The following is a 57,671-nucleotide window of genomic DNA, read 5'->3' as shown; positions in this document are numbered from 1 at the left end:
AATAAAAGCCAGGATCGGCGCAAGAATAAAAATCGGCTTGTAGGCGGCCTCCGGATACGTCTCTTCCTTCATGAAATTCTTGAGGCCGTCAGCGGCAGGCTGCAACAGGCCGCCCGGACCGACCCGGTTGGGGCCGTGCCGATCCTGGATCCATGCCGAGATCTTCCGTTCGCCGAGTGTCAGCAACGCCACGCCCACCATGTAGATGGTGAAGACGACCAGCATCTTGATCAGCGTGAAGATGACGAAGGCGCCGGTGCTCACGGGGGGTAGCTGTGGGTTCGCGGCCTGAAGGAGAAACTGCGAATACATCATTGTGAGACCGCTGACGCCATCGGATCCAGCACCTTGAGCCCCCGCAACCCGATGGCATCATAGCTGAGGCCCGAAAAAGCCGGATGAGATGCAGCGAGCCTTCCAAACACGTCCGACGGCAGATAGAAATTGTTCTGCGCATCGAGCGCGCCGAGCAGATCACCGAGCACGAGCCAGCTTGGGCGTGCAAGGCCCGGTGCCGCCCGCGCCTGCGTGAACCGCTGTACCCTTCCACGGATATTGGTGAACGTGCCTTCCTCCTCCGTGAAGTTCGAAGTCGGGAGAACCACTGCGGCGTGCCTTACGGAGGCTGGCAGCGTAGTGCCGATCAGGATCACCGACGAGGCCCTGGCCAGATCGGCAGCTGGAATTCCGGCAAGATCGTCGTCGGCGACAATCAGGACGTCTCCCTCGGCGAAGTCAGCCAATGGCGAGTCGGAGCGTGTAAAACCGAGAAGCTCGGCACCATTGACGTTGGCGGCCCGGTCTTTTCTGAGAGCGAGATCCTCGACGCCAGGTAGTGGCGCTTCATCGCCGGTTACAACGCGAAATACGCCATCGCCACCATTCCGATTTATCAGCAGCGTGAGGAGATAGAGCGCCTCGTTTGAAAGCATTGGCGAGGCGAGTACAAAAGCCCGCCTGTCGCGAAGCAAATCTGCAGCGGAATGGATCGCCGCCTCCCAGTCGCAGACGGCCAATGCTCCGGATTGCCGAACCATAGGCGATTCGGCGCGATCCTGGCGGTTCATCCAACGATAATTGAGGCGGCCGTAATCGCACATGAAGTATTCATTGACTTCTGCATTTGGCCTCGGCTTCAGCCGCGTGACAGCGTTGTCCCTCACCTCGATCATCATGTTGCAGCCCTGTGTGCAGTTGGGGCACACAGAAGCAGCGCGGTCGAGCTCCCACGCCCGCGCCTTGTTCAGAAAATCCTTCGACAGCAGCGCTCCGACGGGACACAGATCAATAACATTCGCGGCCCAGGGGTGCGTCAGATCGCGGCCCTCGAATTTTCCGATAAGCGCTCGGTCACCGCGCTCGCTGACGTTGAGTACCGTGTCGTGAGCAAGGTCGTCCATGAAGCGGACACACCGAGTGCACAGAATGCAGCGGTTGGGCACATACAGGACGTCCCCGCCAAAATCCTCCACCGGGTTGAAGCGCTTGGGGTCGCGATAACGCGAATCAGCGCGTCCCTCCTGAAAGGTGAAGTCCTGGAGCTCACATTCCCCTGACTGATCGCAGATCGGACAGTCCAGCGGGTGATTGATCAGCAGGAATTCAAGGACGCCTTTCCGCGCCTCGAGCGCCCGATCGTTGTGAACGTGAACCACCTGCCCCTCCGCCACAGATGTAGCGCAGGACGGTGCGAGCTTCGGTGCTTTCTCCACTTCCACCAGGCACATCCGGCACACGCCAGGAATTGGCAGGCTCGGGTGATAGCAGTAGTGGGGTATGAGAATCCCGGCCGTTTTCGCGGCTTCGAGAATCGACGTGCCTTCGGGAACCGATACCGGACGGCCCTCAATCGTGAGATTCACCATCTTCAGATCACCCATCAGGCCACCGCCGCCATGACCGAGTGAACGCGCTTGCCGTGAATCAACGATTCGAACTCCGAACGAAACTTTCGAATGCCCGAGATAACAGGCGTCGCACACGAATCGCTCAGCACGCAGATGGTCGTCCCGGTCATGTTCTCGGCGATATCCATGAGCGTGTCGAGATCCTCCATTGTTCCCTGTCCGTCGCGGATACGCTCCAGAATTTTCGTGGTCCAGGCGGTGCCTTCGCGACACTGAGTGCACTGTGCACAGCTTTCATGTGCGAAGAAGCGCGCGAGTCGCGCAATTACCCGAACCATCGACTGAGCGTCGTCGATCACGATTACCCCGCCCGATCCGAGCATCGACCCCTGGGCCACGAAACCTTCGTAATCCATCAGCGTGGCGTCAGCCTCGTCCATGGTTTGAATCGGCACCGAAGCACCGCCGGGGATCACGGCCTTGAACTTTCTGCCTTCTGTCGGGCCACCGCACAGATCGTACAGAAATTCCTTGAAAGGAAATCCCATCGCGACTTCGTAGGTGCCCGGGAACCGCACATTACCGCAGACAGAAAAAAGCTTGGATCCGGTGCTTTTTGGATTCGAAAGCGACATTCCCTTATACCAGTCCGCGCCCTGGATCAGAATCGCGTTGACGGCAGCGAGCGTCTCGACATTGTTGATCGTCGTCGGCTGCCCGAACACTCCGGAAACCGCGGGGAAAGGCGGTTTAATTCGCGGATTCCCGCGCCTGCCCTCGAGCGAGTTCATGAGCGCGGTCTCCTCGCCGCATATGTAGGCGCCAGCGCCCTTGTGAACGTATACGTCGATGCGCTTTCCCGTGCCCATCGCATTGGCGCCAAGAATCCCGGCATCATACGCCTCCTTCACAGCGCGCTCCATCCACAGCAGCGGCTCCGTAAATTCCCCGCGAATATAGATGTAGGCAGTTTCGGCGCCGATCGCATATGCTCCGATCGCGCATCCCTCTACCAGCGAATGCGGTGTCCACCGCATGATCTCGCGGTCCTTGAACGTTCCCGGCTCGGATTCGTCCGCGTTACAGCAGAGGTAATGGGGCTTTCCGTCGCCGGGTTTCATGAACGACCACTTCATTCCGGTGGGGAACCCGGCTCCGCCACGCCCGCGCAGGCCCGATTCCTTGACGATGCCGACAATTGCCTCCGGAGTCATTCCAAGCGCCTTCTCCAGAGCCTGGTATCCACCACGCTTTTTCCAGCCATCAAGCGAGCGAGCGTCGGGATCGCCAAAATATTCCGAGAGAATCGGAGTTTCACGCGCGTGGGATTTGTGCGGATAACCCATTATGGCAGGCGCTCGAGAAGGGCTGGTACGGTATCAGGGATGACTGATTCGATGAATTCGTCGTTTATCATCAGTGGCGTAGGAAACCCGCACGCACCCAGGCATTCAACCTCGATTACCGCGAATCGATTGTCCGGCGATGTCACTCCGAGCTCCCCGGTGCCGGTGTGTTTCAGAAGGGACTTGACGACCTCATCCGCGCCGCAGATACCGCACGGCGAGGTCGTGCACACCTGAATGAAGTATTTCGCGACCGGATGCTGGTGGTACATCGTGTAGAACGTCACCACGCCCTTTACGTAGGCGGGTGTCAGATCGAGAACCTCGGCCACTTCCGCCATGGCCGGTCCACTTACCCAGCCCCGCTCCCGCTGCACCATCCACAATGCCGGGAGGAGCGCCGCCATCTTTGTGGGATAGCGAGTCAACAGCTCATCGAGCTCGCGCTGTGCCTCTCCGGTAAAGACCGGCGTGTAATCAGCTGCAGCGTGGCCGTCGTGATCATGGGATGCAAGCGCAGGGGAAGCTTTGCCACCCATCGCTTGAGCACTCACCGGTCGATTTCCCCCATCACGATGTCAATGCTGGCGTTAATCGCAATGACGTCCGACAACAGGTGCCCTTCCACCATCTTGGGAATCGCCGAAAGGTTGATGAACGATGGCGGACGGATCCGCCAGCGAACCGGCTTGGACGTGCCATCCGATACCATGTAATACCCTTTTTCACCCTTGGGGCTCTCGACCGCAACATACGATTCACCAGTCGGCGGACGCGGGCCTTCCATCACCTGCTTGAAGTGATGAATCATCGATTCCATTTCACTTGTCGCCTTCGATTTTGGCGGCAGAATGACACGCGCATCGTCCACGTTCACCGGTCCATCCGGAAGCCGCTCGGCCGCCTGCTGAAGAATTCGTACCGATTGCCTGAGCTCTTCCATGCGCACCAGGAAACGATCGTATACATCGCCATTCGTTCCCACCGGAACATCAAAGTCGTAGGTCTCGTAGTCGAGGTACGGAAAATCCTTGCGGACGTCGTACGCAACGCCGGAAGCTCTGAGCATGGGGCCTGATAATCCCCAGTTCACTGCCTCCTCCGGACTCATCACGCCGAGGCCGATCGTGCGCCCCACCCAGATCGCATTCTTTGTCAGCATGCGGTCAATTTCGTCGAGCGTCTGGGGGAAGTTCCGAAGGAACTGCCCAAGACCGTCCATCCAGCCGGCTGGGATGTCAGCCGCCATCCCGCCCACGCGAGTAGCAGACGTCGTCAGGCGCGCCCCTACCCAACCTTCAAGCAGATTGTAGACGTTCTCGCGTTCCTGGAATGCCCAAAGGAACGGCGTAAATGCGCCAATATCGATGCAGGTCGTTCCAAGCCACACGAGATGGGAGATGATCCGCGACAGCTCGGCCGCTATCACTCTCAGAACGGTGCAGCGCTCGGTGATCTCGATGCCAAAAAGTCTTTCGGCGCCGAGCGCGAAGGCGACATTGTTGCCGATCGAATTGAGATAGTCCTCACGATCGGTCCAGGGAATGATCTGGTTGTATTGGCGATATTCGCCGATCTTCTCGAATCCACAGTGCAGATAACCGACGTGAGGGATGCACCGGACGACGGTCTCGCCGTCGAGCTCGAGCACCAGGCGCAAAACTCCGTGGGTTGCAGGGTGCTGAGGTCCGATGTTGATCAGCATGTGATCGCCGTCGAGCTCGGGCTCCATCGACTCGGGCGGCATGACGTCGACCGCGGCGCCACGATTGTCGGTGACGAGGGGAACGCGCTGCGGCCGGCCCTGTTGATCGAGGCCGGTGGTGGAGAGTTCCATTTCGACAGTTCGATTTGCCATGCTACTCCCCCGTCCGTTCGCCGGCGCCCAGCCGCTTGCGCATCTCTTCGGGCAAGTCCTCGAAAGCGTCGGCAATGCTGAGCTCGTCCATCGAATACTTCGCTTCAGGATTTTGCGACAACGCCTGTCGCAACTGCTCGGCGCGACTGAAACGCCCGCGCAATGGGAAATCCTTGCGCAGCGGATAGCCTTCCTTGTACTGCTCCCACATGAGGATCCGGCGCAGATCCGGATGACCGTCGAACGCGATGCCGAACATGTCGTAGCACTCCCGCTCCATCCAGTCTGCGGCTTTCCATATCCCCCAGACGCTCGGCACTCGTAGGGGTGCGTCCTTGGCGAGTTGGGTCTTGACACGCAAAAACCGCCGAAATGGCAGCGAGCGGAGGTGCCAGACGACTTCGATTGGCTGGTCGAAGTCGCGGTACTCAACGGCGGTGACGTCGCTCAGATAATCGTACCGCTGCGCAGGATCATCGCGGAGCCACTGCATGATGCCGGTAACAGCGTCCGTTTTGATAACCACTGTGGTTTCGCCCCAGACCACATCGCTGCGGAGCACCGAACCCGGAAATTGTGCCATCATCGCGGCGCTGCCTGGATTTGGCGGTCCGCCCCGGTGCGGAATGTTCCGTGGCGTTGCCGGCACCACCCCATCTGTTGCTGCACTGCCTGCGGCAACGACGTCGAACTTCTCAGTCACGGCGCTGATCGATTCTGCTGTACCGAATTACCGAATGGCTCCGACAATTCGTCGATGGCGGCGGCAGGGATATACAGCTGACTGGAAGGATCGGGAACGATCTCGTCCCTGAGTCGGCTGTCCGACCCACGTTCGTTCATCACCTTGTCCTGCAACATCCGGATGCCGTAGATCAGCCCTTCCGGCCGCGGCGGGCAGCCGGGAACGTAAACGTCGACCGGAATGATCGTATCGATTCCCTGGACAACCGCGTAGTTGTCGAACATCCCGCCGCTGGAAGCGCACGCACCCATCGAAATACACCATTTGGGCTGAGGCATCTGCTGCCAGATCCGACGGATGATCGGTGCCAGCTTGAAAGGCACACGCCCAGCGCAGATGAGAACATCCGCCTGCCTGGGGGAGAAACTCATCCGTTCCATGCCGAACCTCGCGAGATCAAAGCGGCTTGCGGCGGTGGCCATGAACTCGATGGCGCAGCATGCCGTTCCGAAGGGCATTGGCCAGAGCGAGTTGGCGCGCCCCCAGTTGACCAGGAAATCGAGGCGGGTCGTGACCCAGCCTTCCTGACTCTGCGGTTCGTAGGAGACCGAGCGGGTCTCCGTGCGAGATGCTAGTCCCATTGAAGTGCTCCCTTTTTCCAGACGTACGCCAGGCCGACCACGAGAATCAGCATGAACACGAGCATCTCGCCGAGTCCGAAGAACGAAGTCTGACCGGCAGGACACGAACCGTTGAGGAGTGGAACCGAGCATGACAGGTGCCTGTAGTAGACGCCCCACGGGATCATGAAAACGGTTTCGATGTCGAAGATGATGAACAGAATCGCGACAAGGTAGAACTTGATCGAAAAGCGCTCGCGCGCGTCTCCGAGAACCGGGATCCCGGATTCGTATGGATTCTGTTTTACGGGCGTGGGACGCGAACGCATTGTGAGGGCCGAAATGGCCACGATCAGAAGAGCGTTCATGACCACAAACCCGAGGAGCATCAGCACCGGCAGGTACGCGCGACTCATTGAGTTCCGGACTTCGTGAAAAATTTCACTAACGGTTGAGACCAGAATTTATCGTCCCCACCGGCACGCGCGAAAGGGGACGCGGTAGACGGAAACGAAAGGACTTCTTACATTCACGCGCCCGGCGTCGGCAACCGATGCACGGCGGCTCCGCAATTCCCAACCAACAAATGTCAATCCAATCAGATCGCTGGATCACCGAGATGGCCTCGTTGCATGGCATGATCGATCCATTCGAGAGCAGTCAGGTGCGCTCCGGCGTAATCTCGTATGGCGTCAGCTCCTACGGATACGACATGAGGGTGGCGAACGAGTTTCGCATCTTCACCAATGTCCTGAACTCGATAGTGGATCCGAAGGCCTTCGATCCGAAGTCCTTTGTCGAGTACGAAGGTGAAGTCTGTATCGTGCCCCCCAATTCTTTCGCGCTCGCAAGATCGGTGGAGTATTTCCGGATCCCCCGGAATGTGCTTACGGTTACGGTCGGTAAATCCACATACGCGCGCTGCGGGATCATCACGAACGTAACCCCGCTCGAGCCGGAGTGGGAAGGTTACGTAACACTGGAGATATCCAACACAACTCCGCTGCCCGCGAAGATTTACGCCAACGAGGGTATCGCGCAGGTTTTGTTTTTCAAGGGCGATGAGGAACCCCTCGTTTCCTACAAGGACAAGAAGGGAAAGTATCAGGGGCAGACCGGGGTAACTCTCCCGAAACTTTAGGAACCAAAGCGCCGGGGAAGCACGTCGATGGCGTGGCGCCATCGATCCCCTCCCAGGCAACAATATGATTCCTCCGTGTGTTTCGTTCGGTAACTCGACTGTCGTGGTCTGCGCGTTCACGCAGGCGTTAGCCTCGTTCACCGTCAGGGTGACGACGCGGTTACCACTGTGCGGGTAGGTGGCGCTAACGACCTTGCCTGAGGTAGTCGGATCCGGTGACCGCCCGAGGTTCCAGGTGTAGGAGACAACCTGCACGTCGTCGGTCGAGCTGGATGCGTCGAGTGTGCATGTCAGGCCTGTACAGCTCCAGGTGAAGTTCGCAGCCGGGTGGCGCGTTAGGCGGAGGCGGAGGCGGCGGCACTACAGCCCCCACCGACAACTATTGTTTTCGTTACACAACTGCTGTTTCCTGCGTTGTCGGTCACCGTGAGGACCACAACCCTGTTTCCCTCGTGCGGATACGTGGCGGATACGACCTGCCCCGTCGCCGTCGGACCGGCTGACTTCCCGACGTTCCAGTTGTAGGAGACAATCTGACCATCATCGGTCGAACTCGATCCGTTGAGGTTGCACGTCAGGCCACTGCAGCTCCAGGTGAAGTTGGCCACGGGCGCAGTGTTGACAGGCGGCGGTGGCGGTGGTGGTGGTGGTGGTGCCGGCGGCGGGGGTGGTGGCGGTGGTGGAGTGGTTGGCGCTGCGAGGGTATTTGTGCGCAGGAGCCTGTTCGTTGAATTTAGTTTGGTAGCTCGACTGGCATTGTCTGCGTGCTTTCGCGGACGTTAGCCTCGTAGCTTTGCGTCCCCGCCTTTCGACGGGTTTGCCCTTATCGCGACTCCGCATGGAAGAGCGTTCATGCATGTGGATGTCGGCTACTGCACCCTCGACGATTGCGTTTTTGAAACGCAACTCGCCGGCTGACCCTTCAGCCGTGCAGGCCTGCTCGAATGAAGTCCCTGTTCATTCGCGAAATGGTGTCAATACTGATCTCCTTCGGACAAGCTTCCTGGCACTCGCCAAATAATGTGCAGCTTCCGAACGTTTCGAGGTCCATCTGTGCAACCATCGAGATGACGCGCCGATGTCTCTCGGGTTGACCCTGCGGCAGGTGCCCGAGGTGGCTGATCTTTGACGCCGTGAAGAGTGAAGCCGAGGCGTTGGGGCATGCGGCCACGCACGCACCACAACCAATGCAGGACGCGGCATCCATTGCAGCGTCAGCAGAAGTCTTGCCGATCAGAATTTCGTTCGCATCCTGTGCGCCGCCGGTTGACGCACTCACGAAGCCACCTGCCTGAATGATCCGGTCGAGCGCTTCCCTGTTCACCACCAGGTCGCGAATAACCGGGAATGCTTTGGCTCGCCACGGTTCAATGACGATCGTATCGCCGTCGGCAAAGCTTCTCATGTGCAACTGACATGTGGCGGTTCCCTTCATCGGTCCGTGAGCAGCCCCGTTTATCATCAGCGAGCACGACCCACAGATTCCCTCGCGGCAGTCGTGATCGAACGCTATCGGGTTTCCGCCCTCCACGGTCAGCCTCTCATTCAACACGTCGAGCATCTCCAGAAACGACATGTCAGGACTGATGTCCGGTGCATCGTAGTCAACCAGGGCCCCACGACTGCCCGCGTTCTCCTGTCTCCAGATTCGGAGCTTGAGGTGCATCACTTGTAGCTCCGTTGCGACAGCTTCACATTTTCGAACACGAGTGGCTCGCGATTGAGGATCGGCTCCCTGTCCGCGCCCGCGTATTCCCAGGCTGCTACATAAGTGAAATCCTCATCGTTCCGGAGCGCCTCGCCGTCAGGGGTCTGGCTTTCCTCTCGAAAATGTCCGCCGCAGGATTCAGTGCGATGAAGAGCGTCTCTGCACATGAGCTCGGAAAGCTCGAGAAAATCAGCAACTCGTCCCGCCTTTTCGAGAGCCTGATTGAGTTGCGCATCGCTTCCGGGAACATTCACGTTTCGCCAGAATTCAGCCCGTAATTCCGGGATGAGCTCGAGTGCTTTTCGCAGGCCGGCGTCGTTGCGGGCCATACCGCAGGAATCCCACATGATCCTGCCAAGCTCACGATGAAAAGAATCCACCGTCCGCTTTCCGCCAATCGTCAGGAACTTTTCCGTGCGCTCCGCCACTCCGGCTTCGGCTTCGCGGAACGCGGGATGCGTCGAGTCGAGTTTCGACGGCCTGCTGGACGCGAGGTAATCACCAATGGTATTGGGCAGAACGAAGTAACCGTCCGCCAGACCCTGCATCAACGCGCTTGCGCCCAGCCGGTTGGCACCATGATCGGAAAAATTCGCTTCGCCAATCACGTGCAGACCTTCAACGGTGCTCATCAGATTATAGTCGACCCACAACCCGCCCATTGTGTAGTGAACCGCCGGGTATATACGCATGGGGAGCGTGTAGGGATTCTCGTCCGTGATTCGCTGATACATCTCGAAAAGATTCCCGTAGCGTTCCCGGATGACCTTTTCACCGAGCCGCTCGATTGCGTCGGCAAAATCGAGATACACCCCGAGGCCGCTTTCTCCAACACCGCGGCCCTCATCGCAAACTTCCTTCGCCCCGCGCGATGCGATATCACGAGGGGCAAGGTTGCCGAAGCTCGGATACTTGCGTTCGAGAAAGTAGTCGCGCTCTGCCTCCGGAATCTCGCGTGGGGGCCGCTTGTCGCCCACCGCCAGGGGCACCCACACGCGGCCGTCATTGCGCAGCGATTCACTCATCAGCGTGAGCTTTGACTGATATTCGCCGCTGACGGGGATACAGGTCGGATGGATCTGCGTGAAACACGGATTCGCGAACGCTGCACCCCGCTTGTACGCGCGCCAGATGGCGGTGGCGTTTGAGCCCTTTGCGTTGGTGGAGAGGTAGAAAACGTTGCCATATCCACCAGTACCGAGCACCACCGCATCGGCGACATGCGACTCAATCTTGCCGCTCACGAGGTCGCGCGTGACGATCCCGCGCGCCTTGCCATCCACAACCACGAGGTCGAGCATCTCCGAGCGCGTATGCATCTCGACATTGCCAAGCGCGATCTGTCGCTCCAGTGCCTGATATGCGCCAAGCAGCAACTGCTGGCCGGTCTGACCGCGTGCATAAAAAGTTCTCGAGACCTGCGCCCCACCAAACGAACGATTGGCCAGCAGCCCGCCGTATTCCCGCGCGAACGGCACCCCCTGCGCAACGCACTGATCGATGATGTTGACGCTGATCTCGGCGAGGCGGTAGACGTTTGCCTCCCGCGCGCGGAAATCCCCGCCTTTGATCGTGTCGTAGAACAGCCGGTAGATGCTGTCACCGTCGTTCTGATAATTCTTGGCGGCGTTGATGCCGCCCTGAGCCGCAATGCTGTGCGCGCGTCGCGGGGAATCCTGAAAGCAGAAACACCTGACTTTGTAGCCAAGCTCGGCAAGCGTCGCGGCCGCGGCTGCGCCGCCAAGACCGGAGCCGACGACGACGATCTCGTACTTCCGCTTGTTAGCCGGATTGACCAGCCGCATCTCGAAGCGATGACGATCCCACTTCTTCTCGAGCGGCCCGCCGGGCGTGCGTGCGTTCAGCTCCACGTTATCGCACCCAGCCGGCGATCACGGCCACCGGAACTATTGTAAATCCGAACCAGACCAGCACAGCAACGATCAGCGCGAACTTTCGGCGAAGCGGGTCGGTGGAGCGCTGCGCAAAACCAAGCGAACGGACCGAACTCCACACGCCATGATAAAGGTGCAATCCGACCGCAATCATTGAAATTACGTAGAACGCCGACACCCACCAGATTCTGAAGCTCGTTACAATGTTTGAATAGACATCAGCGACACTGAACGATCCTGCCGGCCTGATGGTTCCCGTCGTGAAATGCAGGATATGTAGTATGACGAACAGCAGCAACAGAGCCCCGCCCCACCTCATGGTGCGGGATGCCACTGTCGAGACCTGCGGTTCGCGCTGTGCGTAGCCCACCGGACGGGCAGCGCGATTCTGCACTGTCAGCTGAACTGCCGCAACAACATGAACAACCAGTGCCGAGGCAAGTACCGCCCGCACCAGCCAGAGAAGCTCGCCGGTGCTTTTCAGAAAATGCGAATATGCGTTGATCGCCTCACGGCCCTGCATCACCAGCAGATTACCCGACATGTGTCCAACGACGAATCCAACCCATATCAGCCCCGTGAGGCCCATCACTGCTTTTTTTCCTATCGCCGATTTGTAGAATCGAACTACCCGGCTCATCTCCGCACTAGAGGCTCACCGCGCTCATCGGCTCGCGAACCGCTTCGGCACTCTTGGCAAGTGCATCCCGCTCAGACTCGGTAAGCTCGACTTCGATGATCCTTGCAAGGCCCTTGCTGCCAAGAACACAGGGCACTCCAAGGAACAGGCCCGACATGCCGTACTCTCCCTCGAGCCAGGCGGCGCAAGGGAGAATTCTTTTTTGATCGCGGACGATCGCCTCGCACATCTGCACGGCCGCAGCTGAAGGCGCATAATACGCAGAGCCTGTCTTCAGGTGCTTGACGATCTCGGCCCCGCCCGTTCGGGTGCGTTCGACGATGGCATCCAGTGTCTGCCGCGACATCAGTTGCGTAACGGGGATTCCGCTTACACTTGTATACGATATCAGCGGGACCATCGTGTCGCCGTGTCCGCCGAGCACCATTGCCTGAATGTCGCGAACCGATACGTCAAGTGCTTCGGCGATGAAGGCCCGGTAGCGCGCTGTGTCCAGCACACCGGCCATACCCAGCACACGCTCGCGGGGAAATCCGGTCACCTGTTTCGCGACATACGACATGACGTCGAGCGGATTCGACACCACGATGACAATCGCATTGGGAGACGTGTCGCGCACACTCTCGGAAACCTGCTTGACGATGCCGGCATTCGTATTGAGAAGGTCGTCGCGCGACATTCCCGGCTTGCGCGCAATGCCAGCGGTGATCACGACCACTTCGGATCCAGCCGTCTCCTCGTAGCTGTTGGTGCCAGTAACCCGGGAATCAAAACCTTCGATAGGTGCAGATTGCCACTGGTCGAGCGACTTTCCCTGAGGAATCCCTTCCTGGATATCGACGAGTATTACATGCCTCGCCAGCTCTTTCTCGGCGATACGCTGAGCGGTCGTCGCGCCGACATTGCCTGCGCCGACGACCGTTATTTTATTGACCATTTAATTTGTCCGGGGATGAATGACTTCGAGCGCGAAAGTTATTTCGCGCGGTGCGGGAGGGCAAACTGTCGGCGCCATGCCGGTAGTAGCGGTCTACCCTCCGACTTGCGACAGTGCCCGAAGTCCGCCAACGCGCATCTGCAACAGCTGGTGCTCCTTTGGTTTTTCGGCCAACGCCTGTCGAAAAAACGGCTCGAGTGGTTCGCCGCGGCGGTGAGGATCCCTTAGACTGACCTCGTGGTCTCCGAACAGGCATGTTCGCAGGCGCCCATCGGCTGTGAGGCGAACGCGGTTGCACGAGCCGCAGTAGGTGTGCGTCATCGGCGAAATGACACCAATCGTTCCGGCACCACCGTCGAGCCGATAATAATCAGCCGGCCCATTACTCTGCGCCGGTCCCGGAGTACGGGTCACGCTGCCAAGGGCCGATACTCGGTCGAGAACCTCTTCCGATTCGACGATATGATCCCACGTGAGCGCTCTCATGTCGCCCACCGGCATCAACTCGATGAATCTGACATGCCACGGGTGGTCGAGTGTCAATCGGGCGAAATCAAGAATTTCGTCGTCGTTGATCCCCCGCATCACCACTACGTTGATCTTGACTGGGTCGAGTCCATTTCGCTCGGCAGCCGTCGCCGCAGCGACCGGATCGAAGCTCACTGAACGTCGCGCAATCGTCGCGATTCTGCCGGGCTGCAATGAATCGACGCTCATGTTCACCCGGTCGAGCCCAGCCCGCCTCATCGCCGGCGCAAGCTCGGCCAGGCGGACGCCGTTGGTGGATAGCGAAATATCCTCGATGTCCCGGATCGACCGCAGCATTGCAATGAGCGCTGTCAGTCCCGGCCGGAGCGTCGGCTCGCCGCCACTCAGCCGCACTCGGCGAAGGCCAACCGCGGCGAGTTGGCCGACAATCGCGGCGATCTCCTCATAGGTCAGAATATCCGCCTTGGGCAGCCATTCGAGACCCTCGGCGGGCATGCAGTAGAGACACCTGAAATTGCATCGATCCGTGACCGAAACGCGAAGATACTCGATGCTTCGCCCGTGCTGGTCCAGCAGGCTTGCGGTCACGCCGCGCGCTCCCGTGTCGGATCGATCCAGACCCGGCTTCCATCTTCGTAATGCTCCATCTTCCAAATCGGGACCCGAAGCTTGAACTCCTCGATCACGTATTGCATAGCACCAATAGCCTGCGCGCGACGTTCATGAGCGGCTGCTATCACGATGCTCGCATCGCCAACTTGCAGCAGCCCCAGCCGGTGCTCGACTACGATATCAGGCCGATCGAACCGTTCCCCAGCCTCGCTGATTATGGCCAGCATTTCGCTCTCAGCCATAGCATCGTATGCGGAATACTCGATCGCTGTGACTGTACGGCCATTATTTTGATTTCGGACTGTGCCCACGAAGATCGCAGTCGCCCCCCTGCTGTATGAAGCCACCTCATCGAGGAGCCGGAAGGTTTCGATCGTTTCGTTGACCAGCCTGACCCTCACCCTCAGCCGCCAGCAACCGGGGGAATGACGGCGATCTCATCCCCACCGGCGATCAGCGCTGTCGGTGCAGCGTAAGCATGATTGATGGCGATCAGTGGATTCGGCGGCAGCCGCAACGCGTCTGGCAGGGCCGCGATCGAGGCCCTCAAATCGAGCACTGTGGCGCCATCGGGCAAAACTAAATCCATGGTGGAGCGGCCGAGAGAATCGGCGTACGACGCAAAGAACCTGACCGTGACGTTCATTGGACCTCCCAACTCAAATTACTGCTCGTCGGCAATATTGGCGTCGCTCAGCTCGGAGATCTCGACCCCCGCCACCAGTGCTCGCAACTCTTTCGAAGGTTTGAAAACAGGCACAGGCCGCGCCGAGACCTCTACGGGCGATCCGGTCCGTGGGTTCCGGGCCATCCGCGTCTTGCGTCTCCGTATCTTGAATGTACCAAATCCCCGCACTTCGATGTTTTCCTGATGCTGAAGTGACTCCTTGATCGACTCGAGAAAAGCATCGACGACCCGGGCGCAGTCCTTCTTTGAGATCATCGGCCCCGCGGTGCGGGAAATCTGCGCCGTGACTCGTTCGACAAGGTCCGCCTTCGTCATGAATGTGCCTCTGAAGTAACGCCCGCAGAATAACGTAACTCGTTAAATATTATGACGTTACTAAAACCGTGTCAAGCGTTTCGGGAGCCGCTCAATTGTCCGCGCGGATGCCTCAGCGGTCCTGAATAGCTTTCAGAAATTCAGCGAAATGTGGAACCGCATCGTGAGGCCCTGGCGCGGCCTCAGGATGATACTGAACGCCGAAAACGGGCAGTTGGGAGTGTCTGAGGCCCTCGATTGTGCCGTCATTCAGATTCACGTGCGTCACCGCAAGGTCCGGGGCGCCACTGACCGACGCCTCGTCGCCCTGCACGGCGAACCCGTGATTCTGTGAGGTTATCAGAACCCGGCCCGATGAGACTTCCCGCACCGGATGGTTCCCCCCCCGATGACCGAACGGGAGCTTCACAGTCGACCCTCCGAAAGCGAGCCCAAGAAGCTGGTGCCCGAGGCAGATCCCGAACACCGGGATGCCGCTTGTGGCAAGATCGCGAACGGCATCCGGCGCGTAGGCGATGGCGTCAGGATCGCCAGGTCCGTTGGAGAGAAAGATACCGTCCGGGGCCTCGGTCAAAACATCTGTCGCCGGCGTAGTCGACGGCACAACGGTGACGCGACAACCGTTGTCGGCGAACAGTCTCAGAATATTGCGTTTTATCCCAAAATCGTAGGCGATGATGTGTCTGGTGGCCTGAGGATCGCCCCAGACATACCGGTCGCGCGTGGACACTCTCGATGCGAGATCGAGCCCCTCCATCGACGGACATCCGGCCAGCGCGTTCGTCGCCACCTCACTCGGCGATTCGCCCGTGTCGATCACGCCTCTCATGACACCCGCTGACCGCAGGTGGCGTGTAAGACGACGGGTGTCAACGCCATGCAGGATAGGCACTTGGGCGGCGCCAAGCCACTCCGCAAGATTGCCCGTTGCACGCCAGTTGGAGTACGAGGCAGATAATTCACGGACGATCACGCCCGCTACCTGAGGCGTGGTCGATTCGGGATCTTCGGTGTTGACCCCGTAATTCCCGATCTGCGTCGCGGTCATGACGACGATCTGGCCGCGAAACGAAGGATCGGTGAACATTTCCTGGTAGCCAGTCATGTTCGTTGAGAAAACGACTTCAGCGACGACCGGCTCGTTCCTGACCGCGCGCACAACTGCGTCGCTGCCGCTTGAATCGGATCGGTTGCGAGTAACAGAGCCGTGAAAAAGGGTTCCGTCCTCGAGGAGGAGAAACCCTGGCTCACTGTTAACGTCCATCGCCCGGCCCGGTTACCGTTGCGACGGCGGCGGGGGAGGAGTGGTAGCGGGCGCGCCCGCAGGCGGAATTGACGCGGGTGGTCGAGTAGCCGGAGCGGTCGCCGCTGGCGGCGGTGGTATGGTCCGTGGGGCGGCTCCTGGAGCCGGCTCGAGCGGTACAGCAGGGCTTGCAGGTGGCGTTGACAGAGGCGCAGGCGCTGCGCCGGCCGGCGGATTCGAAAACGTATCTTCGAGAATCGAGCGAGGTGCCCGCGCCCGCGTCGACATGATCTGGAGGACGAATGCGAGCGTCAGAAAAATGCCGCCGCACCACCACGCGGCCTTCGTCAGCAAGGTCCCCGCCTGACGGATGCCGATGAAGGCGTCTGGCGACGAGCTCGCACCGCCAAAGCTGGCGGCGAGTCCGCTGCCCTTGCCGGCTTGCAAAAGAATGCTGGCGACGAGAACTATCGCGTCGATTACGAGAATGACGAGAAGAAAATTATAGAACATTTCAAGTTGTTGGAGACACCCGAGCAGCCCGCAATATCGCCGGAATCCTGCGACACAGTCAAGTGAACGTCAGGGTGCCTGTCCCCGGGCAACGGTCAGCCACGATCCTGCATCGAGGCTTGCGCCGCCTACAAGGAGACCATCCACTTCGCGTGCGGCGAGTAAAGAGGTGACATTGGCTGCGCTCACGCTGCCACCATAAAGCACAGGTGTAGTTCGCGAGCGATCCCCACAGAGGTTTTTCAACTCGGTCCGAATGGCCGAGTGCATCGACGTCGCGTCGTCGGGTGTGGCAGTACGGCCTGTTCCGATTGCCCATACGGGCTCATATGCGACCATTACTTCCCTCGTCGCAAGTTGTGTCATTTGCGAAAAGCCCACCCGGAGCTGGTCCAGAACCACAGCTTCGGCCTCTCCGGCGTCTCGCTGAGCCAGGGTCTCCCCAATGCAAAGCAGGGGGGTCAGTCCGCCTCGCTCCGTAGCCGCGCATTTCAGAGCTGTCTGCTCGCTGGTTTCGCCAAAAATGTGGCGACGCTCGGAGTGACCAACTAGGATGACCCGGGCCCCAGCGTCGCGCGCCATTCCGACGGATAATTCGCCGGTGAATGCACCCTGGTCTGCAGCGTGGACGTTCTGAACGCCCAGCAGAATGTCTCGCCGGTCGGCGAGCGCGGCAGCCACAACGTGAAATGAGAGCGCAGGAGGAAATATGAGGATCGTGCGATCGTTCTGCCTTGGATATTGATCGAGGAATGACTGCATGAACTCACCGGCCGACGTGGGCCCGTTGTTCATTTTCCAGTTAGCCGCAATGACGGGCCGATTCATGTTGCACTCCGGGTATCGAGCGCTTCAACGCCGGGGAGAAGCTTCCCCTCGAGAAATTCAAGTGATGCGCCACCCCCGGTCGAAACGTGGCTCATGCGGTCCGAAAGCCCCGCTTGCCCGACAGCGGCAGCCGAGTCGCCGCCACCTACGATTGTGATCGCGCCCTGGGACGCGCCTGCCGCCATCGCGTCTGCAATCGCGCGCGTTCCGCTGGCAAACGCGGGAGTTTCAAAAACCCCCATCGGCCCGTTCCACAGCACAGTCTTCGCTGATCTTATGGCCCGCCCGTATGATTGCGATGTTTCAGGACCGATGTCGAGCATTGCATGATCCGGCGGGATAGAGTCCGCGCGGACTGTCCGCGCACTTTCCGGGTCATCAACCGAACGGGCGACGATTGCATCGTGCGGAAGGATGAGCCGGCTCCCTGCCGTCTCGAGGATTTTCCGGGCCATATCAACCCGATCGTGCTCAAACAGCGATTGGCCTGTCTCGAATCCCCGGGCGCGAAAGAAGGTGCAGGCCATTGCGCCGCCGATCAGCATCGCGTCCACTTTGGGCAGGAGATGCGATATCACATCGATCTTCCCGGATATCTTGGACCCTCCCAGCACAGCAACAAAAGGGCGCTTTGCATCCGTCAGGGATGCGCCCAGGTAGTCGAGCTCACGCTGCATGAGCAAACCAGCGACCGCGGGTCGCAGGAACTCGGTGACTCCTGCGGTCGAAGCGTGGGCACGATGGGCTGTCCCAAAGGCATCATTCACGAAAACGTCGCCCAGCGCGGCGAGCCTGCGGGAAAGATCACGATCGTTTGATTCTTCCCCCGGCAAAAATCGCGTGTTTTCGAGCAGCAGCACGTCGCCCTCCGGCAGCGACCGCGACCTTTCGAGTGCGTCCTCGCTGTCGGTCGTTTCGCAAAAACTCACTGTCGAGCCGAGAAGGGCCTGCAGCCCGACGGCTACGACATCGAGCGAATAGCGAGGATCTGGCGCGCCTTTTGGCCGGCCGAGGTGGGACAGAACGATCGGTCTGGCGCCGCGTGCGAGGAGGTGTCGGAGGGTCGGGATCGCCGCGTTGATTCTCGTGTCGTCGGTGATTTCGCGGTGATTGTTCTGTGGGACGTTGAAATCTGCCCGCACCAGCACGCGTTTCCCCCTCAGCTGCTCGTCAGAGAGATCGAGGACAGTGGCCGTCTTCACAGGCAGCCGTTACAGCCGGGCGCCGATGAATCGCAACATGTCCACGCACCTTGCTGCGTATCCCCACTCATTGTCGTACCATCCGGACACCTTGACCATGGTGTTGTCGATGACGTTCGTGATTTTGGAATCGAGGATGCAGGAATGCGGGTTGCCGATATAATCAGTGGACACCAGCTCGACATCCGTGTACTGAAGGATGCCCGAAAGCTCGCCTTCGGCTGCTGTCCTGAATGCCGCGTTGACCTCCGCTATCGTCGTGTGCTTCTCGACTTCGGCGGTGAGCTCGGTGAACGACACATCCGGGGTGGGGACGCGGATCGAGAACCCGTCGATCTTCCCTTTCACCTCGGGAATCACGAGCCCAGTCGCCTTGGCCGCGCCCGTCGTCGTCGGAATCATCGACAGGGCTGCGGCGCGTGCGCGACGGAGATCCTTGTGCGGCAGATCGAGAATCTGCTGGTCGTTCGTGTAGCTGTGAACGGTGAGCATCGACGCGTGGCGGAACCCGAAATTGTCGCGTACAACCTTCACCAGCGGGACGAGGCAATTGGTCGTGCAGGAGGCGTTGGACACGATGTGGTGGTGTGCCGGATTGTACTTGTCGCTGTTGATGCCCATGACAATGGTGATGTCCTCGCCTTTGGCGGGAGCGGAGATCAGAACTTTTCTGGCACCTGCCTCCAGATGCTTGCGGGCGTCCGGGGCGCTGGTAAATCGCCCCGTGGATTCCAGCACAATGTCTACCCCGAGATCTTTCCACGGCAGCGAAGCGGGGTCCTTTTCACTGAGAACCCTGATCTCGTCTCCGTCGACGGTGATCGAATTGGTGCCGGTGTCGACATCTCCGGAATACGTGCGATGTACCGAGTCGTATTTAAAGAGATGGGCCAGTGTTCGCGTGTCGGTGAGGTCATTGATCGCCACAAAATCAATGTCCGCGATTCCCTCTTCTCTCGCCGCTCGAAGAACCTGTCTTCCAATCCTGCCGAAACCATTGATACCTACTCTGGTCGCCATGTAATGATTTTCCTATTTGGGAATACGGTCGCCTGATGCCGGCGCCCGGCCAAAAGTCATATAGCTGATAATGCGTGCGCCCGAATGAAACAGCGCTCTTGAACAGGCTCGCAGTGTCGCCCCGGTCGTTATCACGTCGTCCACAAGAATTATATGTGCTCCGGCAAGCGATGCCTGACGTTCCGGCCTGACACGAAACGCACCGGCAACATTGCCTTGTCGTTCCCCCGGAGTCAACTCCGTCTGGCTGCGTGTCGAACGCGTGCGTACTACAGCGTCATTCCACGCCGGAATGCCCCAGATAGCCGCAAGCTCGGTCGAAAGCACGGCACTCTGGTTGAAGCCCCGCTCGCGTTCGCGCGGGATCGCCAGCGGCACCGCGATGGTCGCCGTTCGCTCCGACACGACATCGACGGGCCAGGAAACTCGTGCCATGCGCCGGGCGATCTGTGCACCGGCGCGCTGCCAGCCACCGTACTTGAACGCGTGAACGATTTCGCTACCCGTGCCAACACCCACCCAGCACCAGGAGCGGGCGGCCCGGACATAGTGTGGCAGATTGTCGCACCACCGACAAAGGTGCTTTGTAACAGGATGTCCACATCGGTCGCACCGAGGGGCTGGAAGCGGGTGTATGCGCGACCAGCAGTGGCCGCATACGATTCCATCGTCCCGTGGTCCCGCAGGTCTCTCGCACACAATGCAACTGACCGGCAACAGGAGATCGATGACACCGTGGGCAATCTCGCGAATTACCCCGGCGGGAGGGTGCCACCTGGAAAGTTCCTGCGTCCGGTTTCCTTCAGGACTGCGGCCCACATTGCTTCCTCGTCGGGGTCGACATCGAACCACTTTCGAAACGCCAGTGCACCTTGCCTCACCAGCATCGACAAACCGTCTGATGTGCGATGGCCACTGGCCCGCGCGTTGCGCACCCAGGCCGTTTCGTCAGGGCCGTAGACCAGGTCAATAATTGCTGCGTTCCTGCTGAGTCTCGCGAGATCAACAGGCTTCGCATCATCAAAGAGTCCTATCGGCGTTGCGTTTACGACAATATCGGCCGTCGAGATGGCGGCGTCCGACATCGTACCAGCCCGCGCAAAACCGGAAAAACGCCCGCTCAGCGTGCCGGCTCTTTCGGGGGAGCGGGCGTGGACCGTCGCTGTGCACCCCGCCCAGCCTTGTACAGCGGCAAGTACTGCAGCGGCGCCGCCCCCTGATCCCAGCACGGCGACCCGGCAGTCGCGGGGTATTTCGCCCAGAGTCTGCCGGGCAAGGTAGTCAAACCCTGCCACATCGGTATTGTCTCCCGCCATGTGGCCATCCATATCGGACCAGAACGTATTCACTACTCCAGTTCCCGCCGCGGATGCGCTCACCGCGCTCATCGACCCCATCGCCGCCAGTTTATGTGGACTTGTGATGTTTCCGGCCGAGTTTATCGATGCAAGCTCTTTCAGTGTCGCAGCCAGGCCCTCTGGTGGAACGTCAAGCGTTTCGTATCGCAGCGCGATCCCCGCGGCGTCGAGAGCCGCGTTCTGAATTATCGGGGACAGCGAGTGGCGGACGGGATATCCAATTAGAAGAAGCCGGTCTCTATGGTTCATGCGGGATTTTATCGGGAAGACCGGACAACTCGCATTCGAGATCGTCAGCGGTTTCGCGGTAGTCAGCGAGATCGCCGCTAAATGGGTCCTGGATGTCGCGACGCGCCCTCGTCTCGTTCGCAAAGCCGGCAACGAGATGAACGTTCGCGCCAGGCCTCATTTGCATCACATGCGCCAGATGTGTTGCCGACATGGTCAGAACCAGATCGCTTTCCGCAAGAATGTCCTGCGTCAATGGCCGCGACCTGTGGGCGGAAAGATCGAGGTTCCGCTCGAGTCCGATGAGCAGCGCCTCGTCACTTGCCGGCGAGCCGTTCCACGCCTGCACGCCCGCACTTGCGACCTCGATATCTGTCCGGCCCGCATCGGACAACATTCGCCTCGCGATTGCTTCAGCAAGCGGGCTACGGCAGGTGTTGCCGGTACACACGAACAGAATCCGCATATCCGTCAGGTGTCTCCGATAACGTCAGGCACGCTCTCGCGCAGCAATTCAGCCGAGATAGCTCCTGGGCGAATGACGCGGGGTCGGCGGCTGGTACAATCGACCACCGTCGACGGACTTGAGCTCGACAATTTTCCTCCATCCAGGACGTGAAGCGTGCCGCGTGCGACCTCGTCTCCCCATTGCTGCAATATCTCGCCGGCACTGGTCGCGGGGGGCACGCGCGGGCGGTTGGCACTCGTGGAGGTGATCGGCTCGCCGTACGCAAGGATGAGGCGGGCGAGGCCTTCGTGCGGGGTCCAGCGCACCGCGATTCCGCCCTCGGGACCCCGCAGCTGCTCCGGGAGCCGTTTTTCGCCCCCAGGCAGAACGAGGGTAAGCGGGCCGGGCCAGAATCGCGCCGCCAGCTGCGACGCGTAACTCGTGAGCTGAAGCCCGAGGCGGGTGATCATTTCGCTCGAAGCGACGATTATCAGAAAAGGCTTGTTGTCCGGTCTTCCTTTCAGCGCGATCAGGTTCATCACCGACTCCCTGTCCACGCCGCCGCCGAATCCGTAAACCGTTTCTGTCGGGTATCCCACGACACCGCGCGCATGAATGTGGGCAATCGTTCCCCCGATCGCCGCTTCGATTTCATCAGGTGACCAGAAGGGAATCGCGCGTGGCGCAGAGATCATTCACTCAAGATACTCAGCGCTTCCGCGCGAGCGAAATCACTTTCATCGGTGATCTTGAGGGCGCGTTCGCTGCCCGGAACGATGACGACTGCTAACCCGAGCCGTTCGCAAAGAGCAGCGTCGTCAGCGGCCCGCATTCCCGCGGATCGTGCATCGGCATGCGCTCGCTCGATCATCTCTCGTGGAAACGCCTGCGGCGTCTGTATGCGGAAGATGTTCGTGCGATCGATCGTTGCGACGATCCGCCGTTCGCTGTCGGCCTGCTTCAGGGCGTCAACCACCGGGATCCCGGGAGCCGCGCCGTGACCCTTTCGCGCTTCGCTCATCACGCGCTCGATCATCGACTCGGTCACAAGCGGCCTCGCAGCGTCGTGAATCATGACGAAGGTCAAATCGTCCGGCACATCTTCGAGCCCGTTACGCACCGAATCGCCACGCTCCTTTCCTCCCACGGACAGCAGGAGCCGGTCGGTATCGCATTGAAACAGCCACGGTGGCGGATCTCCAACGTGCTCGTACGGAAGCACAACCACGACCATACCGACGTCCGCTCTCTGCTGAAATATCTGAACGCTGTGAAGCAGCATTGGTTTGCCGGCTACCCAGCGAAACTGCTTCAGCTCGTTGCCGCCGACACGGGAGCCAGCACCGCCAGCGACGATTATAACTCCAACATCGGCTGTCATTTGAACAGCTGCCCAAAAAGTTCAGACACGGTCGTCACTCCCACGGTCGTGATGCCACGGGTACCACGGGATGGAATTCCACGCTGCGCCATGTACGCCGTTTTCATTCCCATCTTGGCTGCCTCGGCCAGACGTCTTTCTGCCTGTGACACCGGCCTGACTTCCCCGCCCAGTCCCACCTCCCCCAGGAAGATCGCGTCGGTACCGATGGCGCGATCGTAAACGCTGGATGCAAGGGCGGCCGCGACGGCGAGGTCGCCAGCCGGCTCCTGCATTCGCATGCCGCCGACGACATTGAGGAAGACATCGAGCTGCGTAAATGAAAGTCCCGCGCGTTTGTCGAGCACCGCGAGCAGAAGCGCAAGTCTGCGGCTGTCGTAACCGGTGGCCACGCGCTGCGGAGTACCGAAACCGGCTTTCGCCGCGAGGCCCTGAATCTCGATCAGCACCGGACGGCTTCCCTCGAGCAACGCTGTGACTGCACTACCCGACGTGTGACCCTGACGATCGCCGAGAAACAGCTCCGACGGATTGGAAACGGGGTCGAGACCAGCCGCCGTCATTCGGAATACGCCAATCTCGTCGACACTGCCGAACCGGTTTTTGATCGCCCTGAGCATCCGGTGGTCAAGCATTCCTTCGCCTTCGAAGTAGAGCACCGTATCGACGATATGTTCGAGTGTCTTGGGGCCCGCTATTCCGCCTTCGCGCGTGACGTGACCAACGACGAAAACGGAGGTCCCGCTATCCTTTGCGAACCGCATCAGTCGCGCAGCGCATTCCCGTACCTGACCCACGCTCCCGGGCGCGCCATCGAGGTCACCGGTAAAGACGGTCTGAATCGAGTCCACGATCAGCACCGAGGGCGACATTGCCGAAGCAGTCGCAATAATGGTCTCGAGAAGTGTCTCACCCAAAAGCTCTACGTCGCTCGCGGAATCGCTGAGCCGATCAGCACGCAGCCTTACCTGAAGCGGCGACTCTTCACCGGACACATAGAGCGTCCGCTGCCCGGCAGCCTCGAGCTTTGCCGCCACCTGCAGCAGAATCGTCGATTTCCCGATACCCGGCTCACCACCCACAAGTGTCATCGAACCAGGGACGAGACCGCCGCCAAGCACGAAATCGAACTCCGCCATGCCGGTCAGCCAGCGAGGCTCAGCCGCTCCGATTACGTCGCGGACTTTCTGAGTCCTGGCAACCGTTCCGCCCTCGCCGAGTGATTGAGGCCCGCCGGCACGGCGAGCCGCCGCAGCCTTCGCTCCGGTCGCGGCAGCGGTTTTTGTGATCGCCTCTTCAACGAGGGTGTTCCAGTCGCCGCAGACGTCACAGCGTCCTGCCCATCGAGGAGAGTCAGCGCCGCAGCTGCTGCATCGAAATGTCGAGCGCGCCTTTGGCGTCACCGCGGCAACGGACGGGGCGAGTAATTGTCGAAGCGGGTGAATGTCTTGCTGAAGAACAGTTTGATTGCGCCAGTTGGCCCGTTACGCTGTTTGCCAATGATGATCTCGGCAAGGCCCTCCAGGTTCTGATCGCCATCCCTTTCTTTTGAATTCCCTTCCAGCAGGTGCTGATATACCTCGGGCCGGTAGATGAACATCACTACGTCTGCATCCTGTTCTATCGCGCCGGATTCACGAAGATCGGAAAGCTGGGGTCGCTTGTTCTCGCCGGTTCGCTGCTCCGGGGCACGGGAAAGTTGCGAGAGCGCTATCACGGGTAATTTGAGTTCCCGGGCCAGTGATTTGAGAGAGCGCGATATGTAGCTGATTTCCTGCTGCCGGTTCTCCGTGTTCGATGGCCCCTGCATCAGTTGCAGATAATCGACAACTACGAGGCCGATGTTATTCTCGGCTTTCATCCGCCGCGCCTTGGAGCGCATCTCGAGGAGGGTGATTCCGGGCGTGTCGTCGATCCAGATAGGCGCCCGGGAAAGGTCACCGGCCGCTCTGCTCAACAAACTGAACTCCGAATCGTGGAGCTTTGACTTGCGAAGCCGTTGCGCGTCGACGCGGCCCTCCGCAGTCAGCATCCGCTGCACCAGCTGATCCTTGCTCATTTCGAGCGAGAAAAATGCTACTCCCACATTTGCGTCCAGCGCAGCATTCTGAACGATATTGAGAACGAACGCTGTCTTTCCCATTGATGGCCGGGCGGCAATGATGATCAGATCGGACGGCTGGAAACCAGTCGTCATCTCGTCGAGGTCCTTGAAGCCGCTCGGAACGCCGGTGATCGATTCCCCTCGAGCGCGGAGGTCTTCGATGCGCTCCATCGCGGTCCAGAGCAACTCCTTGATGCGCGAGAATCCCTCTGCTCCACGGCTTTGATTCACTTCGAAGATTTTGTGCTCGGCCGCGTCCAGAAGCTCGGCCGCGGGTGCAGCGGAATCGAACGCCTCTGCAACAATTGCGGTTGAGACTTCGATCAGTCGCCGGCGCAAGGCCTTTTCCCGTACGATGCGCGCGTGATACTCGACGTTGGCCGACGTCGGAACGGCGTCGATGAGGAATCCGATGTAGTCCTTTCCGCCGCTCGCCTGGAGGTCCCCGTTCCGGGAAAGTTCTTCCGAGAGCGTGAGTGGATCGATTACATCGCCGCGGTCCGCCAGGGCGAGCATCGACCGGAAGATGCGCCGGTGGCCCTCCCGGTAAAACATCGTGTCATCGACGTGTTCGACGGCGCGCAGCACTGCATCCGGATCCATGAGCATGGCCGACAGAACCGCCTGCTCGGCATCCTCCGAGTAGGGGGGACGCCGTTCCGAATATGGATCACGCGCCGGGGGCGCCATCGAGAATTCTGCGGGCGAGCTTGACATCTTCCCAGGTAGGTCGTTTCCAGGCCGGATTGCGGAGCAACGCGGCAGGGTGATAAGTGACGACGAGGGGAATTCCGTGGTAGCGGTGCACTTCACCGCGAAGCTTTCCGATCGGCGTTTTGGTGTTGAGAAGAGTTTGCGCCGCGAAAGTTCCGAACGCAACGATGACTTTCGGCCTGATCAGCTCGAGTTGCGTCACCAGGAACGGATTGCACGCGGCTATCTCATCGGGAGCAGGATTGCGATTGCCGGGCGGCCGGTGCTTGACGACGTTTGTGATAAAGACTTCATCGCGGGTGAGATCGACAGCCGCGAGGATCTTTGTCAGGAGATTTCCTGCCGCACCAACAAACGGGTGTCCAGTCACATCTTCGTTCGCTCCGGGAGCTTCGCCGACGCAGACCAGCCGGGCATTCAGCGGTCCATCTCCCGGCACGCCACGCGTCGCAGTCTTGTACAACGCGCATCTGGTGCAGTCCTCCACAATCCGGGCAATGCTCTCGAGCGATTGAGCCGGGGCAGTAGCTTCGGGCTGATCTGCCGGCTTCATCGCTTCATTGGCGCTGACCGGATCCAATGACTCGGAAGCTTCATTTCCGGCTTGCGATGACGGATCGGCCGTCGGGGTCACGTTCTGCGGAGAGCGATCTGGTGGCCCTGAAATCGAGCCTGCCCGGATTGCGCCTATTGTGCGCAGCGCGTCCTCGACCGTCATGGAATCGAGCACGAGTTCAGATTCGCCCAGATCGCGGCGATCCTCCAGATATCTCCGCAATCGCTGTCTAGCGTCCATTCAGAATCGATTCAACCCGATCGAGGATGACGTCGGCGAGCTCGGTCTTCTTCATCATCGGGACGTGTACGGCAGCCTCGCCGGGCGCCAGCAGCGTCACACGGTTTGTATCAGAGACAAATCCGGCCCCATCCTCGACCGCGCTGTTGACTACGACGAGATCGAGGCGCTTTTCTCGCAGTTTCTGAGCGCCGTTGGCAAGTTCGTTCTCCGTCTCGAGCGCAAAGCCGACAACCACTGACCCAGCTCGGCGAGCGCTTGCCGTCGATCTGATGATGTCCTCGGTTTGCGTCAGCTCGATGGCGGCCGGCAGGGACGAACTGCTCTTCTTGATCTTGCGAGCGGCGGGCTTGGCCGGGCGGAAATCGGCCGGGGCGGCCGCCATAATCAGCACATCGGACGCGGGCAGCAGCTCCTCTACAGCGGCCAGCATGTTGGCTGTCGTCGCCGCTCGCACCACCCGAAGCCACGATCCGGCGGTAACATCCAGGTGCCCCGCGACAAGCGTCACTTCTGCGCCTCGCCGGTGAGCGGCATCGGCAAGTGCGACACCCATGCGTCCGCTGCTGTGATTGGATATGAATCTCACCGGATCGACCGGCTCTCGAGTTGCGCCCGCAGTCACTACAATCGTGCGACCGTACAGGCCTCCACGCGGCTCCAGCATTCGGGCCATCGCGGCCATGATCGCCTCAGGTTCAGGCATCCGGCCCGGTCCGGCCCCCTCACCCGCCGCAAGCGGACCATCGTCCGGGTCGAGCACAGAATATCCGAGTTCCCGCAAATGGGCGACGTTCTGAGCGGTCTGTGCGTTGGCCCACATGCGGTCGTTCATTGCGGGAACAAGAAGCACCGGAGCGGTATTGGCGAGAAGGCAGGCAGTCAGCAGGTCGTCGGCGTGCCCATGAGCGGAGCGTGCGAGAAAATCGGCAGTCGCGGGAGCAACAACCAGAATTGCCGCCTCACGAGCGAGCCGGATATGGTCAAGAGCGTTACCGGCACCAAAAATCTCGGAAAAGGTTTTCCGGCCCGTGACAGCCTCGAACGTGATTGACCCAACGAACTCCTGAGCGGCGCGTGTCATCACGACATCGACCTCCGCTCCTGACTGGGCAAGAAGCCGGGCAAGCATGGCTGATTTGTAGCTGGCGATGCCGCCCGTGACCCCGAGAAGAATGCGGCGGCCGTCGAATGGCCGCACTTCCGCTACTCGGTGCGGCGGCGCGGTATTACCCGATATCCGATTTCCCCATCAATCAGATCCTCGAGCGCGCGCGTGGTCAACTTCTTCTCGCCCGAAGCAGACCGGTCGCGGGGAAACTCGTTGAGAACGCGCGCAAATTTCGCGGCGACCAGCACGCCCAGATACTTGTTGGTTGCGTGTTCAGCAACGTCGGTCGGGATAAATACCTGCATGACTATCTGCTCCTGTTGATGTCGGCCAGCTCGCCTTCGAGTCCGGCAACCAATGACTGTAATGTCCCGGCTAGATCACTCGCTCTCGCCGTCTTCGCCGCCTCAGCATCGATGATCCGGGATACCGACTCGACGGCGCGCCCCAGATCATCGTTAACAACCACGTACTGATACATCCCCACTGCCTGAAGCTCGGCGATGGCACTGCGCAGACGTCTCGCCATCGACTTCTGATCCTCGGTACCGCGCGCTCGCAACCTGTCCAGCAAAACCCCGACGTCCGGCGGCAGCACGAAAATGAGCGCCGACGCAGGATATGCAGCAATGAACTGACGGGCACCCTGCACATCGATGTCCATCACTACATGCTTGCCCGCGGCGAGCAAACCATCTACTTCCCGGCGAAGCGTTCCATACATTTCACCGTGAACTTCAGCTGATTCAGCAAATGCACCAGAAACGCGCGCTTCGTCGAACTCATGCCTCGATAAGAAATAATAGTCTCGCCCCTGGGCTTCCTTATCGCGTGGCTGCCTGGTGGTACAAGATACAGAATAACCGGTGTCTGCGCGCAGCTTGAGCAGTTCGCGCGCAAGCGTAGTCTTGCCGCCCCCAGACGGCGAGGAAAGAATGAGCGGAAAGCGAGTCACTCGATATTCTCGACCTGTTCGCGAATCCGCTCCAGCTCCTCTTTGACCAGCACGACATCTCCGAGAATTGCAGAGTCGTTTGCCTTGCTCCCGATCGTGTTGGCCTCCCGAACCATCTCCTGGAGCAGGAAACCCAGACGCTTGCCAACGGGCTCGTCGCCATTGGCCTGCAATGTCCGGCGAAACGAATCGATGTGCGATTCGAACCGTTCGATCTCCTCGGAGATGTCCAGGCGGTCTGCCATGATGGCAATCTCCTGCGCCAGACGCTGGGGATCGACGCCCGTTTCGCCAATAAGGTCGTGAACAGACTTGTTAATCCTCGCATGTTGCTCGACCAGACGATGCGGAGCTCGCTCCGCGATCCTTGCTACAGCGCCCTCGACAAACGTGACTCGCTCATTCAGAAATACCGCCAGCCGTGCGCCTTCCTCGGCGCGCATGAGGCGGAGACGGGCAACTGCCTCACCGACTATCGCCAGCAGCTCGGCTGGGGAGGTTTGCTCTGCTGCTTCGACACGCGAACTGATTACATCCGGCAGGCTGAGTATCGTCGCGGCGTCGAGCGAGCCATGCAGCCCATGGCGTTCCTGCAGCCCGCGGATCATCGTTACATACTCGCCGAATCGTTCCTCGTCGATTGGGGTTCGGGAACTCCCAAGTGGTTCGACTCGAGCCGAAAGCGAGACATGACCCCTCGCAATGTTCTGTTTGAGCAGCTCGCGCACCTCGGTATCCCATCGCGCGAAGTTCGCGGGCAATTTGATGCTAGGATTGAAGAAGCGGTGGTTGACCGTACGCACCTCGACACTCAGGGCCGACACGCCAACCATTCCATCCGCCGATCCGAACCCGGTCATGCTGTAGATCATGTGGCCGTATGCAAGTCGATATTCGACAACAGGATCGCCGCGGGTTCCTTCAATTCCAGAACTCCCAGCGTACTCCATAGAAATTGATCGCCCGCGGCATGAAGAAGCCGGGAACGGTCTGATAAAGTTCGCCCGCGATGTTGCGGACCTGATAGGAAACAACGGCGCGGAGTATCCGGATTTCGAGGAGTGCAGAGACAGTTCCGCTGGCGTCGGCAACCGACAGCCGTCCGGGCACCGGAAATGCCACGGCGCCCCGATAATCGTAGGCGACGGCTGCTTTCAGCCCGAAATTTCCGCTCGGGAACCTGGATATCCATCGCGTAATGAGGTTTGCCTCCGATCTCGCCTGGTATCGAGGCTGATAAAAAGACGCAGAATTCCATCCGGTGGCCACGACATCCACACCGATATCCCGGTAGACCCGTCCGCGCAAAGTGAGGAATCCCGCGGAGCGCCGCCCAGTCGCCTGCGGAACGTAGGCAGTGTCAAAAACGAGGGGCGGCAGAAGAAGTGCGGTATCCCGGCTCAGGTATCCTGCCGATAGCCATGCCCCTAACACCTTCACACCGGCCTCGAGACGCACTGCCGTCACGCCGGGCTGGCGGATGAGGGAGTCGGAACCGTTGCCGGATGATCTCGATAGCGCCCCCGAGACTGCCACGGTATTGAACGGTGTCAGCAGAAACGAGGCATCGACACGGTTCAAACCTCTGAATCCGTCCCGTTCAGCGGCAAGCACAACCAGGGTCTGAGAACGCACCAACTCGAGGCGTGCCCCCGGCGAATGGAACGTCTCCCCCGCAAACGATCTGATTCGATTGTAAGCGGAGGCGCGCAGGAGGCCGCGCGCGTATCCGCCCGAGAGCAGATACTGGCTGCGCGATGTGGCTGTATCCGCCGTGTCGGACACAACCCGGCGGGACATGGCGTCAGCAATTGTTGTCTGCCGGCTCGTTTCGGCAAGTCTCGTGTTGGATGCCGTAGCCTGAATCCACGGTCCCCCGTTCAGATCACCGTACGCCGCGCGCAAGTACGCGAGCCGGTGCGATGCCTCGAAATCGGGGATCGAAAGTCCGGAGCCGAACGTGGGTTGAAGGACGCGAGTCTGCTGACTGCGGTTCAAAAATGCGTCGACACTCCATCGCTGGCGCGCGATGCCCGCGCGGAGCAGGAGCGAAAGCGCGTCCCCCCCACCGCCGAGTCGCGCGGCGGTAGTACTGTATTGCTGTCCGCCCGCCTGAAGGCCGCCCCCACCCGAAAACCTCTTGCCATAAAACCCGCGGTACAGATTGGAATCTTCGTCTCCCGTCGACACATCCGTGCGCGTGTAGGCCGTAGTCCGGTCGACCTGCCAGCTCCGCAGACGTACGATGAGTTCGTTTGCGAACTGCTCCACAGAAACGTGTTCGAGGGTCCACAGCTGCACCCGGGCAAGATCGAGGACGGACCCGTTCCGGGGGTCTATATCGTCGATTTCCAGACCGTCATACAGAATTCTGAGACGGCCGAAATCCCCGTTGACGGCAACCAGTTTGGGCGAAGCGAGCCACCCGGTGCGAAATGACGTTGCGGCCGGAATACGCTCGAGGAGGTCAGCAACTGACAATGCCCCGCTGGCAAACATCTCTTCGCGGTTCCATTCATACTTTTCACCCAGGGTCGCAGTTCGCGGAGCGGCGAGGCGTCCGAACGGCGGCTGTATCGTATCCGGGGCAGGCGGCGCCGTGTCAGTCGCCGGCTTGGGAGGGATCGGCACTTCGCTGGCCGGCGGGACAACCACCTGCGCCCCCGCAACGCGTACCACGGTCCACAAAAACGCCCCGGCGATTGCGCCAGGGCGGGCGTATCGGAAGCAAGCCCGAAGGGTGATCAGTTTGACCGGCCTCGAACGAATTCTATGAATGTGGCGGTCGGAACGCCGGTGGGGCCTTTGGGAATGGCACCGAGGTCGGACTCCGTGTACGCAGTTCCCGCAATGTCGAGGTGCACCCACGGATAGCTGTCGGTGAACTCTTTCAGGAACATTGCCGCCGTAACCGCCCCGGCTGCCCGGCCGCCGCTGTTCTTGATATCAGCGACCTCAGACTTGATCAGGTCGCGGTATTCGTCCCAGAGTGGCAATGACCACCCCGGCTCGCCGGCACGCTTGCCCGCAGCGATGACTTCGGCAATAAGCTCCTCGTCGCGACTGAAAACCCCAGTCGCTGTATGGCCAAGCGCGATCACGACTGCGCCCGTCAGCGTAGCGGCGTCGATGACAACGGCGGGATCGAAGCGTCGCGCGTACGAAAGGACATCTGCGAGCACCAGCCGTCCCTCGGCGTCGGTATTTATGATTTCGATGTACTTGCCCAGGTGACTTCGAACTACGTCGCCAGGATTGACCGCAGTCCCGGAGGGCATGTTCGTGGTAGAACCGATGAGGCCAACAACGTTCACGCGAAGCTTCAGCCGACCTATGGACTCCATTGCGCCGAGCACCGCTGCCGCTCCGCACATGTCGAACTTCATGTCCTCCATCGACTGGGCGGGCTTTATCGAGATACCGCCGCTATCGAAGCAAAGTCCCTTGCCCACCAGCGTGATGGGTTTTTCGCCCGGGGCGCCCCCCTTGTATTCGATCGCAATGAGTTTTGGATCCTGGGGCGTACCTTGCGCAACGCAAAGAAGTGCACCCATTCCCTCAGCTTGCATTTCCGTCCGGCCCAGCACGGTAATGGCCATTCCGTGACGGTCCGCGATGGCGGTGCCGGTCGATGCAAGGAACTCCGGCGTGCAGAGATTGCCCGGCATCATCGCCAGTGTTCTGGCCAGCGCCTGTCCTGCGGCAATCGCTTCTCCCGAAGCAAGGCCTCGGCGCGCATCAGGGGAATCGGCGGCAAAAATGGTGGCGGACACCAACGGCAATCGTCGCTCGTCTTCAGGCGGCGGCGTCTTGAGGTCGAGATAGGTCCAGGCGCCAGCCATAAGCCCAACGGTAATTGCTTCGACTTCAGTCTCGCTGAGCACGCCGCCGTGCCATCCAATCTGATCCGCACCGAGTTTTGCTGCCTGTCGGGCTGCGATTGCTGCAGCTCGCCTGAGGCTACCCGGGCGATCTTCCGAACTTCCCATGCCAACGACCACCACCCGCCGCGCGCCGCCGCTGGGTCCCGTCAGATGAAGAACTTCATCGCGTGCGCCGCGGAAGTCGCGCAGTTCCACCGAGCGGCGTAACGAACCCCCCATGGCCGCGTCGAGGGTGGTGACGGAATCCGAAAGCTCCGCTTTTTCGTTCAGTGCGATCACGAGCATCGACCCTTCGAAAGCCGATGCGTCGCCGTCGCTCAGTGTGACGGAAAGCGGCATCTACGGTTTCATTCCCGCAATCACCGCATTACCGAAGGCCGACGTCGACACTTCAGTCGCTCCCGGCATTTGGCGGGCGAGATCGTACGTTACGCGCTTTGACTTGATGGCGTTCTCGACGCCTGAGACGATCAACGATGAGGCCTCGCTCCAGCCCATGTAGTCGAACATCATGACACCGGAAAGAATGACACTGCCCGGATTGATGCGATCGAGACCCGCGTACTTCGGCGCGGTGCCGTGGGTCGCTTCGAATACGGCAAGCCCGTCGCCGACATTGCCGCCAGGGGCGATACCCAGGCCGCCGACCTGGGCTGCAGCGGCGTCAGAGAGGTAATCGCCATTGAGGTTCGGGGTCGCAATTACGGAGTACTCCGAAGGGCGCAGAAGCATCTGCTGGAACATCGAGTCGGCAATGCGGTCCCGGATGACGACAGCGTCTGCGCGAGATCCCGCGCTGCCTTTGGCGAGGTCTGCCTCGGTCACAGTCGTCTGGGGGAAATTCTCTTTTGCCACCTCATATCCCCAGTCTCTGAACGCGCCTTCCGTAAACTTCATGATGTTCCCTTTGTGCACCAGTGTGACCGACTCGCGGCATTTGGTGATTGCGAAGCGGATCGCCATCTCGACCAGCCGCTTCGAGCCGAATTCCGACATCGGTTTGATGCCGATAGCGGAGTTCTCACGAATCTCGCTCCCGAATTCCGACGCCAGGTACTCCCGAAGCCTTGACGCCTCCGGTGAACCTGCCTTCCATTCGATGCCCGCGTATACATCTTCGGTGTTCTCGCGAAAGATCACGACATCGACTTTCTCCGGTTCCTTCACCGGCGCTCCAACGCCTTCGAAGTAACGAACCGGACGGATGCAGGCGTACAGATCGAGTACCTGACGCAAGGTGACGTTCAACGACCTGATTCCTCCGCCGACAGGGGTTGTGAGGGGTCCCTTTATGGATACGCGGAATTCCTGCATTGCGTCGATCGTTTCCTGGGGCAGCCAAGTGTCGTGCTGGCGGAACGCCTTCTCACCGGCGAAGACTTCCATCCATTCGACTTTGCGCTCCGATCCGTACGCCTTTTCCACCGCGGCATCGAAAACCCGGACGGACGCGCGCCAGATGTCGGGCCCGGTACCATCGCCCTCGACAAAGGGAATTATCGGGCGGTTCGGTACTGCAACGACTTCGCCGGAAAAGGTAATTGCGTCCCCGGCGGCGGGGACGGTGGACAGCTTATAATCGCGCATGTGGATGAAAGAGAAGGAGTGGAGAGGCCAGACAAAGTTAGACGTACTCCAGATTCCGAGCAACGTTCTTTGTCCACGTCACAAATATTTCATCCCTATTGCGGTGCTCGGGGAATGTTGTTGCTTATGCGGACATAATCGTCACGGGCGTTTACCATGGAGAAATCCATGCAGAAGTCGGGGCGCGTGCCCGACCACGACGTCTTGCGTTGCCTCGCCGAACATCCTTGCCCGACGTCCAACTGTGTTGATGCGCAACCACCACCTGCGCGGCAAAGCCTGACCACCCATGTCCAACGACAGCCGGCAAGCACTCGGCAAGTTTGAACACGGCGCCTCGGTGTCATACGCCTATTCTACGCGCGCGGCGCCGTCGCGCACGCCGTCCCGTGTAGCTGGAAATCCGCTGATGACTGTGAATCAGGTGTCTTCGCCTTTGCTGCGAGCCTGACGTCTGACCGGATAAGTGCTGATCTCAGGGACAGATACTGAATAAGATGCAGGCTCGCGTCGAGTCAGCCCCGATGTTCTTCAGGAGGTGAAAGGCCGGATCCGTTACATCGGAGCCGATCTTTCTCGTTTCCACTGTACGCCGTCTTACCAGCTATCAGATCCGGCCGGGCAGGATAGATATCCGAGCGTTACACTAACACACCAAGCCGATACCTCCTTGATACGCCGCGGAGTGTTTGATAAGCGCCCACCCGACTGTGATTGTTGCCGCCGTTCCGCAGGCACGTAGATTTTCTGGAACGAGGTTCAGGGCGAAGCATCGGTCTGCAAGATCCATCCAGCCCCGCCGGAGCTATACGTTCAACGTATCAGCGACGGGCAGACAGACGGGCGACCTGCTGGCAGCGTGGGTTATTCTGACACCAGGACAGTGCTCGATTGTCTACAGCCGGCATCCAACGACCAGCGACCGGTTTGCGGTCACTTCGGTCACGATCACTGAAGTCGTTCCATCGGGATTACGTCGCGACAGAGTCGTGACGACGACGACGCTTCCGGACCGCGGACTCTTGCCGCGCGATGGAAAAGAGGGGCTCTGTTTCGGAAGGCCCCTCTTTTTCGCACCGCCTTGCGGATGATAATGCGCGAGCCGCCCAGCGGGACCTTCGTGCCCTGCCCCGCGATGCCCTAGTACTTACCGGCGCCCTCAGCCAGATCCATGCGAAACGGGGTGGCGGCCGCCGACTCGGCGGACGCTGAGATCGGTGCGCGGGCGGGGAAGCCTGGCGCCTGACGCGGTTCACGGCTGCCGGCTCGGACTCGCCTTCGGCGCAGCGCTTCCGGCATACTCCTCACCGAAGACACGGCATCCTCGAGCAAAGTCGACGTTACAGGCACGACGAACAGCGTCAGCAGCGTCGACGTGATGAGACCTCCAATGACAGCCCGGGCCTAGGTGCCCGCTGTTCCGCGCCTTCACCAATCGCGAGGGCGAGCGGAAGCATTCCGAAGATCATTGCAACCGTCGTCATGAGAATTGGGCGAAGCCTCACTCTGCCAGCACTCAGCAGGGCTTCCTCACGCGTCATCCCCGCGACACGCTGCTGGTTCGAGAAGTCGAGCAGCAGGATACCGTTCTTCGTAACCAGTCCCATCAGCATGATGATGCCGATCATCGTCATGACGTTGATATTCCCACTCGTCATGAGCAACGCGAGAGCGACACCGATGAAGCTGAGCGGCAGTGCAAGCATGATCGCCAGAGGCTGGAAAAACGATCCGAAAAGCGAAGCCAAAATCAGATAAATGAACACGACGGCCAGACCAAGAGCGGCGAGGACGTACGCCTTTGTTTCTTCGAGATTCTGAACGTCACCACCAAAAACGACGTGATATCCCAGGGGCAGTCCGATCGAATCGATTCCTGCTCTCACCGCGCTGGCAACCGAACCCATGTCGAACCCCGGCAACACCCCTGCCGAGACGGATACCTGCCGTTCGAGCGAGCGCCGGTTAATCTGTTGGGGGGCTACACTGGGTTCGATACTGGCAACCTGCGACAGTCGGATCATCGTAGGCTGGCCCGTGACCGGGTCGGCGGCGTTGCCGGGGATCGCAATGTTGGCGACGTCCGCCGCCGTTGCTCTGAGAGAATCCGGATACACCACAATCACGTCGTGCGAAAAACCTATCTCATCCTCCAACACCTGGCGGCACCCTCGACGTCCGTCGCGCCTTCCGCCGCTCGTCGAACCCCGCGTCCGCACTGCAGCATGTCAACCAGTGAGAAGCGTTCGAGATCGAATGTCATCAGATCACCAGCCAGATGGGAGACACTGCAAGGGGCCGAATCCGCGGGCTGAATAGCCGTGTCGGCTTGACGTCATGCGACAAGCAAGGGGTTACGGTGCCCATAAATGCTGGCAGGTCGACAACAACAAAGTAGTCGAACCGAGATGCGAGCAGCATGGAGCTGAGATGACAATACCCGGCACGAGACTCAAACTCGTAAGGCCCGAAGGCCGGGGGATTTTAAGTCCGCGTCAATCCGTTGCGCCTGCCCGCACCGCTCCTAGAAGTGTAGACACGATGCGAACTTGTTATCGCCGTGACCGACGCCTTGCTGAAGCTCGGCCCGCAGGAGTATCACGCCGCGGTCGCCGACTTGGTTGCCCCACAGAAGGAGGGCTCCATCCTCGAAAGCTTTGGTCCGTCTCTGGATCCGATGAAGGTGGCCCGGCTGGATATTCTCGCTGCGGCCAACCCGGTCGGGCAAATACCGTTGGACGAATCCGGCAGTTCGTTTAGCCTTCCGACTCCCGGCGTAGACCAGTTGTGTGCCGAGCAGGCACTCCGATCGCTAAGACGCGCATGCCTGGTAAATGACAGAACAGATAAGGCGATCGCACTCCGGCGGCGCCTAGGAAGCGGGACGCGCTATATTGAGCTATGCCTCAGATGGTCGTCGTGCCGGTGCGGAAGTGATTCCCAGCCACGTTCGATCGTTGGCCAAGCGCTTAGCTGTTGCCCCATGGGACGATCTGGAGCGAATCGAGAAAGAGTTTGAAAAACTCTCTGTCGAACGCCGCGTCGTAGATGAGTTAATCGCTGCCAGCAATCAGAAAAAAGGTGAATCAGACGAGCTTCAAGAGTTGTTGCTTGATTCCGCCCAGCATCGTACCGATGGTCGTGAGGAAGAGGCCATGTGGGTTCTGTTCGGCCCGCTCCGCGCTTACTTGATACGGGGAGTGCTTGAGGGAAACGCTGACCCGAGCCGCCGTGCCGCATGGGACAGGATTTCCGCAATCCTCGCGGTAACAGCGCAAGCGGGCGACCGAGCCGAGCGGGAAGCCGAAGGCATGATGGACTGGACGCTCGAAGTCACCAGGAAAGGTGAAAGGCACACCACTCAGCTCGGCCGCTTTCATTCGATGGAAGAGGCGGTTGCTGAGGCGGAGCGGCGCAGCCCTGACGGCCTCCACTGGACCCAACTGCAGAGGGGGCGTCTCGGTGTCGCCGGCAACTGCCAGTACCTGGTGCTCAAGGCACCCATTTAGACGCGCGAATATGACAAAAACTATGACCGAACGGGGATTCAGGGGCGACTGAACCAGCCCCCCTGAATCCCCGTAGGTCATTATCTCCCAAACCAATACCCGGGACGAGACTCGAACTCGTAAGGCCCGAAGGCCGGGGGATTTTGAGTCCCCTGCGTCTACCGATTCCGCCACCCGGGCAGAGATCGGTATTTACACGGGGAAAGCAGCCGTGACAAGCCGCTAGTTCAAACCCGCGCTGGACGAATAGGCCGAGCCTGCCGCCGACGATTAGGTGACCGCCGAGCGCCGGGGTCGCGCAGCTCCTGCATACGTCTTCGCAACTCGTTCTGCAGTCCAAAATACTTCGCCCTTTGCACCGGCTCTAGGAACTTCGCGAGCTCCCGCTGCTCGCTGTCAGCGAGGTCGAGTCTTTGCCGGTGGACCCGCATGGTCTGATCCAGCAGTTCTCCGACGCGGCTTTGATCGGCATTGTCCCCGGCCACCAGCTGCTGGCGAAGCTCACGCCGGAGTTCGCGCTCCCGGGCCAGCAACGCTAACCGCTGCTGTTCAAACTGCCGGTTGGTGGTCTGAAGCCGGATCATCTGATGGTCTGTCAACTTCAACCGTCTGCGAACCACATCTCCCGTTCGCTGTCGGAAGCGCTCCTCGAGTTGCCGGCGTCGCGCTATGCCTGGCTCTGACTGCCCGGTACCCCGCAACGGTTCACCGCGCTGCTGCTGCCCCGCCCGCTCCAGTTCAGCTTTTTCCGCCCTTCGCGACTGGGGCTGAGCCGCAGCTGCCGCCTGTCCCCGATCCGCCGGCGGCGACTGCGCAGTGAGATTGCCCGCGAGATTCAGGAAAGCGAACCCTCCGCCAATTGCGAGGATGGCTGCGCCCTTCGACGTCATCCTTCGCCCTCCAGATTCTCCAGCGTGTGCGTCGCCGATTCGGGCTCGGATAACGGCATTCCCTCGAGCTCATCCAATTCTTTCATCAGTCGTTCGATATGCGCGTCCGAAAGCTCGCTGACACCGCCAACAAGTGTCAGCTCTAACGTGCGAGAAAGTATTCCGCCTAGGGGCGTTGTGACCGTCCTGGAGCCAGCAGGTGCAGCCGGAGAGGCTGTGCCGCGAGCATCGCTCCCGTCAATATCCCCCGCTGTGCCTTCGGCCACCCCCGCGGCGGGACTGGCTGGCAACCGGGCCGCGGCCACCGGGACTGCCCTGCGACTGCCGGCCGCACCGGGATTGCCGGCAAGAATTGAGTAGCCACCGACGACGACGATTACTGCTGCCGCGGCGACGCGCCAGACGGTGCGATGAGAGAGCCGATATGCAGGGACGCTCTCCCGGGCCGCGCCATTCGTCGCACCACCCCCAGCCAACAGCGACACTGACCCGTAACCTCGGCCAGGCTGCGGCAACGCCGTAACAATGCGATCGATGTCAATCGCCGGCGCCAACGGCGCGGTTGCACGAACCTCCCGCAGCAACGTCAACTCTTCCATGCACGCCGAGCAGCTGTCGACGTGGCTCAGTATGAGTGCCCGGTCGGGCGCTCCGAGGTGTCCGTGGATAAGGTCCGGCAGAACGTCGCGGATTCCGTTATTCAAGCATTCAGTCACGTATGAACTCCTTCACTGCGCGCATCGCGTTGTGGTAATGAACTCGCGCGGCGCCTTCGGTGGTTCCGACGACAGCCGCAATCTCCCTGTACGAACATCCTCTCTCAACTCGAAGCGAGAACACCTCGCGCTGCATCGGCGAAAGTCTGTCAACAGCTCGCCGGACCAAAGTCCCGGCCTCGTCCGCCAGCATCCCGTCGAGCGCATCATATTCAGTCGCTGCATCGGTTTCCTCTACCGGCACCATCGTTTTCTGTCGCATCTCGGCCCGTCGCCGGTCGAGCATGAGGCGCCGCTCGATCGTGAAAAGCCACGTCCGCAACGAGCTGTCGCCCCTGAACGAGTCGATCGAACCAAAGGCTCGCACGAAAGTATCCTGGACCAGCTCCTCAATTTCCTCCCGCTCCCCTGAGCTCGCGGCAAAGCGCGCGAGTGCGTCGGCGTGTCGGCCCACGAGCTGAGTTGCGGCCCGCGAATCACCCGACTTCCACCGTTCGATCAATTGATGATCGGTCTCGTCTCCACTGCCCTGAGTTGCGGGAATCATCCAGTCGTGAAGGTAGACGCCAGGCAAGGTGACGTGTTAACCGCGTACGCCTGATCCATAGTCCCGGAGCATGCAGTAACATTGCACGACTGACCGCGCCGCGGCAGCCAGCGCGTGGCACCGGAAATATCGAACTTCAATCACCGCAAGCATGTATTCCGCACCTGTTTCCGTAATGGCAATCTCACACCGCGGCCTGCACTCACGTGTGCCGGAAAACTCGTTCTCCGCCTTCAGGCTGGCGATGGCGGCGGGTGCTGAGGCGATCGAGCTCGACGTGCACGCCAGCCGCGATGGAACGGTTTACGTGCATCACGATGCAGACGTTGTGGTTCCCGGCGGCGACGATCAGCCTGCAGGGTTGCCCATTGCCCAGCTCGATTCGAAGGCGATCTCGTCGCTTCGGCTCGCGGGTGACCACGTCATTCCAACGCTGGATGACGTACTGGCCGAAGTTGCCGCCAATGCTGGCCTGTACATCGAGATCAAGGCAACGGGCATCGAAGCGGCTGTTGCGAGATGCCTGCGCCGTCATCCATCCAGCATCGGCGAGTGCGCGGTCCATTCCTTCGATCATCGCACGGTGAAAGCGATGCTTCAGCTGGCGCCATCGGTTCGCACCGGAGTTCTACAGGCTTCCTATCCGATTGATTCCTGCGGGATGATGCGTGCCGCCGGTGCGCAGGATTTGTGGCAGCGTTTCGATTTCATCGACAGCGCGCTGGTGACGAACGTTCGCGCGTGCGGTGGACGGGTGATAGCCTGGACGGTCAACGACCCCGGCGAATGGGGGCGCCTGACGAAAATGGGCGTCTTCGGCATCTGCACCGACAAGGTGGATGAGTTGGTACGGTGGAAACGCGCGATTCTTTCGCAGTGACGCTGCCGACTCATTGCGAGGACTGCTATGTTCTCTGTCGATCGAGCGCACCGTGCGCCGGCCATGAACTTCGCTGGAGAGCTTAAACTGATGAAATCGAGTGTCGTACTTATCGCCTTGGTGTCGGCCTGGGCGTGCGCGCCGGCCCGGTCGACGCGAGCACCCTCGCCGAAAGCAGATTCGACGCAAACGCCGGGGCTGGGTGGAAGATCGCTTCCCAACGCCGATCCGTTTCCGAGCACATACGTGCGATTCCCTTCGGCGCCGACGGTTATCCGGAACGTCAATATCCTGACTGCTGCCGGTCCGATGATCTCGAACGGGGCAGTCTCGGTGGTGGACGGAAAAATCGTTGCCGTCGGCGCGTCGGTGGAAGTTCCTGCGGGCGCAGTCGTTGTCGATGGAACTGGCAAATACCTCACTCCGGGGCTGATCGATACGCATTCACATGTCGGCGCGGGCGGGGCCCCGGGAACGCAGGCAAACAGCGATGTCAATGAAGGCACCAACCCGTCGACACCGTATGTCTGGGTCGAGCACTCAGTCTGGCCGCAGGATCCGCAACTGCCCCGCGAATTATCGGGAGGCGTGACGACGCTTCAGGTGCTGCCCGGTTCGGCAAACCTGATCGGCGGTCGCAGCTCGGTTTTGAAAGTCGTTCCGGCCCGCACCGTCCAGCAGATGAAATTCCCCGGGGCAAAGTATGGATTGAAAATGGCCTGCGGCGAGAATCCGAAACGGGTTTACGCCGCGCGAGGGCCTTCCACCCGCATGGGAAACGTCGCCGGGTATCGCGCTGCATGGGTGACGGCAGAGGTCTACCGCAGGCGTTGGGACAAGTGGAACAAGGAGAGCAAGGGTGATCCGCCGGTGCGCGACCTGGGCATGGAGACGCTGGCTGAAGTCCTTCGCGGCAACATTCTCGTTCACAATCATTGCTACCGTGCCGACGAGATGGCGCAGATGATCGACATCGCGCGGGAATTTGGCTACAAGATTCGCGCTTTTCATCATGGCGTCGAGGTGTACAAGGTCGCGGATATTCTGGCCCGCGAACAGATCGGCGGCTCGTTGTGGGCAGATTGGGGCTCGTTCAAGATGGAGGCCCTCGACGGCATCAAGGCAAATGTCGCGCTGAGCGACCGCGCTGGTGTGCGGGTAGCGGTTCACTCGGACGATGCATCGGGCTCGCAGCGCCTCACTCAGGAAGCGGCCAAGGCCATGGCAGCCGGCAACCTCGCCGGCATTCCGGTATCGGCCGAACAGGCAATCAAGTGGGTGACGATCAACCCCGCGTGGCAGCTTGGCCTTGACGACCGGATTGGCTCGATTGAAACGGGAAAGAATGCCGATCTGGTGCTCTGGTCCGGCGATCCTTTCAGCATTTACACGCGTCCGGAGAAAGTCTGGATTGATGGTGCAATGCTATACAACCGTGCCGACCCCCGCCAGCGATGGCGCACTGACTTCGAGCTTGGATTTGTACCGACACCAGAAGGAATGAACCGATGAAATATTCGTCCCGCCTCAATGTCACTCGAGGGCTTGTTGTGTGCGCCATCGGATCGGTACTACCCGATGCGATAGCTGCACAGACGATCGCGATCACCGGTGGCAAAGTCTATCCCGTCAGCAGCGCGCCAATCGATAACGGAACAGTGCTGATCAGGGACGGCAAAATTGTCGCCGTAGGAGCGGGCATTGCGATTCCCGCCAATGCAAAACGTATCGACGCAACAGGCAAGTGGGTAACGCCCGGACTCATCAATTCCGCGACCCAGCTTGGCCTCGTCGAGGTCGGCCAGATCGCCAACACCCGCGACGACGCCGCGCGAGGTGAAGACAATATTGCCGCAGCGTTTACGGTCTGGGAGGGCGTTAATACCCAGTCAGTTCTCATCGCTCCCGCGCGACGCGAAGGCGTCACGAATATCGTGGTATTGCCAAGTGGCAATCATCTGGTGTCGGGTCAGGCCGCGCTCCTGACTCTGGTGGACGGCATGGCGAGCGACATGGTCGTCCGTGCTCCGGTTGCGATGGTCGCGCAGGTGCAGGCACCGCAGGCCGCGGGTACCGGCGCACGCGCAGAATTGCTGGTGAAGCTTCGGGAGCTGATCGAGGATACCCGGGCGTTCGTGCGGAATCGTGCGGCGTACGAGAGAGCGGCAACGCGTGATTTTGCCGCCAGCCGTCTCGACCTTCAGGCCATGATCCCTGTCGTCGAGGGCAGGCTGCCGTTACTGGTGACGGCCGACAAGGCGAACGACATCGATGCCGCGCTTCGCATCGGACGCGAAAACAATATCAAGATCATCATCGGGGGCGGCGCCGAGGCGTGGATGCTTGCCGACAGACTGGCTGCCGCCCGTGTGCCGGTATTGACCGGCGCAATGAACAACATTCCGGGCAGCTTTACGACACTCGGTCAGATTCAGGAGAACGCCGGCCTCTTGAGGCGCGCTGGCGTGCAGGTGATTGTTATCGGAAACTCGGGCAACGGCGATGAAGAAACCTTCAATGTACGCAATATCAAGCAGGAGGCAGGCAATGCCATTGCCTACGGAATGTCGTGGAATGATGCGTTGCGGGCAGTAACGCTGACGCCGGCCGAGGTGTTTGGCGTCGCCGACAAAATCGGTTCGCTTCGGGCAGGGCGGGACGGCAATGTTGTGATCTGGAGCGGTGATCCGTTCGAGTTCACTTCAAATGCGGAGCGGGTGCTTGTGCGCGGTCGCGAATATCCGGCGCTCAACAGGCAGGAGCTTCTCACTGAGCGCTATAAACAGCTTCCGCCGAATCCGGCCATGCCGATAAGGAGGTAGGTCTGGCAGGCATAACGCAAAGAACGCCGCCTCCTGTTGGGGGCGGCGTTCTCGTTTGACGCGCTGCTTCCGTCGGTCATTATTGGAGAGCAGTCGTCCGCGAACCTTGTCCTGATGTTGTCTTGAGGAGTTGAGGCTTACCCAGAAATATCCTGAGCTTCTGGCGAGATACCGTGGTCGCTCCCGGGAGCCGAGGATTTTGGCGGTGTGGCCGACGTTGCCGTTGCAGTCGGCGCAGCAGGCGGCGACATATCTGCCGAGGCGGTGTGGGCGTCGCGCTCCGCGGTCGACTCCCTGCGTTTCTGATCGAGCTCTGTTTCGTAACGCGAGGCTTCTGCATCGTGCGTTGCGAGTGTCGCGGAGAGTCGGTCGTAAGTGTCGCTATCCACATCCGACCCGCTCTGCCTGGCCCGGAACACCGCGTACCCAAGCGATTGCGCGGCCTTGTCGGCGAGCTGGCGCGTGCGAAACGCCTCGAGCCGTGTCTTCCCGTCGTCGAACGCGCCCTGGGCCGCCTTGCCTGCGCGGTCAAGTTCTTCTTTCAGCTTATCGATGAACGCCATTGTCGTCTCTTGTTGAAGTGGCAATACGCGAATGTCATTACGCAAAAAAACAGCCGGGGTTTCGGGCAAAAAAAACCCCCGCAAGCGGGGGTTGGTGCAAGAGGCTAATTGGCGGCTAAGCAGCGCCAGCCACTTCCTGCTGCTCGGGGTAAACGCTCACCTTGAATCTCGTCTTGTTCTTGTGCTCGAACCGGACGAAGCCGTCGATCAGGGCATAGATGGTAAAATCGGTGCCCAGGCCGACATTACGCCCCGGGTGCCACTTGGTTCCGCATTGGCGGATGATAATGTTGCCGGCGATAACTTTTTCGCCGCCAAATTTCTTCACACCGCGGTACTGTGGATTGCTGGTGCGGCCGTTTCTGGACGAGCCGACGCCTTTCTTATGTGCCATCTGAAATTCCTCTATCCGAGCGTGATGTCGCCGATACGGACTTCAGTGAAGCCCTGGCGGTGACCCTGCTTCTTTGCGTAATTCTTCCGCCGCTTCATCTTGAAGACCACGATCTTTTTGTCGCGGCCATGCTTGACGATCTCCGCGGCCACCGAGGCTCCGCTGAGCGACGGCACACCGACAAAGGTCTTGTCGCCATCGGAGCCCAGAATCACGTCGTTGAATGTGACCTTGGCACCGGCATCGCCGGGAAGGCTTGGAATCCTGAGAGTTTTGCCAGACTCGGCGCGGAATTGCTTGCCGCCGGTTCGGATGATTGCGTAGGACATTAGTAACTGCTGGTTGGAGAAAGCTTTACAGCCTCTAAAGATAAAAGCCCGACAGGATCAAGTCAATTTCGCAGAAGTATGATTTCTGCGGTCACGCCATTGCGTACTGTTGCGTAACATCACGCCCTTGCCCTTTGACGACGAGCTTGAACTCATCCGGCTTCAGAAGCGGATCGTCGCGCAACTCAAGCGAGAATGACGCCGCCTTTTGCAGCTTGCCGACAAGCTCACGCTCCTGCTCCAGCACATACATCGCCACGTCAGGATGCAGCTTGACCAGCAGGTTGTCCTTCCTGCCTTCCACCACCATCCGCCGAACCGATCGCTCCATTCTCCGGACGATGGTTTCCGGGGTGAACACGCGGCCGGTACCCTCGCACGTCGGACACGATTCCGTCATCGTCTGATAGTGGCTCTGCCGAACCCGCTGCCTCGTCATCTCGATCAGGCCCAGATCGCTTACCGCAAAGGCCTTCGTTCGCGCACGATCGCGGCTGAGATGCGTTCGAAGCTCCTGGAGAACCCTCTCCCTGTTCTGCTTCGTCTCCATGTCGATGAAGTCGCAAACGATAATGCCGCCAACGTCGCGGAGCCTCAGCTGCCGGGCGATCTCCGCGGCCGCCTCCATGTTGGTGCGCAGGACCGTTTTTTCGGGGTCTTTTTTGCCCGTGTAACGCCCTGAGTTAACATCAATCGAGACAAGCGCTTCAGTCGGCTCGACGATCAGGTAGCCGCCAGATGGCAGTTCACAGCGACGCTTGAACGCGTCCCTGATTTCTGCCTCGATTCCGGCCTGATCGAACAACGGCACGCGATCCTCGTGCAGCCTTACCCTGGGAATGAGATCCGGCGCGACGGTTTTCAGATATTCCGTGACTTCGGCGAAGACCGGTTTTGCATCGATCGTCAGGTTATCGACCTTGGCACTGAACAAATCGCGCACCAGCCCGCTGGTGAGCCCGCTTTCCCTGTGCAGCAACGCCGGGCCGCGGGTGAACGTGCTCTTGCGCTTGATTTTTTTCCACTGAGCCATCAGCGTTTCGAGGTCGCGCTTGAGCGCCTCGGGGGTGGCGTCCTCGCTGACGGTTCTGACGATTACCCCACCCGATTTTTCCGGGAGTATCGCCGCGACCTGCTCCTTCAACCGCTGACGCTCGGGCCCTTGTCCAATCTTGCGGCTCACGCCCACTCGCGACGAGTCAGGGATGTAAACCAGGAAGCGACCGGCCATCGAGATCTGTGCGGTTACCCTGGGGCCTTTGGTGGAAATCGGTTCCTTCGATATCTGAACCATGATTTCCTGGCCGCGCTTGAGAGCGTCCTGGATAGGCGGAGCCTTACCGCCCCGGCGCGACCCGACACCGTTCGAAGCCGCCTGCGCCGGAGCAGAGTTCCGGCTTACACCTGCCACCCTGGCATCGGCGCCTGGAGACTCCGGAATGTCGACGTCGTCGTCTTCATCCTCGTCCGCCGCTTCTTCCGCAGACTCACGCACAATGTCCGTGGCATGAAGAAATGCGCTTTTCTCGGTGCCAATGTCGACGAATGCGGCCTGTATGCCCGGAAGGACAGCTTCGACTCTGCCGAGATATATATCGCCCACCATGCGCCGGGTGTCCGGACGGTCCACAAGCAGCTCTACGAGCTTGCCGTCCTCCAGAATCGCCACCCGGGTCTCGCGCGGACCGGCGTTTATGAGGAGTTCTCTTTTCATCGTCACCCGCCTCGCCCTCACCCAACGGCGACTCGGCGCTGGTGCTCGGCTGGCGGATTATCCCAAGGTATGGGCGCGCGGTAACGCGACGCCTGAATGTGCAGTTACACGGTTGTGCATGCCGGCCAGGCATGTGTATGGCTGACGCGAGTCGCGCGTACATCCGCATGCCTGCCGGGCAAAGATTCCTTTCGGTGAATGTAGTGGCGACAGAGCCGTTCGTGCAATGGCGACAACAACTTACAGCCCTCGCTTCATCCTCAGCACAAGCCATCCGATCACGAGAATGAAAGTGATTCCAGCCTTCCATTCGCCGTGTTTCATGTAGAGCGCTCCGCTGAATCCGCCCTCATCCGGACCGTTCCGCCACGGAGTGACCCTTGGCACAAAGGCGGGCACATTTGCTGAATACTGATCATAGGCGTCTGGGAAGCGCCCGCTGATGTTGGCGCGCTCGCGCTGCATCGTCGGAGCGTACACCAGTGCCCAGAACGCTATGACGACCAGCAGCAGCGCCCAGTGCGCCGCGATTGCAAAGCCCGCGCCGATGAGAAAGCTGCCGAAATAGAGCGGGTTACGCGTGTGCGCGTACGGGCCCGTCGTTGCCAGTCTCTCGTTCTTGGTTATATGGCCGGACGCCCATGCTCTGACAATGATACCGGCCAGCGCGACGACCCCTCCGACAAGCAGCGTCAGGCCGGTGGCAACAGCGGGGGCCCAGATGAGGTAGGCAAGGCCGAGAGCGAATCCCAGCGGAAGTCGCAGTTTCTTGGCGACCTCCGAATAGGTCAATCGAGCATACCCCGTAACAGGTGCCGCGCGATCACAATCCGCTGAATCTCCGATGTTCCTTCGCCAATCTCGCAGATTTTGGCGTCACGCATCATTCTTTCGACCGGATAGTCCTTGGTATAACCGTATCCGCCATGGATCTGTATGGCCTTGATCGTAGTGCGCATCGCCAGTTCGGAGCAGAAGAGCTTGGCAATGGCAGCCTCCTTTCCGAATGGTTTCCGGTGCTGCGCCAGCCAGGCGGCATGATACAGGAGATGCTTCCCTGCTTCGATTTCGGTCGCCATGTCGGCCAGCTGGAACTGAATTCCCTGGAAGCTCGCGATCGCCTGACCGAACTGCTTCCTCTCGCTGGCGTACCTGAGTGACTGCTCAAAGGCGCCTTCCGCGATTCCAAGCGACAGTGCGGCGATTCCAACGCGTCCGGAATCGAGTGTCTGCATGAAATTGATGAACCCCATTCCCTCAGCGCCGAGCAGGTTTTCCTCGGGCACTTCGACGTCTTCGAAAATCAGCTCGCGCGTGTCCGACGCTCGCCAGCCGAGTTTGTCTTCCTTCTTTCCCGCCCTGAAGCCGCGCATGTCCGGCAGCGACGGGTCGTGCCCTATCGTCGATGCAGCGCGAGTCGACAAATCGGCGTGCTTCGTGAGAATGAACGAGCTGATGCCTTTCGTTCCCGCGGATGGGTCAGTCACGGCAGTGACGACGAAAATCTCGCCAACGCCACCATGAGTTATGAAGATTTTGGACCCGTTGAGGACGAAATGACCGTTCCGGCGCACGGCGGTGGTACGTGTCCCCGCGGCATCGCTACCCGCCGAAGGCTCGGTGAGTCCGAAGCCACCCAGAACACTGCCGGACGCGAGAAGAGGTACGAATCGCTCCTTTTGTTCGGCCGTACCGAAATTGACTATCGGGGACGTACCCAGAGTGGTGTGCGCTGATATCGTTATCCCGTGCGATGCATCGACCTTCGACATCTCGTGGATCGCAATCATGTAGCTCAGCAGATCGAGTCCGGCGCCACCCATTTCTTCGGGCCAGGGGATTCCGAGCAACCCCAGCTCGCCCATCTTCTGGATGTTCTCCCAGGGAAAATCCTGCGAGGCATCGAATTTTGCTGCTACCGGAGCAACTTCGTCGCGCGCGAATTCGCGCACCATGTCACGAACGGCGATGTGCTGTTCGGTGAAATACAGTGAATCGTCCATTACCTATGCGGCTTCGGTTTCGTCGGCCCCGCGAACAATGGCAAGAAAGGTCTCGCCGTAGCGGGCCAGCTTTGCTTGTCCAACGCCTCGAACCTCGCCCAGTGCACCGAGAGATCGGGGCTTGCGCGTCGCAATTTCCGCGAGTGTGCGATCGGAAAATACAATATATGCGGGAATCTTCTGCTCGCGCGCGATCTCGCCTCGCCGCGTCTTCAGCGCCGCGAACAAGCGTTCCGCAGAAGCTTCCAGCGGCTCGTTTGGTTCGGAGACACTGTGTACTGTTCGGCTGGCGCTGGACGCGCCGCGCAGACCCCGCGCCGCGGATCTGGGGGCACGAGCCGGTGCTGCATTTCCCCGGGCTGGAATGGAGCTGCGGCGCGGCCCGCCAGTACTCAGGCAGTTGTCGCAGCCACTGCAACGGTCCCGTGCCGCGGGATCGCCAAAGTAACGAAGGATGAATCCGCGGCGGCAGCTTTTTGTGTAGGCGTACTTCTGCACTGCGTCGAGCTTGGACAACTCGCCGGTGCGGCGTTTCTCAATTGCTGCCCAGTTCACCTTGAAAGCTGCCAGCGGCATCGTCGCGTTCGGGAGCGAAAGGCCGCCGTCGGCGCGTTCCCAGACTACGAACTGGCGCGATTGCAGCGAATCGAGAAGGCGGTGTGCCGTAGATCGCGCAGACAGTCCCGGTGGCAAAAAATCGAGGTTGATGGTTGCGCCCGAACTCAGCGCGTCGCCGGCCAGGCGCCAGAAGGCCCGCAACAATCCGAGCTCGGGATTTTCCCCGCCAGGCAGCTCCCGCTTGATTCGCTCAGGGGTTGCAAGAAGGCGAACAAGCACGCAGCTGCCGGAGCCTGTCGCATCCGTCACTGCTCCTGCCTGCTGGAGGATTCGCAGCGAGCTGTCAACTTCGCGGGCGTTTGTTTTCGCGCGGATCAGAGGCAGGATGTCATCGATATTGGTGGGCAAGTCGCGACCGGCCACTGACTGCCGCGCGAGGGCATCATACACGAGCCCGACGGTTTTCCGATCCGGATGCGCACCCTTGATGAAGAATTCGTGAGTAAAGCGATCGGGGAAAGAGTGCAGCAGGAAGACATCCGAATGCTTTCCGTCCCGCCCGGCCCTGCCCGCTTCCTGATAATACGCTTCCAGAGTGCCTGGCATCGCATGATGAATGACGATGCGGACGTTCGGTTTGTCTATCCCCATGCCAAACGCGTTGGTAGCGATGATTGCGCGAATCCGCTCCGTCATGAATGACTCCTGAACTTCTCGCCGGTGTGAATCGTCCAGACCGGCATGGTATCCGGCTGCGGCAATGCCTTCCCTTTCAAGAACAAAGGTCAGCCGGTCCACGGCTTTGCGTGTCGCGGCGTAAACGACTGCCAGACCCTCGTGGTGATTCAGGGTTTGCACCAGCAGTTCATCCTTTTCTGCATCATTACGGGCAGGGAGCACATAATACGCCAGATTCGTGCGGTCGAAACCGGTAATGATCGTTTGAGGATTGGTGAGAGCAAGCTGACGGCAAATGTCGTCTCGCACTTCAGGCGTGGCGGTGGCAGTAAGCGCAACCGTTGGCGGTGCGCCGAGTTTTTTCCTCGCTTCGGCAACACGCATATAGCTGGGTCGAAAGTCATGGCCCCATTGGCTGATGCAATGCGCCTCGTCCACCGCCAGGAGGCTGACTCCCATCTCTCCGAGACGGTTTGTCACGTTGCCGAAGTCGAGGCGCTCGGGAGCGAGATACAGAAGCTTGATGTCGCCGCGCTGAGCCCGCGCCAGCCTGTCGGAGACCTGGGACGACGTGAGTGTGCTGTTGATGAAAGTCGCGGGGAGGTTGCGCGCCTCCAGTGCATCTACCTGATCCTTCATGAGGGAGATCAGCGGCGAAACTACCACCGTTATTCCGGGCAGGACCAGCGCGGGAATCTGGAAGCAGACGGACTTGCCTCCCCCCGTGGGCAAGACCACGAGGGTGTCCCTGCCGGAGAGAACAGCCCGTATGGCCTCCTCCTGTCCCGGCCTGAACTGGTCGTAGCCGAACGCGGATTTCAGAGCGTCGCGCGCTGCATCCATTGTTGGGCGGGACATCAAGTCAAGGTGTTGGATAAGCTCGCAAAAGCATCATCGAGCAATCGCGCGAGACTCCGAATTCCTCGCGCCGGCCCCGTAACTCCGCAGAACCTTTCCGGCGTGCATCAGGGAATGTCCGAGCGAGCGCGCGTAGAACAAGCGGCAGCGCCAGTATTGCACCGATCGTCCGCTGCTTCAGACTGCGCGGGCGAAATGACCACGCGTGAACTGATTCCCCATCAGCGATCGCGGCAGGTGAGTGCGCGGCTGCTCGCCAGATTGCAGCGATTCGAGCAGATCGCGGTAGCCGCCGACGATACTGCCCACCTGATCACCTCGAACGTTGAATACCGCTCGATAATTTCGTATTCCTGCGTGCCAAAGCCGTGGCACAAATTCGGAAGCCTCGAGAGGCCTTGAATGAAGCAGCCGGTTGCGACAGGCGTTATCAGTCGCTACCGGAAAAACATAGCCAGCGGGATCGGTGAGCTCGACGTTTGGATGATCCCTGACACAAAGATCCCGGCATGTCTTGGGCTTGCGATTGAATGCTGCCGACAACACGCAATGTTCGATTGTCATTCCTTCGGGCCGCCCGTAGATGAACGCATCGAAACCGGCGCCATTCCATGGTGCGGTGATATCGATCATCTCGGCTGCCGTCAACTCTACCGACAGCACGATCCGGCGCGCGCCAAGGCGGAATAGCTCCGCGGCAGTGTGCTGGTTGAAACAATTCACCGCGTAGTCCGCAATGATGTCACGTCCTTCCCCTGACTGCTCGGCGACCAGACCAAGATGTCCCGAGCTCATGGGCAGTCCCAGATCGAGCCACTTCTGGATTGAGCGCCGCTCTTCCGGCCTGACGATAGACGGCAGCCGAATGCGAAGGCTCGCCCCCTCGGACAGCAGATTTTCACGGAGCAGGTTGACCCGGGCGAGCGGAGGTGCAGGATGGCGCAGGAAAGGATCAAAGCAAATTTCCGTCGCGCCGCCGCGCGCCGCGGTCAGCGCATCATCCAGATCGAACGCCTCGGCGGTAAGACCGAACTCCGGCGATGCCGATTCCGGCGCCGGTTGAGGGGAGAAAGCGGCGGGCACACCCCGGTGGGTTCCCATCTCGCCTGACACAATTGCCGACACACTTCGCAACGACAGCGGGACACCGGCGATTGCCGCGGCGACACGCTCAGCTCGGTCTGCACGACTGCCGTCCTCGCTCCGCTTCAACCGCAACTCGAGCTGTTCGGTGGCCACCTGCCGCATCCGGTTGAGCTCGCTGACAGGAATGAACAGCCCGTCGTGCAATGCCTCCGTATTGACTGTGCCGAGCACGAATGGGGTTTCACCGAGCCTGCCGAGTTGTATTCTGAGCTGGGCTTCGTCGAGCGAACGTCGCGCAGCTGGTGCGAGCGCAATGTCGCTCATCACGGTTACAGTCTGGTCTGACGTAGCGAACACAACCTTGAGAGGCGAGCCGGGAGAGCCAAAAATCCGCGCGTCAACACGGATCCGCAAAGCCTTTTGCAACACATCAATGCTCTCATAACTGTGTCGCGCCGCATTCATCAGCCTCGAGTCGAAGCTCCTGACCACCTGCCAACCCGCGGCAACCCGGATCCTCGAACGAATCGCCTGCCTCACTGCGCCCGGCGCGTCCACGAGAGTCCGGACGTTTGTTACGAAGAATCCGCTCACTGCTCCATTTTCACCCGGCGGAGGCTCGAAGCCTACGCCATCGCCCACCACGAGGGAGGCTGTCAACTCCACGATGACGTCATCCCCTTCCTGACCGGCGACTGTCCCAAGCACGAGCCCGCGATTGTCCGGGTGCGACCGAGTGACATAATCTCTGCCGGCTCTTCCCGTATACATCCCCGGTGTAAAGCCGCGGCTGAAAATCTGCACCAGATCCTGGATGTTTTCCTCGTCAAGCACCGGGTTATCCCCCGTTGCAATACGATCGAGCACTCCGCGGTAATTTCGTGTGACCACCGCCACATATTCCGGCTTCTTTTTGCGGCCTTCAATCTTGAGGCACCCCACCCCTGCGCGAGCAAGGTTGGGCAGACTCTCGTGCGCGGCGAGATCGCGGGCGGAGATCAGGTACCCTTCATCGAGCAACTCACCGCTATCCAGATCGCGAAGTGTGTAGTCCTTGCGACACGACTGCGCGCAGGAACCCCGGTTGGCGCTTCGCTCTGAAATCATCCCGGACATGTAGCATTGACCTGAGTACGAAATGCACAGCGCGCCGTGCACGAACGTTTCGAGTCCCAGCTCCGGTACAGCCGACCTGATCGCGCCGATGTCAGCAAGTGTGTTTTCGCGCGCCAGCACGACGCGGTCGATGCCGAGGTCGCGCATCACGGCCGCGCCGGCCGTGTCGTGAACGGTGAGTTGAGTGGACCCGTGTATCTCGAAGCCCGGATAAACAGCCTGAATCAGCCGGATGATGCCGATATCCTGTACGATCGCCGCATCGACGCCACGATCGATCGCGTCACCGAGAAAGAGGAGCGCATCGGCAAGCTCGGCTGGTTTGACCAGTGTGTTCAGTGTGAGATAGATGCGACTGCCGCGCGAGTGAGCCAGGCGACATGCGGTGCCGACCTCATCAAGTGTGAGTTGAGCACCTTCATCGCGCGCATTGAACTTTTGAGCGCCGAGGTAAACGGCGTCAGCACCGTTGGCGATTGCCGCGCGAACCGCATCGAGGCAACCGGCCGGCGCAAGAAGCTCGGGTATGACGTTGTTGCGAGGCACCCCCCAATCTAGCGGGAGGTGGTCACTTCCAGTTGTTATCCAGCCATGCCGATTGCGCTACGATAAAGTCGGGCGATTCTTAGTGTCACCGGACCGGGGCTGCCGTCACCCACGTGCCTGCCGTCGAGGCTGACAATCGGGACTACCTCGGTAGTCGTCCCTGTTATGAAGAGCTCGTCGGCGGCTGGCAGCAGATCAACTGGAATGTTTTCTTCGTTGACATCGAGCCCATCCCGTCTGCACGCCTCGATGACTATCTCGCGGGTAATCCCGGGCAGAATCAAATTCGACAGAGGAGCCGTACGCACCGTTCCGTCTACCACGGCGAAGAAACTTGTGTGAGTCCCTTCAAGCGCAATCCCGTCCCGAACAAGAATTGCCTCGAACGCCCCCGCTTCCTTTGCTTCCTGATTGGCCATACAGTTGGCGATCAGCGAGATGGTTTTGATATCGCACCGGGACCATCGCAGGTCAGGCCGGGTGATCGCTGACACACCAGCGGTCAAATCTCCCACCGCCGGGAATAGTGCCGCATACGCATAGACGGTAGGACGAACCTTTCCTTTTGGAAAGGCATGGGTGCGGGGCGCCGAGCCACGCGTTACTTGGAGATATACCATGGCGTTCCCGCGTTCGGACAATCCATTTCTCTCGAGCAATTCCTGAAACACCGTCTCCATGGGATCGGCGACATCGCCGTCGATTCGTGCCTCGGTGAGGCTGCGTCGGAGCCGCGCGATGTGGCGATCGAGCGCAATGAACCGCCCATCGTACGCTGCAGCAACTTCATAGATGCCGTCGCCCAGGAGGAAGCCGCGGTCGTCAGGTGAAACCCTGACCTCAGTCTTCGAAATGAATCGGCCGTCGAAATAGACAGTTGCCCCGGCATCGCCCTTCGCATCGGGCCGCGGGACTGGTTCAGCCAGCTGTTCATTCGTCCTCATTTTTTCTTCCTGTCGCGGTCAAAAAACCGCATGATCAGCGCCGCGGTAAGCAGAGCCATCGCGGCCCACCGTAAAGGAGACGAATCGGCCCTGATGCCAAGGCCGAACAGCACCGCCGCGGCGAGGGCGAGCGCAAGCCTGGCGGTAGTCATCGGAGTCATGCAGCCGAGTCCGATGGAGACAATCCACTGGTGCGGGCCTCACCGTCAGGCACTTCGATGATCATTCGCAGGAGCGCCGTGGAATAGACCTTGCCCTGAGCGTCTGTCTTCAGTGACAGCGTGCCGCCGCCGCCGAGCGCCCCGTGGAGCAGGAAATTGAGGGCGTTGAGATTGGGCAGCTCAAACCGATCCACATCGCCCGTAATCGCTCCCATAAAATGCGCGCGTACAGCATCCCGCGTCACATGCTCCACGAGCAGCCCATACCACTCGGGTCTGAGCGCGATCAAGCCCACGTTTGCAGTATCTCCCTTGTCGCCTGAGCGCGCGTGTGCGATGTCGAGCAATCGGATCTTCATCAGACCATCTCAACGTGGGTGCTGACTACCGACTTGTCGATCAACGCCGGCCAGTACGCAACGATCTCCTCGGTTTTTGGCCGACCCCCGGCAAAACCGGTAACACCTGGCGGTCCATTGAGCACCAGCGGTGCAATCTCCCGGGAAAAGCGTTCGACCGCTCCCTTGTTCCGGCTGCGAACTCCTACCCGCAATTGAACTTCCGGGTAGTCCGCCTGCTGGCCAGCGAGCGAACCATGCGTCGCCGACACGCCGACGAACTCCGTCAGCACTTCATCGAAATGAAGTCCGAGCCGGTCAAGTCGCTCCCTCAGAATCCGATCCGCAAGTTGGGCTTTCTCAAGTGCATCGGGCCACGAATAAACGAGGGTCCCGATTGCCTTGAACCCGGCACGGTAGGCAATCGAGACCTTGAGCTTGTCGGTTGCCGGCCGTCCCTTTATTCCAGACACGCGGACACGGTTGTCACCATCCGATTCAAGCTGGATAGTGGTGAAATCAGCGACTACATCGGGGGTGATGTACTCCCGGGGATCTCCCATTTCATACACAAGTTGCTCGGTTACCGAAGGAACCGAGATGCGGCCGCCGGTGCCAGGATGCTTCATAACGACGAACGAACCATCGGCACTTGCTTCCGCAATCGGATATCCGACGTTGGCGAGGTCGGGAATGCTGCGCCAATCGTGCAGGCAGTTGCCACCCGAACACTGGGCACCGCACTCGAGGATGTGGCCCGCAATGATTCCCGCTGCCAGCAAGTCCCAGTCGGTGGGTCCCCATCCGAATTCGTGACGCAGTGGCGCCATTGTCAGAGCCGTGTCTGTCGACCGACCTGTAATAACAATGTTTGCCCCGCGACCCAATCCTTCGACGATCGGTGTTGAGCCGATGTATGCGTTCGCCGAGAGCACTTCGTCACGAATCGTTGCAAGGGATTCGCCGGACTCCATGTTGGCGAGAGGGTGGCCCGAATCGAGAAGCCGGTCGAGATCGCCGAGAAGGTCGTCACCGGTTACGACGGCGATTCGCACCTTGTCCGAAACACTTTTTGAGTGGGCGAGCTGTCGAATCGCTGATGCGCATGCGGGAGGATTGACGCCGCCTGCGTTTGCAATGACGCGCACCCCTCGTTCCGTAATGCCGGTGAGCACACTGTCGATGGCACCGACGAAGTCGCGCGCGTAACCCGTTGACGGATCGCGCTCTTTCTGTTTCTGAAGAATGGACATCGTGACTTCGGCGAGATAGTCGAGCATCAGATAGTCGATCTGTCCACCTTCCGCCTGCTGCCGCGGGGCATCGAGCGAATCCCCCCAGAAGCCCTGGCCGCTCGCGACCCTGACGGTCTTCGTCAAATCATTCTCCGAGATGAGGGGGTAGCACGAACGGTCCCAGGTGAGGTCCAGTGTTATGCAACGACGTGCGGAGCGCCATTCCCAGCACGTCCCGTGTATCCTCCGGGTAAACTATCGCGTCGATGAAGCCACGAGCACCAGCGTATCGGGCATCGAGCTGGCGTTCGTATTCCGCGCGCATGGCTTCGGCCGCGTTTGCGACTTCGGGTGATGGGTCGACACCGGCGGATCTGGCTGCGTCGAGCGCTGGGCCGTGGACTGCCTGAACCGCCGATGCTCCTTCCATGACGGCCATCCGGCCAGTGGGCCAGCTGAAAATAAAGTCAGGGTCGAACCCCTGGCCGGCCATCGCGTAATATCCGGCGCCCGATGCATGATTGACCGTCAACACAATTTTCGGAACCCGTGTCGTGGCCATCGCCTCTACGAACCGCGCGCCAGCCCGGATTATGCCCTCGTGCTCCGCTTCCGGCCCCACCATGAAGCCTGACACATCCTGCACGAATAGAAGCGGAATGCCCTGACGGTCACAACGATCGATGAAATACGCGACCTTCTCGGCGCTCTCAGCGTAGACGATGCCACCGAACCGCGGCTTTTCCCCTTCCCTCCCCTTGATCAGGCCGCGCTGGTTAGCGATGACGCCGACTGTCATCCCCTGCAGCTTTGCATCTCCACAGATCATCTCGCGCGCGATCGTATCCTGAAATTCGTCGATTGCGCCGTCATCCAGAATCGCTGCGAGGATTGCATGCATGTCGTAAGACATACGGTGGTCACTCGGCAGCAGATCATAGAGATCGGTCGCCGGTTCGGGAGGATTCGCGGTGGATCTCGCTGCGCGTGACGCACGAATGCTGCGATGCGAATTCTTGCCCGCCCCTTCGAATCTCACGGCGTAAGCGTCAGACTGCCTGCCAGCGGCTTCACCAGGAAGCCGCTCGATCAGATCCCGCAGCTTCGCGAGGCAGGCGTTGTCGTCATCGAGTGCGTAGTGCGCCACGCCACTGATCCGGGTGTGAGTGCTGGCACCGCCAAGCGTCTCACCGTCAATCGTCTCGCCGGTTGCTCCCTTGACGAGATTTGGTCCTCCCAGGCCCATGAACGATGTTCCCTTGACCATCAGGATCACATCAGACAGCGCCGGCAGGTAAGCACCACCTGCAACGCACTGACCCATAACTGCGGCGAGTTGAGGAACGTGCAGGTAGCGGCGCATGATCGAGTTGTAATAGAAAATGCGTGCGGCGCCGTATTGCCCTGGGAAGACCCCGCCCTGATAGGGAAGGTTCACACCGGCAGAGTCGACGAGATAGATGATCGGCACGCGGCATCGCATGGCGATTTCCTGCGCGCGGAGAATCTTCTTTATCGTCTCGGGCCACCACGAGCCGGCCTTGACGGTGGCATCGTTGGCAACGACCACCACCTCCCGGCCATGCACGATTCCGATGCCTGTCACAACGCCTGCAGCCGGGGCCTGGCCG

58 protein-coding genes, 1 tRNA gene and 1 riboswitch (1 of these 60 running past the window's edge) are annotated in these 57,671 nt (G+C 60.1%); of the genes, 5 read left to right on the top strand and 54 right to left on the bottom strand.

Translation table 11 applies throughout. The features are described from left to right. The 8 genes in view from nuoH to WKF55_04965 are tightly spaced (at most 1 nt apart) and all read right to left on the bottom strand, a layout consistent with a single transcriptional unit that may run on beyond the window. A protein-coding gene (nuoH, locus tag WKF55_05000; protein ID MEJ7758932.1) for an NADH-quinone oxidoreductase subunit NuoH crosses the window boundary here: on the bottom strand, positions 1-315 show its beginning. Its footprint begins 966 nt before the window's first position; the window shows 315 of its 1,281 coding nt (coding positions 1-315); its start codon is at positions 313-315; its stop codon lies off the left edge, out of view. Then, on the bottom strand, positions 312-1,880 hold the full coding sequence (locus WKF55_04995) for a 2Fe-2S iron-sulfur cluster-binding protein (protein MEJ7758931.1): 1,569 nt from the start codon (positions 1,878-1,880) through the stop codon (positions 312-314). Before WKF55_04995 ends, nuoH begins: the two co-directional genes overlap by 4 nt. Next, positions 1,880-3,193: an NADH-quinone oxidoreductase subunit NuoF gene (gene nuoF / locus WKF55_04990; GenBank protein MEJ7758930.1), complete on the bottom strand. Its 1,314-nt coding sequence runs from the start codon at positions 3,191-3,193 to the stop codon at positions 1,880-1,882. The genes WKF55_04995 and nuoF overlap by 1 nt, the downstream gene beginning before the upstream one ends. After that, positions 3,193-3,747, bottom strand: coding sequence for an NAD(P)H-dependent oxidoreductase subunit E (locus WKF55_04985; GenBank protein ID MEJ7758929.1), 555 nt, complete (start codon positions 3,745-3,747; stop codon positions 3,193-3,195). The genes nuoF and WKF55_04985 overlap by 1 nt, the downstream gene beginning before the upstream one ends. Beyond that, complete coding sequence (nuoD, locus tag WKF55_04980) at positions 3,744-5,051, bottom strand: NADH dehydrogenase (quinone) subunit D (protein ID MEJ7758928.1); 1,308 nt, start codon at positions 5,049-5,051, stop codon at positions 3,744-3,746. The genes WKF55_04985 and nuoD overlap by 4 nt, the downstream gene beginning before the upstream one ends. 1 nt (position 5,052) lies before the next feature. Beyond that, positions 5,053-5,754: an NADH-quinone oxidoreductase subunit C gene (locus tag WKF55_04975; protein ID MEJ7758927.1), complete on the bottom strand. Its 702-nt coding sequence runs from the start codon at positions 5,752-5,754 to the stop codon at positions 5,053-5,055. Beyond that, positions 5,751-6,377, bottom strand: a complete 627-nt coding sequence (locus WKF55_04970) for an NADH-quinone oxidoreductase subunit B family protein (GenBank protein ID MEJ7758926.1) — start codon at positions 6,375-6,377, stop codon at positions 5,751-5,753. Before WKF55_04970 ends, WKF55_04975 begins: the two co-directional genes overlap by 4 nt. Further along, positions 6,368-6,772 (bottom strand): NADH-quinone oxidoreductase subunit A, encoded by a 405-nt coding sequence (locus WKF55_04965; protein MEJ7758925.1) that lies wholly within the window; start codon positions 6,770-6,772, stop codon positions 6,368-6,370. The genes WKF55_04970 and WKF55_04965 overlap by 10 nt, the downstream gene beginning before the upstream one ends. A gap of 170 nt (positions 6,773-6,942) precedes the next feature. Between WKF55_04965 and dcd the strand changes: the two genes are divergently transcribed. Then, positions 6,943-7,497, top strand: coding sequence for a dCTP deaminase (gene dcd, locus WKF55_04960; GenBank protein MEJ7758924.1), 555 nt, complete (start codon positions 6,943-6,945; stop codon positions 7,495-7,497). Positions 7,498-8,234: 737 nt separating this feature from the next. Beyond that, positions 8,235-8,329, bottom strand: a riboswitch (cyclic di-GMP riboswitch). A gap of 90 nt (positions 8,330-8,419) precedes the next feature. Here dcd and WKF55_04955 read toward each other — a convergent pair. From WKF55_04955 to WKF55_04815, 29 genes are all read right to left on the bottom strand, one after another. Then, complete coding sequence (locus tag WKF55_04955) at positions 8,420-9,163, bottom strand: succinate dehydrogenase/fumarate reductase iron-sulfur subunit (protein MEJ7758923.1); 744 nt, start codon at positions 9,161-9,163, stop codon at positions 8,420-8,422. Further along, positions 9,163-11,076, bottom strand: coding sequence for a fumarate reductase/succinate dehydrogenase flavoprotein subunit (locus tag WKF55_04950; GenBank protein MEJ7758922.1), 1,914 nt, complete (start codon positions 11,074-11,076; stop codon positions 9,163-9,165). Before WKF55_04950 ends, WKF55_04955 begins: the two co-directional genes overlap by 1 nt. 1 nt (position 11,077) lies before the next feature. Continuing rightward, complete coding sequence (locus tag WKF55_04945; protein MEJ7758921.1) at positions 11,078-11,740, bottom strand: succinate dehydrogenase cytochrome b subunit; 663 nt, start codon at positions 11,738-11,740, stop codon at positions 11,078-11,080. Positions 11,741-11,747: 7 nt separating this feature from the next. Continuing rightward, positions 11,748-12,677 carry a malate dehydrogenase gene (gene mdh, locus WKF55_04940; protein ID MEJ7758920.1) on the bottom strand — a complete coding sequence of 310 codons (930 nt, stop codon included), beginning with the start codon at positions 12,675-12,677 and terminating at the stop codon, positions 11,748-11,750. Positions 12,678-12,770: 93 nt separating this feature from the next. Continuing rightward, positions 12,771-13,754 (bottom strand): GTP 3',8-cyclase MoaA, encoded by a 984-nt coding sequence (moaA, locus tag WKF55_04935; GenBank protein ID MEJ7758919.1) that lies wholly within the window; start codon positions 13,752-13,754, stop codon positions 12,771-12,773. Then, positions 13,751-14,179, bottom strand: coding sequence for a molybdenum cofactor biosynthesis protein MoaE (locus tag WKF55_04930; protein MEJ7758918.1), 429 nt, complete (start codon positions 14,177-14,179; stop codon positions 13,751-13,753). Before WKF55_04930 ends, moaA begins: the two co-directional genes overlap by 4 nt. Before the next feature lie 2 nt (positions 14,180-14,181). Further along, on the bottom strand, positions 14,182-14,424 hold the full coding sequence (locus WKF55_04925) for a MoaD/ThiS family protein (protein ID MEJ7758917.1): 243 nt from the start codon (positions 14,422-14,424) through the stop codon (positions 14,182-14,184). A gap of 18 nt (positions 14,425-14,442) precedes the next feature. Further along, positions 14,443-14,781 (bottom strand): HU family DNA-binding protein, encoded by a 339-nt coding sequence (locus WKF55_04920; protein MEJ7758916.1) that lies wholly within the window; start codon positions 14,779-14,781, stop codon positions 14,443-14,445. Positions 14,782-14,893: 112 nt separating this feature from the next. Next, positions 14,894-16,045 (bottom strand): glutamine-hydrolyzing carbamoyl-phosphate synthase small subunit, encoded by a 1,152-nt coding sequence (gene carA / locus WKF55_04915; protein ID MEJ7758915.1) that lies wholly within the window; start codon positions 16,043-16,045, stop codon positions 14,894-14,896. Positions 16,046-16,057: 12 nt separating this feature from the next. After that, positions 16,058-16,537, bottom strand: coding sequence for a preprotein translocase subunit SecG (secG, locus tag WKF55_04910; GenBank protein MEJ7758914.1), 480 nt, complete (start codon positions 16,535-16,537; stop codon positions 16,058-16,060). Between the two features lie 69 nt (positions 16,538-16,606). Further along, positions 16,607-17,365: a triose-phosphate isomerase gene (gene tpiA, locus WKF55_04905; protein ID MEJ7758913.1), complete on the bottom strand. Its 759-nt coding sequence runs from the start codon at positions 17,363-17,365 to the stop codon at positions 16,607-16,609. Continuing rightward, positions 17,362-18,567: a phosphoglycerate kinase gene (locus WKF55_04900; protein MEJ7758912.1), complete on the bottom strand. Its 1,206-nt coding sequence runs from the start codon at positions 18,565-18,567 to the stop codon at positions 17,362-17,364. Before WKF55_04900 ends, tpiA begins: the two co-directional genes overlap by 4 nt. A gap of 9 nt (positions 18,568-18,576) precedes the next feature. Next, positions 18,577-19,587, bottom strand: coding sequence for a type I glyceraldehyde-3-phosphate dehydrogenase (gap, locus tag WKF55_04895; GenBank protein MEJ7758911.1), 1,011 nt, complete (start codon positions 19,585-19,587; stop codon positions 18,577-18,579). A 12-nt stretch (positions 19,588-19,599) separates the two neighbouring features. Next, positions 19,600-20,106 carry a phosphoribosyltransferase family protein gene (locus tag WKF55_04890; GenBank protein MEJ7758910.1) on the bottom strand — a complete coding sequence of 169 codons (507 nt, stop codon included), beginning with the start codon at positions 20,104-20,106 and terminating at the stop codon, positions 19,600-19,602. Between the two features lie 233 nt (positions 20,107-20,339). Next, complete coding sequence (locus WKF55_04885) at positions 20,340-21,194, bottom strand: hypothetical protein (GenBank protein MEJ7758909.1); 855 nt, start codon at positions 21,192-21,194, stop codon at positions 20,340-20,342. Further along, positions 21,184-21,639 carry a low molecular weight protein arginine phosphatase gene (locus WKF55_04880; protein ID MEJ7758908.1) on the bottom strand — a complete coding sequence of 152 codons (456 nt, stop codon included), beginning with the start codon at positions 21,637-21,639 and terminating at the stop codon, positions 21,184-21,186. Before WKF55_04880 ends, WKF55_04885 begins: the two co-directional genes overlap by 11 nt. A 5-nt stretch (positions 21,640-21,644) precedes the next feature. Continuing rightward, positions 21,645-22,316 carry an L-threonylcarbamoyladenylate synthase gene (locus WKF55_04875; protein ID MEJ7758907.1) on the bottom strand — a complete coding sequence of 224 codons (672 nt, stop codon included), beginning with the start codon at positions 22,314-22,316 and terminating at the stop codon, positions 21,645-21,647. Further along, positions 22,313-23,002 carry a 2-C-methyl-D-erythritol 4-phosphate cytidylyltransferase gene (gene ispD / locus WKF55_04870; GenBank protein MEJ7758906.1) on the bottom strand — a complete coding sequence of 230 codons (690 nt, stop codon included), beginning with the start codon at positions 23,000-23,002 and terminating at the stop codon, positions 22,313-22,315. The genes WKF55_04875 and ispD overlap by 4 nt, the downstream gene beginning before the upstream one ends. Continuing rightward, a complete protein-coding gene (radA, locus tag WKF55_04865) occupies positions 22,999-24,405 on the bottom strand; it encodes a DNA repair protein RadA (GenBank protein ID MEJ7758905.1) in 1,407 nt (468 codons plus the stop codon). Before radA ends, ispD begins: the two co-directional genes overlap by 4 nt. Further along, positions 24,402-25,796 carry a replicative DNA helicase gene (dnaB, locus tag WKF55_04860; protein MEJ7758904.1) on the bottom strand — a complete coding sequence of 465 codons (1,395 nt, stop codon included), beginning with the start codon at positions 25,794-25,796 and terminating at the stop codon, positions 24,402-24,404. Before dnaB ends, radA begins: the two co-directional genes overlap by 4 nt. Further along, entirely contained in the window at positions 25,777-26,616 is an 840-nt protein-coding gene (locus WKF55_04855; protein MEJ7758903.1) for a uracil-DNA glycosylase, read from the bottom strand. The genes dnaB and WKF55_04855 overlap by 20 nt, the downstream gene beginning before the upstream one ends. After that, a complete protein-coding gene (gene coaBC / locus WKF55_04850) occupies positions 26,606-27,817 on the bottom strand; it encodes a bifunctional phosphopantothenoylcysteine decarboxylase/phosphopantothenate--cysteine ligase CoaBC (protein MEJ7758902.1) in 1,212 nt (403 codons plus the stop codon). Before coaBC ends, WKF55_04855 begins: the two co-directional genes overlap by 11 nt. Positions 27,818-27,822: 5 nt before the next feature. Continuing rightward, a complete protein-coding gene (locus WKF55_04845) occupies positions 27,823-28,032 on the bottom strand; it encodes a DNA-directed RNA polymerase subunit omega (GenBank protein MEJ7758901.1) in 210 nt (69 codons plus the stop codon). A gap of 2 nt (positions 28,033-28,034) precedes the next feature. Further along, the gene (gene gmk / locus WKF55_04840; GenBank protein MEJ7758900.1) at positions 28,035-28,682 is read right to left on the bottom strand and encodes a guanylate kinase; all 648 of its coding nucleotides are present in this window, start codon (positions 28,680-28,682) and stop codon (positions 28,035-28,037) included. Next, a complete protein-coding gene (locus WKF55_04835) occupies positions 28,679-29,554 on the bottom strand; it encodes a YicC/YloC family endoribonuclease (protein MEJ7758899.1) in 876 nt (291 codons plus the stop codon). The genes gmk and WKF55_04835 overlap by 4 nt, the downstream gene beginning before the upstream one ends. A 49-nt stretch (positions 29,555-29,603) precedes the next feature. Beyond that, positions 29,604-31,361 carry a hypothetical protein gene (locus tag WKF55_04830; GenBank protein MEJ7758898.1) on the bottom strand — a complete coding sequence of 586 codons (1,758 nt, stop codon included), beginning with the start codon at positions 31,359-31,361 and terminating at the stop codon, positions 29,604-29,606. Between the two features lie 65 nt (positions 31,362-31,426). After that, positions 31,427-32,905, bottom strand: coding sequence for a leucyl aminopeptidase (locus WKF55_04825; GenBank protein ID MEJ7758897.1), 1,479 nt, complete (start codon positions 32,903-32,905; stop codon positions 31,427-31,429). After that, entirely contained in the window at positions 32,906-34,153 is a 1,248-nt protein-coding gene (icd, locus tag WKF55_04820) for an isocitrate dehydrogenase (NADP(+)) (protein ID MEJ7758896.1), read from the bottom strand. A 1,361-nt stretch (positions 34,154-35,514) separates the two neighbouring features. Then, positions 35,515-36,309, bottom strand: coding sequence for an efflux RND transporter permease subunit (locus WKF55_04815; GenBank protein ID MEJ7758895.1), 795 nt, complete (start codon positions 36,307-36,309; stop codon positions 35,515-35,517). A 738-nt stretch (positions 36,310-37,047) separates the two neighbouring features. Between WKF55_04815 and WKF55_04810 the strand changes: the two genes are divergently transcribed. Further along, complete coding sequence (locus WKF55_04810) at positions 37,048-37,662, top strand: hypothetical protein (protein ID MEJ7758894.1); 615 nt, start codon at positions 37,048-37,050, stop codon at positions 37,660-37,662. 96 nt (positions 37,663-37,758) lie between these two features. Here the strand turns inward: WKF55_04810 and WKF55_04805 are convergent. The 4 genes from WKF55_04805 to WKF55_04790 all read right to left on the bottom strand — a co-directional run bounded on the left by WKF55_04805 (position 37,759) and on the right by WKF55_04790 (position 39,842). Further along, positions 37,759-37,842, bottom strand: a tRNA-Leu gene (locus WKF55_04805). 47 nt (positions 37,843-37,889) lie between these two features. Next, positions 37,890-38,552: a hypothetical protein gene (locus WKF55_04800; protein MEJ7758893.1), complete on the bottom strand. Its 663-nt coding sequence runs from the start codon at positions 38,550-38,552 to the stop codon at positions 37,890-37,892. Then, on the bottom strand, positions 38,549-39,268 hold the full coding sequence (locus WKF55_04795) for a hypothetical protein (protein ID MEJ7758892.1): 720 nt from the start codon (positions 39,266-39,268) through the stop codon (positions 38,549-38,551). The genes WKF55_04800 and WKF55_04795 overlap by 4 nt, the downstream gene beginning before the upstream one ends. Continuing rightward, the gene (locus tag WKF55_04790; GenBank protein ID MEJ7758891.1) at positions 39,261-39,842 is read right to left on the bottom strand and encodes an RNA polymerase sigma factor; all 582 of its coding nucleotides are present in this window, start codon (positions 39,840-39,842) and stop codon (positions 39,261-39,263) included. The genes WKF55_04795 and WKF55_04790 overlap by 8 nt, the downstream gene beginning before the upstream one ends. 148 nt (positions 39,843-39,990) lie before the next feature. Between WKF55_04790 and WKF55_04785 the strand changes: the two genes are divergently transcribed. Genes WKF55_04785 through WKF55_04775 form a run of 3 tightly spaced genes read left to right on the top strand, consistent with a single transcriptional unit; the run spans position 39,991 to position 43,517 of the window. Next, a complete protein-coding gene (locus WKF55_04785; GenBank protein ID MEJ7758890.1) occupies positions 39,991-40,695 on the top strand; it encodes a glycerophosphodiester phosphodiesterase in 705 nt (234 codons plus the stop codon). 27 nt (positions 40,696-40,722) lie between these two features. Then, positions 40,723-42,207 (top strand): amidohydrolase, encoded by a 1,485-nt coding sequence (locus WKF55_04780; GenBank protein ID MEJ7758889.1) that lies wholly within the window; start codon positions 40,723-40,725, stop codon positions 42,205-42,207. Further along, entirely contained in the window at positions 42,204-43,517 is a 1,314-nt protein-coding gene (locus tag WKF55_04775; GenBank protein MEJ7758888.1) for an amidohydrolase family protein, read from the top strand. Before WKF55_04780 ends, WKF55_04775 begins: the two co-directional genes overlap by 4 nt. A 137-nt stretch (positions 43,518-43,654) precedes the next feature. Here WKF55_04775 and WKF55_04770 read toward each other — a convergent pair whose 3' ends face one another. The 13 genes from WKF55_04770 to WKF55_04710 all read right to left on the bottom strand — a co-directional run. Continuing rightward, a complete protein-coding gene (locus WKF55_04770) occupies positions 43,655-44,080 on the bottom strand; it encodes a hypothetical protein (GenBank protein ID MEJ7758887.1) in 426 nt (141 codons plus the stop codon). 115 nt (positions 44,081-44,195) lie between these two features. Next, a complete protein-coding gene (gene rpmA / locus WKF55_04765; GenBank protein MEJ7758886.1) occupies positions 44,196-44,474 on the bottom strand; it encodes a 50S ribosomal protein L27 in 279 nt (92 codons plus the stop codon). Positions 44,475-44,485: 11 nt separating this feature from the next. Next, positions 44,486-44,803 (bottom strand): 50S ribosomal protein L21, encoded by a 318-nt coding sequence (gene rplU / locus WKF55_04760; GenBank protein ID MEJ7758885.1) that lies wholly within the window; start codon positions 44,801-44,803, stop codon positions 44,486-44,488. A gap of 91 nt (positions 44,804-44,894) precedes the next feature. After that, positions 44,895-46,517 (bottom strand): Rne/Rng family ribonuclease, encoded by a 1,623-nt coding sequence (locus tag WKF55_04755; GenBank protein MEJ7758884.1) that lies wholly within the window; start codon positions 46,515-46,517, stop codon positions 44,895-44,897. 240 nt (positions 46,518-46,757) lie between these two features. Continuing rightward, entirely contained in the window at positions 46,758-47,309 is a 552-nt protein-coding gene (locus WKF55_04750; GenBank protein MEJ7758883.1) for an isoprenylcysteine carboxylmethyltransferase family protein, read from the bottom strand. After that, positions 47,306-48,520, bottom strand: a complete 1,215-nt coding sequence (locus WKF55_04745) for an acyl-CoA dehydrogenase (protein ID MEJ7758882.1) — start codon at positions 48,518-48,520, stop codon at positions 47,306-47,308. Before WKF55_04745 ends, WKF55_04750 begins: the two co-directional genes overlap by 4 nt. 3 nt (positions 48,521-48,523) lie before the next feature. Continuing rightward, on the bottom strand, positions 48,524-50,614 hold the full coding sequence (locus WKF55_04740) for an ATP-dependent DNA helicase RecQ (protein ID MEJ7758881.1): 2,091 nt from the start codon (positions 50,612-50,614) through the stop codon (positions 48,524-48,526). Between the two features lie 177 nt (positions 50,615-50,791). Beyond that, positions 50,792-53,362: a DUF3656 domain-containing protein gene (locus WKF55_04735; protein ID MEJ7758880.1), complete on the bottom strand. Its 2,571-nt coding sequence runs from the start codon at positions 53,360-53,362 to the stop codon at positions 50,792-50,794. Positions 53,363-53,397: 35 nt separating this feature from the next. Beyond that, positions 53,398-54,306: an aminotransferase class IV gene (locus WKF55_04730; GenBank protein ID MEJ7758879.1), complete on the bottom strand. Its 909-nt coding sequence runs from the start codon at positions 54,304-54,306 to the stop codon at positions 53,398-53,400. Then, on the bottom strand, positions 54,303-54,467 hold the full coding sequence (locus WKF55_04725) for a hypothetical protein (protein ID MEJ7758878.1): 165 nt from the start codon (positions 54,465-54,467) through the stop codon (positions 54,303-54,305). The genes WKF55_04730 and WKF55_04725 overlap by 4 nt, the downstream gene beginning before the upstream one ends. Beyond that, positions 54,464-54,826 (bottom strand): hypothetical protein, encoded by a 363-nt coding sequence (locus WKF55_04720; GenBank protein ID MEJ7758877.1) that lies wholly within the window; start codon positions 54,824-54,826, stop codon positions 54,464-54,466. The genes WKF55_04725 and WKF55_04720 overlap by 4 nt, the downstream gene beginning before the upstream one ends. Beyond that, a complete protein-coding gene (locus WKF55_04715; protein ID MEJ7758876.1) occupies positions 54,826-56,184 on the bottom strand; it encodes an acyclic terpene utilization AtuA family protein in 1,359 nt (452 codons plus the stop codon). Before WKF55_04715 ends, WKF55_04720 begins: the two co-directional genes overlap by 1 nt. 1 nt (position 56,185) lies before the next feature. Next, positions 56,186-57,671: carboxyl transferase domain-containing protein (locus WKF55_04710; GenBank protein ID MEJ7758875.1), on the bottom strand; the 1,486-nt coding region annotated here is incomplete at its 5' end.

The organism is Gemmatimonadaceae bacterium (assembly GCA_037721215.1).
Taxonomy (GTDB): domain Bacteria; phylum Gemmatimonadota; class Gemmatimonadetes; order Gemmatimonadales; family Gemmatimonadaceae; genus UBA4720.
This window is presented reverse-complemented; position numbering and strand designations above follow the sequence as displayed.

Coding starts and splice junctions, on each gene's coding strand:
- WKF55_04955 (MEJ7758923.1), bottom strand. CDS start 9,163: ATGCACCTCAAGCTCCGAATCTGGAGACAGGAGAACGCGGGCAGTCGT.
- dcd (MEJ7758924.1), top strand. CDS start 6,943: ATGTCAATCCAATCAGATCGCTGGATCACCGAGATGGCCTCGTTGCAT.
- WKF55_04945 (MEJ7758921.1), bottom strand. CDS start 11,740: ATGAGCCGGGTAGTTCGATTCTACAAATCGGCGATAGGAAAAAAAGCA.
- WKF55_04730 (MEJ7758879.1), bottom strand. CDS start 54,306: ATGAGGACGAATGAACAGCTGGCTGAACCAGTCCCGCGGCCCGATGCG.
- nuoF (MEJ7758930.1), bottom strand. CDS start 3,193: ATGGGTTATCCGCACAAATCCCACGCGCGTGAAACTCCGATTCTCTCG.
- WKF55_04775 (MEJ7758888.1), top strand. CDS start 42,204: ATGAAATATTCGTCCCGCCTCAATGTCACTCGAGGGCTTGTTGTGTGC.
- WKF55_04845 (MEJ7758901.1), bottom strand. CDS start 28,032: ATGCAGGTATTTATCCCGACCGACGTTGCTGAACACGCAACCAACAAG.
- dnaB (MEJ7758904.1), bottom strand. CDS start 25,796: ATGGCGCCCCCGGCGCGTGATCCATATTCGGAACGGCGTCCCCCCTAC.
- WKF55_04885 (MEJ7758909.1), bottom strand. CDS start 21,194: ATGAACCATAGAGACCGGCTTCTTCTAATTGGATATCCCGTCCGCCAC.
- WKF55_04770 (MEJ7758887.1), bottom strand. CDS start 44,080: ATGGCGTTCATCGATAAGCTGAAAGAAGAACTTGACCGCGCAGGCAAG.
- WKF55_04995 (MEJ7758931.1), bottom strand. CDS start 1,880: ATGGGTGATCTGAAGATGGTGAATCTCACGATTGAGGGCCGTCCGGTA.
- WKF55_04970 (MEJ7758926.1), bottom strand. CDS start 6,377: ATGGGACTAGCATCTCGCACGGAGACCCGCTCGGTCTCCTACGAACCG.
- WKF55_04755 (MEJ7758884.1), bottom strand. CDS start 46,517: ATGAAAAGAGAACTCCTCATAAACGCCGGTCCGCGCGAGACCCGGGTG.
- ispD (MEJ7758906.1), bottom strand. CDS start 23,002: ATGACAGCCGATGTTGGAGTTATAATCGTCGCTGGCGGTGCTGGCTCC.
- WKF55_04785 (MEJ7758890.1), top strand. CDS start 39,991: ATGGCAATCTCACACCGCGGCCTGCACTCACGTGTGCCGGAAAACTCG.
- nuoD (MEJ7758928.1), bottom strand. CDS start 5,051: ATGGCAAATCGAACTGTCGAAATGGAACTCTCCACCACCGGCCTCGAT.
- WKF55_04920 (MEJ7758916.1), bottom strand. CDS start 14,781: ATGACGAAGGCGGACCTTGTCGAACGAGTCACGGCGCAGATTTCCCGC.
- WKF55_04835 (MEJ7758899.1), bottom strand. CDS start 29,554: ATGATCTACAGCATGACCGGGTTCGGATCGGCGGATGGAATGGTTGGC.
- mdh (MEJ7758920.1), bottom strand. CDS start 12,677: ATGGTCAATAAAATAACGGTCGTCGGCGCAGGCAATGTCGGCGCGACG.
- WKF55_04740 (MEJ7758881.1), bottom strand. CDS start 50,614: ATGTCCCGCCCAACAATGGATGCAGCGCGCGACGCTCTGAAATCCGCG.
- WKF55_04800 (MEJ7758893.1), bottom strand. CDS start 38,552: ATGACGTCGAAGGGCGCAGCCATCCTCGCAATTGGCGGAGGGTTCGCT.
- WKF55_04925 (MEJ7758917.1), bottom strand. CDS start 14,424: ATGAACGTCACGGTCAGGTTCTTTGCGTCGTACGCCGATTCTCTCGGC.
- tpiA (MEJ7758913.1), bottom strand. CDS start 17,365: ATGAATCGGCCCGTCATTGCGGCTAACTGGAAAATGAACAACGGGCCC.
- WKF55_04965 (MEJ7758925.1), bottom strand. CDS start 6,772: ATGAGTCGCGCGTACCTGCCGGTGCTGATGCTCCTCGGGTTTGTGGTC.
- gap (MEJ7758911.1), bottom strand. CDS start 19,587: ATGGCGACCAGAGTAGGTATCAATGGTTTCGGCAGGATTGGAAGACAG.
- WKF55_04875 (MEJ7758907.1), bottom strand. CDS start 22,316: ATGATCTCTGCGCCACGCGCGATTCCCTTCTGGTCACCTGATGAAATC.
- WKF55_04745 (MEJ7758882.1), bottom strand. CDS start 48,520: ATGGACGATTCACTGTATTTCACCGAACAGCACATCGCCGTTCGTGAC.
- rpmA (MEJ7758886.1), bottom strand. CDS start 44,474: ATGGCACATAAGAAAGGCGTCGGCTCGTCCAGAAACGGCCGCACCAGC.
- icd (MEJ7758896.1), bottom strand. CDS start 34,153: ATGCGCGATTATAAGCTGTCCACCGTCCCCGCCGCCGGGGACGCAATT.
- rplU (MEJ7758885.1), bottom strand. CDS start 44,803: ATGTCCTACGCAATCATCCGAACCGGCGGCAAGCAATTCCGCGCCGAG.
- secG (MEJ7758914.1), bottom strand. CDS start 16,537: ATGTTCTATAATTTTCTTCTCGTCATTCTCGTAATCGACGCGATAGTT.
- WKF55_04725 (MEJ7758878.1), bottom strand. CDS start 54,467: ATGACTCCGATGACTACCGCCAGGCTTGCGCTCGCCCTCGCCGCGGCG.
- WKF55_04720 (MEJ7758877.1), bottom strand. CDS start 54,826: ATGAAGATCCGATTGCTCGACATCGCACACGCGCGCTCAGGCGACAAG.
- WKF55_04780 (MEJ7758889.1), top strand. CDS start 40,723: ATGTTCTCTGTCGATCGAGCGCACCGTGCGCCGGCCATGAACTTCGCT.
- carA (MEJ7758915.1), bottom strand. CDS start 16,045: ATGGACGTTAACAGTGAGCCAGGGTTTCTCCTCCTCGAGGACGGAACC.
- WKF55_04855 (MEJ7758903.1), bottom strand. CDS start 26,616: ATGGACGCTAGACAGCGATTGCGGAGATATCTGGAGGATCGCCGCGAT.
- WKF55_04880 (MEJ7758908.1), bottom strand. CDS start 21,639: ATGCGGATTCTGTTCGTGTGTACCGGCAACACCTGCCGTAGCCCGCTT.
- WKF55_04825 (MEJ7758897.1), bottom strand. CDS start 32,905: ATGCCGCTTTCCGTCACACTGAGCGACGGCGACGCATCGGCTTTCGAA.